Below are 53,177 nucleotides of genomic sequence, written 5' to 3'. Positions count from 1 at the left end.
CGCTTGTCGAGTTCGAGTGCGCGGTACTCGAACACGAGCCGCGTCGCACCGGGGCGCAGTTCCGCAGCGCGCGACGCGATGCGCGCGTGTTCGTCGGTGAGCCGGCGCAGGTCACCGAAGCCGTCGAGGGTGGGCAGGGGCCGGCCCGTGCGGCGTCGGACCGCGAGGATCTCGCGGGTTTGCTCGTCGAGGTACCCAGCAGCCAGACACAGGGCTGCGGCGTCGCTCAGCGGCGCGTGCCGGCCGTCGATGCGGCCGTGCTCGCACCACTCGCGTACCTGACGGTCGATGCGCTCGCGGCGCAGCGCGGGCGAGTCGAACATGTGCTCGTCGGACATCATTCAGGGCCTCCTCGCGGTGTCCGGACCCTTCCACTGTTCCAGAATCCGTGACGGTGCGACACGGACACCGCGCGCGAGGCACCGGGAACGGCCCGTCGACGTGCGCTCGTTTTGGAGACCGCCGGGTCGGATTACGTGAGATGGGTCACAGAAGTCAGGGATTTCGACCGATTTGCCGCGCTCTTTCTTGACAGATGGTTGAATTTGTCAAGTTGCCGACGGCATGTGGCGGCGATACCGGCGGGTAACCTCCCGATCGGCCTCGGCCGCGTGGTTACCCATCGGTGTTACCCCGGAGTACGTGCGTGACGCTCGCCACACCCCGCATGGTTGACCCTTCATCGAAAGCCCAATTCGCGCCCTGCGCAACGCTTTCCACCACACGAAGGGTGGATGCGCAAGACCCCTAGGGTGTCGATATCCAAAACGTGACAAACCCTCATGTTTGGTTCATGCTTGTTACCGGAAGGATTACCCGTGCGGGGACGGTCATCGACGACGATGGCCGAGTGTGGCGGGAAACCTGCCGCAGAGCCGTCCGCCGGGCCGGGGTCGACCCGGCACTTCGGACCCATGACCTGCCTTGCCCATCATGAGGAGTCGATCGATCACATGCACACGTCCGCGTTGTCAATTCGTGACATTGTCGGCGTTCTGATCGGTTAATTTGTCTTCCTCATCGGGGCGGAGTTTCGACGAGCGTCGCTACGAGCGCGCACAACCTTGGAGAACGGTGGCAACGAGTATGTTCAAGCGGATCGCAGTTGTTAACAGAGGTGAGGCGGCAGTCCGTCTCATCCGCGCAGTCCGGGAGCTCAACTCCGAGCACGACTACGACATCAAGACGATCGCGCTGCACACCGACGCCGAGCGGCGGGCCATGTTCGTCCGCCAGGCCGACGAAGGCGTCACCCTCCGGCCGTCCACCACGGCCGCGACGTCCTACCTCGACCACGCCGAGCTCGAGCGCGCCCTCATCGAAGCGAAGGCCGACGCCGTATGGGTCGGCTGGGGCTTCGTCGCCGAGGACCCCGCGTTCGCGGACCTGTGCGCCAAGCTGGGCATCACCTTCATCGGCCCGTCCGCCGAAGCCATGCGCCTGCTCGGCGACAAGGTCGAAGCCAAGATCCTCGCCGAGAAGGTCGGTGTGCCCGTCGCGCCGTGGTCCGGCGGTCCCGTCGAGAACCGCGCCGACGCCCGCCGGCACGCACAGGCCATCGGATACCCGCTGATCATCAAGGCCCGCTCCGGCGGTGGCGGTCGCGGCATCCGCAAGGTGTACGCGGAGGACGAGCTCGAACTCGCCCTCGAACGCACCCAGGGTGAGGCCGAGCGTTCGTTCGGCGACCCCGTCGTGTTCATCGAGCGTCTCGTCACCGACGCCCGCCACGTCGAGGTGCAGGTCATCGCCGACAACCACGGCAACGTGTGGGCACCCGGTGTGCGCGACTGCTCCATCCAGCGCAAGAACCAGAAGGTCATCGAGGAATCCGCGTCGCCGCTGCTCACCAAGGAGCAGTCCGATCACCTGCGCAAGGTGTCCGCGGACCTGGTGCGTGCCGCCGGATACAGCGGCGCCGGCACCGTCGAGTACCTGTACCAGCCCGACCTGAAGATCTTCACGTTCCTCGAGGTCAACACCCGCCTGCAGGTCGAGCACCCCATCACCGAGGCCACCACCGGCATCGACCTGGTGAAGCTGCAGATCCTCGTCGCCGCCGGCGAGGCCCTGCCCGGCGACTGCCCCACCGAGTTCGGGCACGCCGTCGAGGCCCGCCTCAACGCCGAGGACGCCGACAACGGCTTCGCTCCGGCGCCCGGCACCGTGCAGCTGCTGAAGTTCCCGCTCGGCTCCGGTCTGCGCGTCGACACCGGCATCGCCCAGGGCGACGTCATCCCGCCCGACTACGACTCGATGGTCGCCAAGATCATCGCGTGGGGCCGTGACCGCGACGAGGCCCTGGCCCGTCTGCGCACCGCGCTGCGCGAGACCACCGTCGTCCTCGACGGTGGCACCACCACCAAGTCGTTCCTGCTCGAACTGCTCGACCGCCCCGAGGTCATCGACGCCTCCGCCGACACCGGCTGGCTCGACCGCACCGGCGCCGGCACCGCCACCGGCCCCAGCCGGGTCGCGGACGTCGCGCTGATCTCCACCGCCATCGACGTGTACGACGCCGACGAGGCCCGCGAACGCTCCGCGTTCCTCACCTCCGCGCGCGGTGGCCGCCCCCGCGCCGGCCACACCGTCGGCCGCAAGATCGAGCTGAGCTACCAGGGTCAGGCCTACGAGCTGTTCGTCGGCCAGGTCGGCCCGCACCGCTACCGCGTCGAAACCGGCAGCGGCGAACTGGATGTCGACGTCGATCGTCTCGGCGAGTACGAATCGCGCGTGACGGTCGCCGGACGTCGCCACCACGTCGTCTCCATCGCCGGACCCGCACACTTCCTCGTCGAGGTCGACGGTGTCAGCCACCAGATCAGCCAGGACGAGGCCGGTGTCGTGCGCACGCCCGCACCCGCCGTCGTCGTCGCCGTGCCCGTCGCCGTCGGCGACGAGGTCGAGGCCGGCCAGACGCTCGTGGTGCTCGAGTCCATGAAGATGGAAACCGCCGTCCGCGCACCCTTCGCCGGCAAGGTCCGCGAAGTCCTCGCGGTCGTGAACTCGCAGGTCGACGCAGGCGCTCCGCTGCTGCGCGTCGACCAGGTCGCCGAGGAGACCGTCACCGCGGTCGTCGAGCGCGTCCAGTTCCCGACCCCCGCGCCCGCGATCACCGGTGACGCCGGTGCCGACGCCCTCGCGCGCATCGACGCCCTCGAGGCACTGATCACCGGCTACGACGTGTCCGCCAAGCGCACCGCGACCCTGCTGAGCGAGTACGACCGCCTGCGCACCGAAGCCGGCAAGCAGTGCGACCTGGTCCGCGCCGAACTGTCGCTGCTCACCACGTTCGCGGACGTGTGCGAGCTCTCGCGCAACCGGCCCACGCAGGACGAGGAGTCGGGCGACAACCGGGTGCACAGCCCCCGCGAGTACTTCCACGGCTACCTGCAGTCCCTCGATGTCGAGGTCGGCGGCCTGCCGGACAGCTTCCGCACCCGCCTGTCGCGCGCGCTGCGTCACTACGACGTCGATTCGCTCGACCGCACCGGCGAACTCGAGGAGGCCGTCTACCGGCTGTTCCTGGCGCAGCAGCGCATCGAGACCGCGGTGCCGGTGGTGTCGGCGCTGCTCGAGCGTTGGCTCGCGAACGTCGAGACCCCGCGCCTGTCGCACGAACTCAACGAGGTCCTGGACCGGTTGATCGTCGCCACCCAGGTGCGTTACCCGCTCATCGGCGACGCCGCCCGCAACCTGCGGTTCCGGTTCTTCGAGGAACCCGTCATCCGCAAGGCCCGCGAGCAGGTGTACGACGGCGTGCGCGGCAGCCTCGCGTACCTCGCCGACAACCCGCAGGCCGCCGACTACACGCAGCGCATCGAGGCCCTCGTCGCGACGCCCGAGCCGCTGATCGACCTGCTCGCGCAGCAGATCACCCGCCCGGAATCGGTGCCGGGACCGCTGCTCGAGGTGATCACCCGCCGCGCCTACAAGATCCGCACCCTCGAGGACGTGCAGTCCGACACGGTCGACGGCCGCCAGTTCGTCACCGGCAACTTCGACCTGCGCGGCACCCGCCTGTACCTCATCTCCGCCGAGGCACGGCATGCCGAGCTGTCGGCCGCGCTCGACTCCGTCGAGGCCGCCGCGAAGCCCCTGCCGAGCATCGAGAACCTCGTCGTCGACCTGTACGTGGCGTGGAACGACGCCCCGGCCGACGCCGACGCACAGGCCGAAGCGCTGCGCACCGAGCTGCTCGCCCGCCCGGTCACCGCCACGGCTCGCCGCGTCACGGTCACGGTGTGCCACACCGACACCGCCGAGGAGCACGTCTTCACGTTCCGCCCGTTCGCCAGCGGATACGCCGAAGAGCACAACATCCGCGACATCCACCCGCTGACCGGTCAGCGACTGGATCTGTGGCGGCTGAAGAACTTCGTCGGCACCCGCCTGCCCGCGAACCCTGACACGTACCTGTACCACCTCGTCGCCAACGAGAACCCGTCCGACGAGCGGTTCATCGCGCTCGCCGAGGTCCGCGACATCGCGCCGCAGCGTGACGAGACCGGTGCGATCGTGTCGCTGCCCGCGTTCGAGCGGGCGCTGGCCAGCTGCCTCGACGGCATGCGCCGGGCGCAGGCCGCCCGCGGCAACCGCCGCCTCGACTCGAACCGCGTGGTGCTGTTCGTGTGGCCGGTCGTCGAACTGACCCTCGACGAGCTCAAGCGCGTCGGGCAGGGTGCGGCGCCGATCACCGTCGGTGCCGGGCTCGAGGAGATCACCGTCATCGGCTGGCTGCGCGACAACCCGGAATCCCCGGCACGCGAGGTGGCGCTGCGGTTCTCGTACCGCTCCGGTGCCGGCGTCGTGGCCCGGGTGACCGAGCCGCCGAAGGAGCCGCTGCAGCCGCTCGACGAGTACACCCAGAAGGTCCAGCGCTCCCGGGCGCGCGGCACGGTGTACCCGTACGAGCTGGTTCCGCTGCTCACCAAGGGCAACGGCAGCTTCGTCGAATACGACTTCGACGCCTCCGGCGAGCTCGTACCGGTGGACCGCCCGTACGGCCGCAACACCGCGGGCCTGATCGTCGGCGTCGTCACCACCAAGACCGCGCGGTACCCCGAGGGCATGACCCGTGTCGCGCTGTTCGGCGACCCGACCAAGGCGCTCGGCACGGTCGCCGAGGCCGAGTGCTCCCGCATGGTCGCCGCGATTGACCTCGCCGAGAAGCTCGGCGCCCCGGTCGAATGGTTCGCCCTCTCCTCCGGCGCGACCATCTCGATGGACTCCGGCACCGAGAACATGGACTGGGTGTCGCGTGGCCTGCGCCGCATCATCACGTTCACGCAGAACGGCGGCGAGATCAACGTCGTCGTCACCGGCATCAACGTCGGCGCGCAGCCGTACTGGAACGCCGAAGCGACGATGCTCATGCACACCAAGGGCATCCTCGTGATGACCCCCGACAGCGCGATGGTGCTCACCGGTAAGCAGTCGCTCGACTACTCCGGTGGTGTCTCGGCCGAGGACAACTTCGGTATCGGTGGATACGACCGCGTCATGGGCCCGAACGGGCAGGCGCAGTACTGGGCACCGAACGTCTCGGCCGCCGTCGAGATCCTGTTCGGGCACTACGAGCACGCGTACCTCGCACCGGGAGAACGCTTCCCGCGCAAGGCCGAGTCGAACGACCCGATCGACCGCGACGTCCGGGTCTACCCGCACGTGCACCCGTCCAGCGACTTCACGACCGTCGGGGACATCTTCTCCTCGGAGACGAACCCGGATCGCAAGAAGCCGTTCGACATCCGCACGGTGATGCGCGCCGTCGTCGACCAGGACCACGCGGTGCTCGAGCGCTGGGCCGACATGGCCGACGCCGACACCTCCGTGGTGTTCGACGCCCACCTCGGTGGCCACGCGGTCACGGTCGTCGGCATCGAGTCCCGCGCGATCGCCCGCAAGGGCTGGTTCCCGACCGACGGACCGGACCAGTGGACGTCGGGCACGCTGTTCCCGAAGTCGTCGAAGAAGACGGCCCGCGCGATCAACGCGGCGAGCGGTAACCGGCCGCTGGTCGTGCTCGCGAACCTGTCGGGCTTCGACGGTTCCCCCGAGTCGCTGCGCAACCTGCAGCTCGAGAACGGCGCCGAAATCGGCCGAGCCATCGTCAACTTCGACGGCCCGATCGTGTTCGTCGTGGTCTCCCGCTACCACGGTGGCGCGTTCGTGGTGTTCTCCGGCGCACTGAACGAGAACATGGAAGTGCTCGCGGTCGAGGGCTCGTTCGCGTCGGTGCTCGGTGGCGCACCCGCCGCGGCGGTCGTGTTCACCCGCGACGTGAACAAGCGCACCGCGTCGGACCCCCGTGTCGTCGAACTCGAGGCTCAGCTCGCCGCCGCCGAGGACGGCGAGAAGGCCCGCCTCGGTGTCGAACTCGCGACGCTGCGCACCGCGGTGCGGTCGGAGAAGCTCGGTGAGGTGGCCGCCGAATTCGAGGCGATCCACAACATCCAGCGCGCCCAGGAGGTCGGTTCGGTGCACCGGATCGTGCCGGCAGCCGAACTGCGTCCGCAGATCATCGCCGCCATCGAACGAGGCATCGCCAAGACCCTCGCGTAACACGGCAGTAGCCGAAGGGCCCCGCACCTATGCAAGGTGCGGGGCCCTTCGGCGTCTCGTGCTGTGGGTCGTGGGTGTGGTTGTGGCCCGCGGTTTTTCCGAGCGAATGTACCGTTCGGCTCCCAGATCGACGGAATGTACCGTTCGCTCGGAAGGGGGCGGGGTTCGCTCGGGAGAACCGGGGTCAGTCGAGGGTGCGGATCCAGTCCGCGAGCACTCGTGCGACGTCGTGGGGAGCCTCGGGGATCAGCGCGTGCCCACAGCCCGGAATCAGGGCCGTGGTGACCTTCTCGGCGCCGAATTCGTCGACGAGTTCGCTGCGGGTCTCGGCGGGGCGGAAGACGTCCTCACCGGCCTGTACGTCCAGCAGCGGCGACGGAGCGACCGTCCACCACGATTCCTTGTCGGTTGCCGCCATCGCGGCACGCTGGGCCACGATCGCTTCGGGCCACCAGCCTCCCAGCCACTCGGACGGGTCGTGGCCGGGCGCGAAGAACACCGCGGCGAGTTCCTCCAGGCGTTCCTCGTCCGGCAGGGTCAGATCCGAGCATCGCGCGACGCGCGCGGTCAGCGAAGCGGGGAAACGCCGGGCGCCGGCGGCGAGGACGGCGACGCCGCGCACCAGATCGGGCCGGTCCGCCGCCAGAACGCGGGCGACGTAGTGGCCGAAGGCATGACCGGCCACCACAGCCGGTGCCGCGTCGAGGCGCTCGAGCACCTCGGCGACGTCCCGAGCGAGGTCGTGGAGGTCCAGGCCGTCCATCGGCCCCGTGCTCGCGCCGATGCCACGCGGCTGGGGACGCAGCACCCGAAAACCCGCTGAGGCGAGATCGCTTGCGACAGGATCGAAGTCGAGGGAATCGCGTCCGAGGGACGGCAGCAGGACGACGGTGGGACCGGCGCCGTCGACGAGCACCTCTATCCGGACGTCGCCGAATCGGACCGTGTGGTTGTCACCCATGTCCGTCACCCTAGTGGCCCCCGTGCGCTCCCCCGATCGTTCCTGCGGCACGGCGTGTCAAATCGGACGGATAGCGCGGGTGAGTGTGGCACCGTGCGCCAGATCAGGCCGCTGTGACCATGTTCACATCGAACGGGTCACTTCTTGAGGAGTCAACACGGACAAATGTTTCCGGGCCGTGACCTCGAACTATTGCTGCACCCAGTGCATTCCACACGCGGTTCACAGCTTCACCCACCACCGATGCACTCGAACGGCGTACTTCCGCTTGCACCAACGATTTTCAAACATACCGACCGAATGTTGCCCATTACCTTGATACTTCAACCTCGAAACTCGAGTACTCCAGTTCCCCTCGGCAGGTAAACAATTGGTGAAGTCCACTCGGACATGCCGTTGGCACGTACCCGCCGGTACATGCAGGACGCATGACCAGTTCGGTGCCGGAGATGGGCCCATCGATCATCGAAATTCATTCTCCACCATGCGTTTTCATGACTACCGTCGTGCTCGTAGGGCCCAAGGTCCTGACCGCGATACGGACATGACAAACCGCGAGGGATGTTGCAGGATCGCTGTTGTCAGCAACCACCCCCGCGAATGAGATTTCGATCCTTTCGGCCTACAGCGGCTTTCGCCGCAACCTCGGAAAGCAGCAGGGGCATCCGAGGTCAGGGGCCGGGGTGCCGGCCGAACCCGACGACGGTTCGCGCTCGCATCGACACACCTCGCGTCGAGGACGACCAGAGCAGGAGATCAAGAAATGACCAGCACCCTCGAACCGTCGACCACCACGGCCACCGCATCCGGTAACAAGCTCCGCGGACGCGTCGCATTCGTGACCGGCGGAACCCGCGGGATCGGTGCGGCTATCAGCCGCAGCCTCGCCGCCCAGGGTGCCACCGTGGCCGCGGGATACGGCCGCAACACCGAACAGGCAGCGCAGTTCCTCGACGTTCTCAACAGTGAGGCCGGGGAAGGCGCCAGCATGAGCGTGCACCAGGGCGACGTGTCCGACCCCGCCGAGTGCCGCCGCACCATCGACGAGGTGATCGAGCGCCACGGGCGTCTCGACATCCTGATCAACAACGCGGGCATCACGATCGACCGCACCGTCCCGAAGATGACCGACGACGACTGGAACACCGTCATCTCCGTGAACCTGTCCGGGGCCTTCTACCTCGCGCAGGCCGCGATGAAGCACATGCTCCCCCGCGGCACCGGGCGCATCGTCAACGTCTCGTCCGTCATCGGCGAGACCGGCAACATCGGCCAGGCGAACTACGCGGCGTCCAAGGCCGGGCTCTTCGGCCTCACCAAGACCCTCGCCCGCGAGGCGGCGTTCCACCTCGCCCGCGCCGGCAAGCTCAACGACGGTGGCATCGGCCTGACCATCAACACCGTCACCCCCGGCTTCGTCGCCACCGAAATGGTCGACGCCATCCCGGACAAGGTGCTCGACCAGATCAAGGAGAGCATCCCGGTCAAGCGCCTCGCCCACCCCGACGAGATCGCACGAGTCGTGCACTTCCTCGCCGCCGACGCCTCCTCTTACATCACCGGCCAGGTGTGGGGCGTCAACGGCGGCCTCGACATGTGATCTCCCCCAGTTCCAAACCTCTCCCGAACGGCAGATCGTCCACATGCAGCAATTCGAAGTGAATCGACACGGGCAAATCGTATTCCCGTGCAACTTCTTTCCCGACCTCGACTTCTCGACGATCACAAGTCTCGAGCAGCTCGATTCGATCATCCGGCGCGACTTCGACACGAAGGCGCCGACGGTCTCGGAGATCATCGCACGCAGCGAGCGGGGCGCCTACCGATCGAAGACCGACATCATGCGCGACATGGCGCTGAACGTGTACTGGGCGAATCGGTTCATCATCACGATGTTCGAGAAGCGTCCGATGCGATGGGGCGACGTCCCGCGCACCCGCGACGATCTCTACATGCCGGCGCTCACTCCGTGGCCCGGTAGCGAAGCTCGCGCCGCGGAGGTCGAGACCGCGTTCCGCGCCCTGCCCTCCGGGTCGGACGCCGCCGCCGAGGACCGCATCTTCGACGTCCTCTTCGACGTGTTCGCAGCGCGTAAGAACATCGCGACGGACCTTCCGACGGTCCAGCCGACCGTCGCGGAACTGCTGACGGATCCCGGCAACATGACGTTGCGGCTCGGCAGCTACGACCCGGACTTCCGTCGCTACAGCTACGACGAGATCCTCGACGTCAGCGAGGACGTCGCCGAGCTCGAGGCCCTGCACCGCTGGGCGATGGTGCTGCACAACCAGCAGCCGTGGGATCGCACCCAGGCCGAGCTCGTCGCGGTCGGCGACCTGAAGGACGACGACTACGTGGTGGTTCTCCATCCGCGTGATCGTCATGTCCAGCGCTTCATCGCCAAGGCACTGGCCGAGCCCGCGCCCGGGACGCTGCTCGCACCGGCGTCCCCGTACTCGGCGCAGGAGCCGGTTGCACCGGCGCGGCCGTTCCCGCCGATCGACGTGCGGCGCGACTTCGCAGTCCAGCCGCGGATCGAGGCGTTGTCGGCAGTGCACGGCGACACCGTCTGCACGAACGAGGACCTGATCCGCAATTCGGCCTACAGCTGGTCGCCGATGACGGCGGACGAGATCTCCGCGAAGACGGGGATCGAACAGCGCCGCTACACCTCGGGCAGTTTCGAGGAACTCGCGCTGAAGGCAGCGAAATCGGCACTCGCCCATGCGAATCGGGGTCCCGAGGAAATCGGCGGCGTCATCGTGTGCACGTGCACCAGCTCCCGGCCCATTCCGTCGCTGGCCACCTGGCTCTGCGGCGAACTGGGTATCGGCCAGACGCACGCGGCGTACGACCTGGTCGCGGCGTGCGCGGGCCTGCCGTACGGCCTCTCCGAGGCGACCCGCATCCTGCAGCAGGTCCAGCGACCGGTGCTCGTGGTGTGTGTCGAGAAGTTCTCGGACAAGGTTGGCAACGTCCGACCGTCGCGGATGATCTTCGGTGACGGCGCGGCTGCGATCGTCGTCGGCGTCGCGCCGGAAGGTACCGAAGCCGATATCGAGTACCTGCAGACGTTTGCCGGTGGCCCGGCCAGCGAGATCAACTCGATCATCTGGCCGAACCCGGACTTCGACAACGCCATCACGGTCTACGGACCGGAGGTCAAGTCGCTGGCCGGCAGGTACCTCGGGCAGATGCTCGACGAGCTGAAGGAACTCCCCGCGCCCGACGGACGGCAGGGCACGCTGCTCGACAACATCGACGTGGTTGTTCCGCATCAGGCCAACAAGACGATGGTGCTCGAACTGGCCGCCGCGTCCGGCCTGGCAGCCGACCGGCTGTACTTCAACATCGACAAGGTCGGCAACGCGTCGTCGGCGAGCATCCCGCTCGCGGTCGCCGACGCCGTCCGCGACGGTGTGATCACTGAGCCCGTCCGAGTGTTCGCGCCCGGCTTCGGTGCTGGAGCGGTCGCGGGATTCTCGGTCATGCGTATCGATCCGGCGGTCGTCGCGCCGGCCTGATACGCGACACGCGCGGAATTCGGGAGCCGCGCACGGCATCCGGGACTTCGTAACAACAGTTCCGGATGCCGCGATAGTCCGGTTCGGTCGGCCGATCGGCCGACCGAACCGTTTCCCGAAAGGAACAGCACGAATGAAGTTCCGCCGTATCGCGATTGCCGCGCTCGGCTGCGTTTCGCTCACCGTGGTCGCCCCCACGACCGCGAACGCGTTCAGTCTCACGGATCTGCTGCCGAAGGGTGTCGCCGACGCCTTCCCGAGCGGATCCGCGGGTCTGTTCGCCCCGCCCCCGCCGCCTGCTCCGGCTCCGGCACCGGCCGCTCCCCCGTCGCAGACCCAGCCTGCACCTCGATCCGCGCCGAGCACCGGCTACAAGAACTGCACCGAGGCGTGGAACGCCGGTGTCGCCCCGCTCTACCGTGGGGAGTCCGGCTACGCGCCGAAACTCGACGGCGACAGCGACGGCATCGCCTGCGAGAAGGACCCCCGCTAGGAACGATCGGGACCCCCCGGAAACGATGATGGGACCGTTCACCTGGTCTGAGCAGGTGAACGGTCCCATCACCGGTAGTAGGGCGGGCGTCAGAGCCAGCGGGGAGGAGTGACCTCTCCACCGGTGACACCGACCGCGCCACGGCCGGCGGCCCAGCGCACGACGCCGGCGAGAGTACCGCGCACGGTGTGTTCGACGGTTGCGTCCTCGCTCACCCGCAGCGGTTCGCGTCCGTCGACCTCGAGGGCGAGACCCGCGCCGAGGTCCTTCTTCCGCCACATACCGACGATGTCGTCGAGCAGCGAATCGAGAACCACCGCGGGGAAATCGCCGAAGCGGCCACCGTTGCCGAGGTCGACGGCGTGGATCCACACCTCACGGGTGCGCATCCAGGCGGTCTCCTCGGCCGGCACCGTCCGGCCCTGCGCGGTGCGGACCTGTGCCTGCCACGCCGATTCCGGAAGGTTGCGCCACTTCTCGTCCAACCGGGCGACGGTGTGCGCGAACAGGTTTCGCAATGCGGCCGGGTTGAGGGTCGCACCCTCGGCGATCTCCTGCGCCCGCTGCTCGGTCGACTCGTACATCGGCGTCTCGACACCCGTTGCGGCCCAATCCATCAGCCGGCAGAGCGCCGCGGCGTTGTAGCCCAGGTGCGCGACGAGGTGACGACGGGTCCACCCGTCGAGCAGGGTGGGGCCGTCGAGCTCTTCGTCGGTCAGTTCCGCGAGACGCTGCGACAGGTACGCGGTTCCGCGGCGTGCGATGAGCAGCCGCTCGGACAGTTCGAGATCGTTGAATCCCACGATGTCCTACTTGATCACGGTCTTGTTCTTGACGGTGCCGAGGCCCTCGATGGTCACCTCGCACACCTCCCCGTCCTGGATGTAGCGGGCGGGCTTGCGGGCATGGCCGACACCGCCGGTCGTGCCGGTGATGATCACGTCACCCGGCTGCAGGGTCACGATGTGGGAGATGTAGTCGACGAGCTTGGCCGGGGTGAACACCAGATCGTTGGTGTTCGACGACTGCATGACCTCACCCTCGAGACGGGTCTCGATGGCGGTGCCGAGCTGGTAGTCGGTGTCCAGGAACGGACCGAAACCGCTGGTCTTCTCGAAGGTCTTGCCCTGATCCCACTGCAGCGTGCGGTACTGGTAGTCGCGCATCGTGTAGTCGTTGATGACCGAGTAGCCGGCGATGTACTCGGCGGCGTCGGCCTCGTCGACCTGGTAGGCCTGCTTGCCGATGACGACGGCGAGCTCGGCTTCCCAGTCGAGCTGCGACGCGGCGTAGGCGGGGACGACCACGTCATCGTAGGGGCCGGTGAGGGCTTCCTTGAACTTCGAGAACAGGGTCGGGTACTCCGGCAGGTCGCGGCCCATCTCCTTGATGTGGGTCGCGTAGTTCAGTCCGACGCACACGATCTTGCCGGGTGCGGGAACGACCGGCGCGTAGTCGGCGGCGGCGAGGTCGACGGTCTTGCCCGACGCCTGCTCGGCCACGGACTTCCAGTCGGCGTCGGCGAGCAGGGCCGACAGATCGGCGTAGCCGTCGATCACGGTGGCGCTGGAATCGCTGTCGACGCGGACAGCGGCGGTGCCGCCGTCGAGACGGAGAGTGGCAAGTCGCATGGGGGTCAGGCTCCTTCGGAGATGATGGTGCGGTTGAAGTGCAGACGCTCCACGATCGGCGCGTCGGAGAAGGCGAACAGGTCGATGCCGTTGTCGGTTTCGAGCGACCACTCGGTCCAGGACGGCACCACGATCATGTCGCCCTTGGTGACGTCGTAGCTCTTGTCCGCGAGGTGGAAACGGCCCTGCCCCTCGAAGACCTGGAAGACCACCGAGCCGACGTCGCGGCGCGCGCGGGTCTGCGCCCCCGCCCGCAGGCGGTGGAACTCGGCGCGGATCGTCGGCATGACGTCGCCACCGGTGGTGGGATTGGTGTAGCGGATCGCGGCGTGGCCCGGCTCCGGGGTGGCGGCGTAACCCTCGTCCTCGAGGGCGAGCTGCTCGTTGAGCGCGCGATCGGTGTACACCCAGCGGTAGCACGCGATCGGCGAGCTGGTCTTGCGGTCGACGCCGACGAGCGGACGCAGACCCGGGTGGACCCACAGCCGCTCCGAGCGCGAGATGTCCGGGGTGCCCTCGTCGGTCACGCCGTCGGAGCCGAACTCGAAGAATCCGGTGTCGGTGTAGTTCACGAACGGGATGTCGAGGCCGTCGATCCACGCCATCGGCTGGTCGGTCTCGTTGTGGTGGCCGTGGAAGTTCCAGCCCGGCGTGAGCAGGAAGTCGCCGCGGCGCATGGCGACCGGGTCGCCGTTGACCACGGTCCACACGCCTTCGCCTTCGACGACGAAGCGGAAGGCGTTCTGCGAATGACGATGCTCCGGCGCGGTTTCCTTCGGGCCCAGGTACTGGATCGCCGCCCACAGCGTCGGGGTGACGTACGGGACGCCACCGAGACCGGGGTTGGCCAGCGCGATCGCACGACGCTCACCACCGCGCCCGACCGGCACGAGATCGCCGGCACGCTGCGCCAGCGGGTACAGCGTCGACCACTTCCAGACGAAGGGCACGGCCTTGGAGGTCGGGACCATCGGCATCAGATCGCCGAGCTGGGTCCACAACGGATTCAGGTGTTCCGTCTCGAAGTCGTCGTACAGCTTCAGAAGCTCGGGATCGACAGGCTCGGTGGCAGTCATGAATTCTCCTCTCGGCAACGGTGCATCTCGTTGTCCGGCGTTGTTCCCAACCTAGGTGGGTCGAATCACGACAAGCCAACTATTTCTGCTGTGCAGAATACTGGGCGTCCGTTCCCTCGATATCGGCGATGTCGACCTCGATTCCCCGGACCGCCGCCTGCATCTGAGCGACGAGCTTTCCGCGCAGATGCTGCCGGTACCGGGTGATCGGCACCGCGGCCGTGACGGCCCCGATGGCCGTGCCGCGCGCGTTGCGGATTGCCACTCCGAACGCCGCGACGCCGGCCTCCGTCTGCTCGACGTTGACCGCGAACCCGACGTGGCGCGCGGCCTCGAGTTCGTGCACGAACTCCTCGAACTCGCCGATGGCCATCCGGCGGTCGGTCTCGTACGCGGGCGTCGGCCCCTGGCTGATGCTGGGCTCGTCCGCGGGACGCAGATACAGCTGCTCGAGGACCGAACGCGGGAGTTCCGCCAGGAGGATGCGCCCGCCGGCGGTGAGCTCCGCAGGTAGCACCTGACCTCGGCGATCGCCCACACGCAGGATCGATTCGGTCTCGGCGGTCCACAAGAACCGGGCCTGGGATCCCACGCGGATCACGAGGTTGATCGTCTCGCCGGTGAGTGCCGCGAGTGCCTCCATGTGGGGCCGGCACATGTCGGTGAAGTCGCGCGTCCATCCCTGCCGGGCGGGACCGACACCCAGCGCCGGCCCCGGGTGGTACATCCGTTTCTCGTCCTGCACGGCGAACCCCCGGTACACGAGCATCGCGAGCAGACGGTGCGCGGTCGACGGGGCCGTGCCGAGTTCCTGGGCCGCGTCCTTCAACCGGAGCGCGCCGGCGTCGCGGAGCAACTGGAGCAGGCGCAACGCGTTGTCGACCGACTCGAGCATGTACGTCGGCTTCCGGATCTTGTCCCTGGGTCTTTTCTGCACAGCAGAACTTTATTGCACGGATCGGTGGTGCGCACCCACGGTTGAGGAATGCTTTCCCCCAACGAGGCTTCATCGACGCGGGCCACCGGCAGCATCACCCTGCCCCGCGCCCACGTGATCGCGGTGATCGTCTGCTGGCTCTTCGTCGTCTTCGACGGATACGACCTCATCGTCTACGGCAACGTGATCTCGAGCCTGCAGGCCGAGTGGGGTATCAGCGCGTCGACCGCGGGCACCCTCGGAAGCCTCGCGTTCGTCGGCATGATGATCGGTGCGGTCCTCGCCGGCCGGTTGTCGGATGCGATCGGACGGAAACAGGCCGTCATCGGCTGCGTGGTCGTCCTGTCGGTCTTCACGACACTGTGCGCGGTGGCACCGGGACCGATCGTCTTCGGCCTCCTGCGACTGGTCGCCGGTATCGGGCTGGGTGGTCTCGTGCCCACGTCGAACGCACTGGCCGCCGAACTCGTGCCGAACAAGTGGCGCGCCGCCGTCGCCACCATGATGATGTCGGGCGTCCCGATCGGCGGTTCGATCGCGGCCCTGGTCGGTATCCCGGTGATCCCCCACTGGGGCTGGCGCCCGATGTTCGCGTTCGCCCTGGTCCCTCTGGTGATCCTCGTTCCGCTCGCCATGAAGGTGCTGCCGAATCATTCGCTGCTGGAGGCCCATCCCGACAGTTCCGAGGGCGGGTTCAAGGCACTCCTCGGCGCGCGGTTCCGCACGATCAGCATCATGTTCGCGGCCGTCACCATCGTGACGCTGCTGGCGTGGTACGGCCTCGGCACCTGGCTGCCCAAGCTCATGCAGGGTGAAGGCACCGATCTCGGCAATGCACTCACGTTCTCCCTGGCCTTGAACCTCGGGGCGGTCGCGGGCTCGTTCATCACCGCCTGGGGCGGGGTGCGCTTCGGATCCGTGCCGACCAGCATCGTCGCGGCGCTCGTCGCCGGTGTCGCGCTGCTGGCGTTGCTGCTCGATCCGCCTGTCGCCGTGGTCTACCTGATCTTCGTGCTCGCCGGGGTCGGCACCCACGGCACGCAGGCGCTGATCATCGCGGCGGTCGCCTCCTACTACCCGGACCATCTCCGCGGCACCGCGCTCGGCTGGGCACTCGGCGTCGGACGCATCGGTGCCGTCGCGGCCCCGCAGCTCGGTGGCTGGCTGCTCGCCGCCGGACTCGGCGCCGACTCGAATTTCGTCCTCTTCGGCATCAGTGCACTGATCTCGTCGCTGCTGCTGACCGTGATCTGGAAGAAGTTCCCCGCCAGCGATCGGACGTTGCGCGGTCCGATCCTGACCCACTGATCACCGATCGCGCAGCGATCCCAAGTGACCGATCGCGCAGCGATCCCAAGTGACCGATCGCGCAGCGATCCCAGACCCCCATCCCCGCTTTCACGACCGAAGGAGCGTCATGTCCGATCTGAAGGACGCACGAGTTCTCATTGCCGGTGGCGGCATCGGCGGTGTCGCCAACGCCCTGGCCCTTGCACAGAAGGGTGCTCAGGTCACCCTGTTCGAGCGTGCTCCCGAGTTCGGCGAGGTGGGCGCCGGCCTTCAGATCGGCCCGCACGGTTCCCGCATCCTGCAGTCGCTCGGGGTGTACGACGAGGTCATCGCCAAGGGCGTGCTGCCCAAGAACCTGGTGTTCCGGGACGCCGTCACCGCGGAGATCCTCACCAAGGTCGACCTCGGCCGCGACTACCAGCAGCACTACGGCGGCGTGTACTTCGTCGTGCACCGCTCCGATCTGCATTCGGTGCTCGTCGAAGCGGCCCGCGAGGCCGGTGCCGACCTGCGCGTGAACTCGCCCGTGCAGGACGTCGTCACCGAGGGCGACACCGTGCGTGTCATCCTCGAGAACGGTGAGGAGCACGTCGGCGACGTCGCGCTCGGCATGGACGGTCTGCACTCGCGGCTGCGTCCGAAGCTCTCCGACGACAAGCCGGTCGGCTCCGGGTACGTCGCCTTCCGCGGCACCTTCCCGATGCACGAGGTGCCGCTCGACGAGGAGATCGAGGACGTCGTGGGCTACATCGGCCCGCGATGCCACTTCATCCAGTACCCGCTGCGCCAGGGCGAGATGCTCAACCAGGTCGCGGTCTTCCAGTCGCCCGCGTTCCTGCGCGGCGAAGAGATGTGGGGCAGCCCCGAGGAACTCGCCCACGCGTACGACCACTGCCACGAGAGCGTGCAGACCGCGCTGAAGTACCTGTGGACCGACCGCTGGTGGCCGATGTTCGACCGCAACCCCATCGACAACTGGGTCGACGGCCGCATGATCCTGCTCGGCGACGCCGCGCACCCGCCGCTGCAGTACCTGGCGTCCGGCGCCGTCATGGCGCTCGAGGACGCCAAGTGCCTCGCCGACTACGCGGCCGAGGACCTGCAGGGCGACACGAAGAACTGGCCGAAGATCCTCCAGGACGTCAACGCCGAACGTGCACCGCGCTGTAACCGCATCCTGACGACCGGCCGCATGTGGGGCGACCTGTGGCACCTCGACGGAGCCGGCCGCGAGGCCCGCAACGAGCTGTTCCGCACCCGCGACACGTCCAGCTACAAGTACACCGACTGGCTGTGGGGCTACAGCTCGGACCGCAACCGCTGATCCTGTCGTCGAGCGCCGCCTCGCGTCACTCCCCGCCCGTGAGTGACGCGAGGCGGCGCTCGGCGCTCGCCAGCGCTTCCCGAGCGGCGGCAAGGTCTTCGCGCAGAGCGGCGAGTTGCCTGTGCATCCCGAGCGTCATGTCTCCCGGTTCCGGGATCGCCAGGACATAGGACCCGCTTCCGCGGCGCGTCTCGATCAACCCTTCCATCCGCAGCACGTCCTGCGCGTCCGTCACGACGGACGGCGAGACCCCGTAGTGGGCGGCGAGTTCGTGCACGCCGGGAAGCTGGTCTCCGACGGCCCATTCCTTCCACGCCAGCCGGTGCTTCAGGTCGGTGGCGACGTACTCGTACTTGTACCCCATGGGCCGACCGTAACAGTTTTACGCACAACTGACATTCCCTTTGCGGGGCGGGCACCTACCATTGCGCGCATGAGTGCGCTACGGGCCGCGGTCGTCGGCGGCGGGATCATCGGTGCCGCAACGGCACGCCGGCTCACCGAGTGCGGTGCCACGGTGACCGTATTCGAGAAGGAACACGACCTCGCCGCGCACCAGACCGGGCACAACAGCGGCGTGGTCCACGCCGGGCTGTACTACACGCCCGGCAGCCTCAAGGCACGACTCTGCCGCCGCGGCGTGGAGTTGCTGCGCGACTACACGACCGAGCGGAATCTGCCCTACGAGGAGTGCGGCAAGCTCGTCGTCGCGCTCGACGACAGCGAACTCGGCCGCCTCGACGCGATCACCGCCCGGGCCACCGAGAACGGGGTTCCCGGCATCCGGAGGATCGGGCCGAACGAGATCGAGGCGATCGAACCGCGCGCCCGCGGCATCGCCGCGCTGCACTCCCCTCACACCGCGATCGTCGACTACGTCGCGATCACCACCGCTCTCGCGGGTGACGTCACCGCGGCGGGCGGCACCATCCGCACGAGCACCGAGGTCACCGAGCTGAGCACCCGCGGCGACGAGGTCCTCGTCGGAACCGGGTCCGGCACCGAGGCCTTCGATCTCGTGATCACCTGCGCTGGACTGCAATCGGACCGCCTCGCCCGCGCCGCCGGTGATGCGGCGACCCCGCGGATCGTGCCCTTCTTCGGCGACTACTACCTGCTGCGACCCGAACTCTCGACGACGGTGCGCGGGCTGATCTACCCCGTGCCCGACCCGCGCTATCCGTTCCTCGGCGTGCACCTGACCAAACGCATCGACGGTTCGATCATGCTGGGCCCCAACGCATTCCTCTCCCCCGGACGAGAGGCCTACGACCGGCGATCCGGCTCCGCACGGGACCTGTGGGAGGCACTCGCCTTCCCCGGCTTCGCCCGGTTCGCGGTGCGCAACGTGCCCGCCGCCCTGCGTGAGCTGCGGACCGCGGTGAGCACGCGCGAATTCGTCGTCGAGGCGGCGAAGTACGTTCCCGGCCTCACCGTCGCCGACGTGGTGCGCGGACCGCGCGGGATCCGAGCCCAGGCCATGAACGCCGACGGCAGCCTCGAGGACGACTTCGTCGTCACCGGCCACGACCGTCTCGTGCACCTGCGCAACGCGCCCTCCCCCGGCGCGACGTCGTCGATGGCGATCGCCGAGTATCTCGTCGACGCCGCGCTGGAGCGGGTCGGTCGCTGATCGGGACGATCGACGCTCAGGCGATCGACTCGAGCCACCGGGTCATGACCGCGTGCGCCTGCGCGGACGTCTGCGCATACACGGACCCGAGTTCGGCGAGCACCGATTCGGCGGCGCCGACGCCGAGGGTGTCCTCGAGGGCGCGGCGGTATTCGTCGATCGCGAGCCACTCCGCGGCGACATCGGGACCCGCCTCGAGGTGGAACTGCACACCGTAACTGCGGCCGTGCCGGAACAACTGGTTCGGATACGCCGGTGACGACGCGAGCAGCGTTGCCCCACGCGGTAGATCGAATGTGTCGCCGTGCCACTGCAGGGTCGGGAAACTCGCCGGCAGCTCACCCCACACCGGGTCCGAGACGGACTCCGCGGTCAGTTCCACATCGCAGACCCCGACCTCGGGTGCCGCACCGGAGTACACCTTCGCGTCCAGCGCAGCGGCCAGTAGCTGCGCCCCCAGACACACACCCCACACCGGAACGTCGGATGCGAGAGCCGAACGCAGATAAGCGATCTCGTCGTCGATCCATGGAACGACCGCCCCGTCGTTCGCGCCCATCGGGCCACCCATGACCACGATGCCCCGGTAGCCGACCGTCTCGGGCAGCGGCTCTCGCCACAACCTGACCGTGTGCACCGGACCGACCTTCTCCAGTGCCGGCAGGTAGTCCGCCGGGCCCTCGCATTCGACGTGTCGCAGTTCCAGGAAGCCAGTTGTCATCGGCACATCATCGCAGCCGAATGTAACGTGCGGTAGTCCGGTTTCAGAGCCGGGGAGCGGCGGGCCGGCGACGAGACATCGCGGCGACCGCCTTGCGTCGCAACACATAGCGGCGCAACGCCCGCCGGTCGGCCGCGGTGACCTCGATCCCCCACATCTCCTGCGCGATCGGATGCATCAACGTGCGCACCGCACGGGTGGGCACCCGGCGCTGCACCCAGTCCCGCGGGCGCATCACCTGATCCCGATAGAAGTCGCCGCGCGGGGTCCGTTGCAGCACCGTGCGGCACGTGTCGTCGAACCAGCCGGTGAACTCGGCCCACGTGTCGGGCAGTCCCCGGTCGCTGATCCCGTACCGCCGGAACCACGCGCCGCAGTCGCGGTACAGATCCTCCCGCTCGCCGGCTGTCAGCGGTCGCACGAACGTCTCGATCATCGTGACGAGCGTGTCCACGTAGGTGGCGTGCTGGAACTGGAACAGGTCCGGGTTCAGGCTGTGGTAGCGGCGGCCGAGATCGTCCACGCCCTTGATGTGTTCGTGCCCGCGCCGGATGATCGACGACAGGTCCCTGTCGTCGTATGCCATCCGGATCAGCAGCGGAACGGTGTGCCGTTTGTGCAGCCACAACCGGCGCGGGGTACGGGAATGTTCCATTCCCGCAGCGATCGCCGGATGCAGCATCTGCAGGCCCACCGCGCGCGGCAACGCGAGCAGGAACCGTCGGTCGCCGAGAAACCGGAGCAGCAGCCCGTCCGGGTCGATGTCGGTCGAGTGTGCAACCACCGTGAGCTCGGACTCCCGACGTCAGATGATGTTCTTGCCGGACTGGATGCGACGGCGGAGGTCCACCATCAGCGCCAGGCTGCCACCGTGCCGGATGAACTTCGGGATGAACCGGTTGACGAACGAGACGAAGACGAACAGGTGCTCGAAACGGCGGCGGTCGTCCTCGCTCCAGCTGTACCCGAGCTGTTCGCGGAAGTACGGCGGCAGGGTCCCGATCGTGAGGAACTTCAGCAGATTCCCGAACATGATCCGCATCGGCCAGTTGATCATCTTCAGCCCGACGAGATCCTGCAGGAACTGCTTGGTGGTCTCGTCGAACACGACCCGTTCGCAGCCGCGGTTCCAGTACCGTTCGAAGTCGGCACGCGTGGCGGGCCACATGTCCTCGGTGACCTGCAGGGTCGTACCCAGTTTCGATGCGGTCGAATAGAAGTCCTCGATCTGCTCCTCGTCGAGGGTGCCGTGCAGCAGCTGGTAGCTGTCCTCGATGCCGACGTATAGGCACGCGGCGACCCACATCTGCAGTTCACGGTTGAACGCGTTGTACTTCACCGGGCTGGTCTCGTCGGAACGCACCTGCCGGTGCGCACCGTTGACCGCTTCACGGAACGCGAGGCGTTCCTCGTCGGTGCCCAGGATCGCGACCGCGAGGTACTGCGTCGTGGTGCGGGCCCGCTTCCACGGATGGTGGACGAGCGAGCCGGACGTCACCTTGCTCTCCATCACGCCGTACGCGACCTCGGGCCAGCCGAGCTGCATGATGACGTTCGCGGCGGCGCCGGCGAACGACCAGAAGTCGATGGCGTCGGACAGTGCGTGCTTCTTGCGACTCCACCGGTTGGGGCCACTGGTGATCTTGATACGCGTGCGCGCGGAGGTCAGCACGGGTTCGGTATCCACGGCGTCGTCGAGGTAATGCGCGGGCATTGGGTCCTCCTCAGATTCTGTTCGGACGGGTGCGCCGGACAGGCGCGGGATGTGCGTTTAGCACTGTCAGTTCCCTCCACTGCCGATGCCCTGGAGGAGCATCCGCCAGAAGGCCGCGAGCTCTTCGCCCGCCGGGATGAGAATCGGATCGGCGACGGCCGGGGGTCCGATCAGCGTGCCGGGCGTCGTCCGGTTCGCAATACCGAGATCGTTCGGCCTCGGAGCGTTCTGTGCGCCGCGCTGGCCGTGGTCCTCGCCGGGCGGGCAGTAGTGCGTGAGATCGACCGTGATCGGCGACTCGTCGCCGAGCTGCCGGCGCGGCGTGTCGTACACGCACACCGGCCCCTGGGTGGCGATGAGCGCGAAGTCCGCACGGTCCCCGTGCACGATGGATTCGAGCGCGGCCAGGCCGCGAGGAAGGGCGACCAGGCCGGTCTGCAGCGCGGCCGAACGATCCGAGATGATCGGGGCGACGTCGACGAGGTTGGCGAGCACCGCCGCGAACGACTCCTCGTTGGCGGCGAGCACCCCGTCGGCGCGGCGCATGGCGTCCGGGGTCGTCGTCATCATCTCGTTGATCCGGTCCTCGTTGGCGTACAACGTGTCCGCGATCGTGCGCGCCGCGGCCATGCCGTCGACGAACTCCTCCGAGTTGTCCGCCATGGTGGACGTCAAACCTGCTGTGCGGCTGAGGAGTTCGGTCAGATCGGTCGCGTGGATTTCGAGGCGGCCGGACAGGTCGTCGGCGTCGGTGATGAGCCGCGCCAGATCGGGACCGAGCCCCTGGAACGCGGCGCCGAGTTCGGCACCGACGGTGGCGACGGTGCCGGGTTCGACCGTCTCGAGCAGTGCGGCGGTGCTCGCGAGCGTTTCGGCGATCTGGACCGGCTGCTCCTCGGCCGGCATCTCGATCGAATCGCCGTCCACGAGGTACGGACCGTGGTCGACGCGCGGGAAGATGTCGACGTTGAGCATGCCGGCGAGCGTGCCCTGGGTGATCTTCGCGATCGAGTCGGTCGGGATCTCGGTGCCGCCTTCGAGCTCGAATTCGATCCGGGCGCCACCGCGTTGCGGGTCGACCGCCACCGCGGACACGGCGCCGACCTGGACACCGCGATAGGTGACGACGGTGCCCTCCGAGACCCCGAGCGCGTCGTCGACGTGGGCGGACAACCGCATCTCGTCGCCGAGTCCACGCGGGCCGACGATGTAGTAGATGCCGTAGGGCACCACGATCAGGGCGGTCAGCACGAACAGGACGAGCTGGACGAGGACGATCTTCTTCATCGGGTGCCTCCTCCGAGCATCTCCTGCAGCGACGTGGGTGTCGGTTCCGGTGGTGTCCCGGTGAAGTAGCCACCGGTCAGGATCGTGTCGATGCTCTCCGGAATCTCGAGCGCACCGTCGAACACCAGGTAGTCACCGCGCACGGACTTCCCGAACGCATCCATGAACGCGTTCATGGCGGCGAGGGTCCCGCCCATGCGGTCGTTGAACGCCTGCAGGGTGGACGCGACCGTCCCGGCGTCGGCCAGGAACCCGGCCGGGCCCTGCGGCACGGCACCGGTCAGTGTCTGCACGTTCAGGGCGAGACGGGTCGTGGAGTCGAGAAGCGTGGAGATGGAATCCCGTTGCGCGACGAGCACTTCGACCGCCTCGGCGGTGTTCGCGAGATACGTGTCCATCGTCTGCTCTTCGTCCGCCATGCGGCGGGTGACGTCGGCGGCCAGTGTCATCGCCTCGTCGAACGCGGTCTGCTGGTCGATCGCCCGCGTCATCAGGTCGGTTGCGGTGTCTGCGAGTGCCTGGACCCGATCCGACCGTCCGGTGAACGCGACGTTCAGTTCGTCGACGACAGTCGCGAGCTGATCCATGCCGCTGCCGCTGACGACGTTGCCCAGGGACGCGAGCATCGTTTCGACACGCGGCCCGAGATCGGTGTTGTCCACGTCGATGACGTCTCCGTCGGACAACCGATCCGGCGCCGCGTCGACGGGGTTTATCAGCCGCAGGTAGGGACTACCGAGCGCGGACGGAATCTCCACCGAGACGAGCACATTGCTCGGAACCTCGAGTTCCCGCTGCAGCGAGACCTGCAGGCCGGCGCCGGTGGTCGTGGTGTTCAGGGACGCGACGCGGCCGACGATCTGCTGCCCGTAGCGGACGTCGGCGCCGAGGACGATGCCGTCGGCGCTCGCCAGATGCACGTCGACGTCGAACGCCCCGGCACCCGCGGACCGGCCGACCGGCAGGTCCTGGATGCCGTAACCGCAGCCGGACACGACGACCGTGCCGGCGACGACGACCGCCAGCGCGGCGAGACGGACCGCTCGCCGGGGCGGAACGGTGGATGTCGGGGTCACGGGTTCCCTCCGGTGATGGCGGTGACGATTCCCAGCGGGTCGGACGCGCTGATCGGGAACGTGATGGGGTTGGTGAAACCGGCGCCGGTGCACAGGGGCAGCGGATGCTCGGCACACAGTGGGCCGGCGACCGCGAACTGGGTCAGGTTCGTCGACACGTTCAGCCGGATTCGGCTGCGTCCGTCGGGTCCGACCGTGTTCTCGAGGTTCTGCATCATGAGCGGCACGAGATCCATGAACTCCGCGAGCCCGGCCTGGTTTTCGGTCAGGGCATAACCGAGTCCCTCCAGGTTCGCCGAGATCGCACCGAAGCTCTCCTGGTGCTGGGTGACGAAGCTGTCCAGTTCGGCGAAGACCGTCTGCAGTTCCTCGAGCGGCACGGTGATGTCGAGGTCGGCGTCCTGCCACACCGTCGACAACGTGGACATGTCGTCGACCATGCTGTCCAGGGACACCTGGCGCGCATCCATCGCCTCGATGAGCGTCGCCAGGTTCTCGACGAGCACCGAGAAGTCTTCGGAGGTTCCCCCGATGACACCGGTGGCGGCGCTGAGGTCACGGATGGCGTTGTTGAACGCCTCGCCCTGGCCACCCCACGTCTGCGCGCTGCTCGCGAGCACCGAGCCGACGTCGCCGCCCTCCGGTCCCATGAAATCGACGAGGGTCGAGAGGCTGCCGAGCATGCCGTCGATGTCGATCGGGGAATGCGTGCGTTCGACCGGGATCGTCGACTGATCGGGCAGTTGCGGGCCGTCGGTGTAGGCCGGGCCCAGTTCGATGTAGCGCTCGCTGATGATCGCGGGGCTCATCACGTAGGCGGACACATCGGCCGGAAGCTTCACCGATTCGGGGACGGTCATCGTCACCCGCACCGAGGTTCCCTTCGGTTCGATGTCGGTGACGGTGCCGACGCCGACGCCGAGGACGGCGACCTTGCTGCCGGTGTAGATGCCGTTGACGTACTCGAAGTCGGCGTGCACCGTCGTGACCCGGTCGGTGCGCCCGAAGATGTACCAGACGGGCGCGACGATCAGCAGGAGCGCGACCACGAGGAGCGAGACGATCTTCTTGCGGTTCGACGGCCGGGCCGGAGTGAGCTGTTCACTCGCCGGCATGTCCTGGATCAGCGACATTCCTGCATCACTCCCATCGCGCACAGAAGGTTGTCGGGCAGAACCGCGGCGGGTGTGGTGACGTCGGCCCAGGTGCCGTTGCCGGTGGCGTCGGTGACGGTGCGCAGCGCCGGCGGCAGCTGCGTCATGAGCGCGGCGATGTTGTCCGAGTTGCTCTGCAACGTGCCGGTCACGGCGGTCAGGTTGGCCACGAGCCGGTCGGCTTCCTCACGGTTTTCGACGAACGTCTGTGACAGGGTCGCGATGACGGCGCGGAGGTTGTTCGCGAGCCGGGTCAGCGCTTCCTTGCGTACCGACATGGTCTGCACGAGAGTGCGTGCGTCCACGGCGGTTCCGACGAGGGAGTCCTGCTGGTCGACCGCGATCACCGACAGCCGGCGCGACATCTCGAGCAGCTGGTCGAACTGTTCGCTGTGGCGCCCGAACGCCGCCGACGCCGCGCTGATCCCGGTGAGGGTGCGTTCGACCTGGCCGCTGTCGGACGGCATCACCTGCGACAGCGTGGTCATCATCTGTTCCATCGCGTCGAGATCGAGTTCCTGGGACACCCGCTCCGCACCGGCACCGACCTCGTCGAGCGAGTACGGAACGGTCGTGCGCTCGAGCGGGATGGTGTCGCCGCCGTCGTCGACACCGCCGGGGCGGACGTCGAGATAGCGCTTGCCGAGGACGGTTTCGAGGCGGACCGACGCGGTGGAGGTGTTGCCGACCGTGCGGTTGTCGTCGAGACGGAACTCGACGTCGACGTGGTCGCCGGCGAGCTCGATCTTCTCGACGCGGCCGGCCGGGACACCCGCGACGTACACGGGGTCGCCGGTCGCGAGACCGGCGGCGTTCGCGAATTCCGCTGTGTACGGTTCGGTTCGGGCGTGGTACCAGAACCGCGGGATACCGATCGCGGCACCGAGGCCGACGATGAGGACGACGATGCCGATCGTGCCGAGCACCAGCGGCATGTGCGTGGTGTTCTGCCGGCGGCCGAACCCGAACAGGAACTCGAGTGCGCCGACGAACACGTCGATGAGTTTGACCAGGAACATCATGGCAGCGTTCCCTCCCCCGTTGCGGGCGCCGCGGAGTTCTCCAGCACGTCCACGAGATCGTCGATGTAGGTGATCCCGATCGCGACGAGCGTGATACCCGCGCCGAGGACGACGAGGACGAACATCCAGGCGAAGCTCTGCAGAATCCGCCCGTTGTGTCCGCCGAGCGATCGCACCCCGCGGACGATGAGGTCGATGAGTCGTGTCAGTAGGATCATCGGCACACCGGCGAATGGGTCGGACCGAAGATGTTCACTTCTGCTTCGCCTGCTTTCAGGGTGAAGTTGCACAGGTAGAGGCTCACGAAGCTGCCGTACTGACCGGTGCGGTTGATCTGGTGTGCGAAGTCGGGGAGATTCGCGACCATGCGTTCGAACTCGGGGGTGTTCGCGATCCAGGTGTCGGTGACGGACGCCAGGCTCGCGAGCGAACGCGCGAATGCTCCGTCGGACTGCGCCATGATGTCGGCGAGCTCGTCGATCGTCGCGGTTCCGGAGTCGAGGAACCCGGCGATGCGCGTGCCGTCGCCGACGACGGAATCACCCAGTACGGCAAGGCCGTTCACGAGCGAGGTGAGCTCGTCACTGCGGTTGTCGAGCGTGCCGAGCAGCCTCGTCATGTTGTCGACGACCTCCCCGAGGATGCCTTCGCGGTCGCCGAGGCTGCCGGTCAGGGTGGCGACCCGGTCCAGGAACTGCACGACGGCGTCGCTGCGCCCGTTGAACGTGTCGGTGATGTTGCGGGCGAGGACGTTCACCTCCTCGGGCGGCAGCGACTCGAACAGCGGCCGGAACCCGTTCATCAGCGCCGTCAGGTCGACCGGCGGGGTCGTCTGCGAGATCGGGACCACCGATCCGGGGGCGAGCACCTCGGACGAGCCGGGTGCGTCGACCTGCGGTTCGGGCATCGTGATGGCCACGTACCGGGCACCGAGCATGTCGCCGTACCGCACTGCGGCCTGAACGTCGCGGGTGAGCACCTGGTCGCCCTCGATCTCGACGGTCACCCGCGCGAGCGCGGCGCCACCGTCCGTGTCGGCGACGTCGACCGCGTCGACCCGACCGACCCGCACCCCGGACAGGGTGACCGGGTTGCCCACGTTGAGGCCTTCGACGTCGGTGAACTCGAGGACGTAATGGTCGGTGGAGCCGCGGACCGGAACCGCGAGGGTGTTGAACACCAGGGATCCGCAGATCGCACCGACGGCGCAGTAACCGACGAGCGACACCACCTGGGAACGCTCGAGTTTCACGGGATCTGCACCTCGCTTCCACGAACGAGCGGGCCGAGGATGAACGTGAGCGCCGGATTCAGCGCGGCGCCGGCCTCTTCGAGCGAGGCGGGAACGGTCGCCTCGGCCACACCGAGTGCGTCCTCGAGCAGACTCAGCGGTTCGGCTTCCTCGGGGCCGCCGACGATCCGCTTCGGCGCATCGTAGGTGCCGTTGCCCGGACTGTTGCATTCGAGGCCGGTGAGCGGCCCGTAGACCGGGCAATCCGCCGACGTGTACGGCATCGGATCGGCGAAGGACGGCACCGCGGTGATGTTGAACCGTCCGGACGCGAAGACCCTGGCGCCGGCGTTGCCGAACAGCCCGGCGTTCTCGAGCGTCTCGTACAGACCGCTCGGGTTGGCGGCGGTGGTCGCGAGGATCGTCCCGATCGAATCGGTGACGGTGATCATCGCGTCCCGGCGTTCACCGGTGAATCCGTCGACCGAGGCGGCGAGCAGCGTCGCCGCACCGAAGGCGTCGGCCAGCCGGTCGCGGTTCTCGACGATCGCGCCGGAGACCTCGGCCGCGGATGCGACCATGCCCACGATGTCCGGGGTGGCGGCCGACAGAGACCGCATCACCTCGACGAACTGCGGTGTGGCGTCGAGGAATTCGGCTGCGGCGGGGGCCATCTGATCGCTGACCGCGGCGAAGCGGTCGATGGTGCGGCCGATGGTCTCACCGTTGCCGTCGAGTGCGCTACTCAGGGCGCTCAGGGCGACGGAGAGCTGGTCGGGGCGCATGTCGTCGAGCACGCCGGCCATCTTCGTGAACACGTCGTACATCGCGACGGCTTCGGGGCCGGAGTCGACCGCGATCGTCTCGACCTGCCCGAGCGTGCCGATGCCGGACGCCGCGGTGGTCTCGATGCCGTCCGGGCCGGCGGCCGGATCGTCGGCCGCGTCGACGAGTTCGACGTAGATGTCACCGAAGAAGGTACGGGGCACGACACGGGCGAGCACCGACGACGGCACGAGTTCCGCCGCGTCGGAGTCGATCGCCAGCCGCACCTGGGATTCGGCCGAACCGGGCTCGACGGATGCGATCCGCCCGATCTCGACGCCGTGGTACCGCACGGGCGCACCCCCGTTGACGAGACCGACGGCCGCGGGCACCTCGACGAAGACGTCGTTGGTGTCCTCGAACGTTCCTGTACCGCGGAGCACCATGCCCACCGCGACGGCCAGCGCCGCGCAGACGCTCACCGCTCCGACGAGGACGAACCCGGTCTTCTCACGTGATGTGGGTCGATCCACGTCACACCCCCATTCCGGGAACTTCGGGAACCAGACCCCACAGCGCGAACGTCATCAACACGTCGAGGACACCGATCGACAGGATCGCGGTGCGCAGGGCACGGCCGGCCGCGGCACCCACACCGGCCGGACCACCCGACGCGTAGTAGCCGTAGGCGCAGTGCACGAGGCTGACGACCATCGCGAAGACCATGGCCTTGATTCCGGAGTACAGCAGGTCCTGGGGTGTCAGGACCAGATGGAAGAAGTAGTCGTACGTACCGGCCGACGCGCCGTTGAACACGACGACGACGAGACGCGTCGACAGGTAGCTGGCGAGCAGGCCGATCATGTAGATCGGGATGACGCAGACCATCGCGGCGAGCGTGCGTGTGGCCGCGAGGAACGGTATCGACTTGATGGCCATCGAGTCGAGCGCGTCGATCTCGTCGGAGATCCGCATCGCACCGATCTGCGCGGTGAAGCCGACACCGACCTTCGCCGACAATGCGATCGCCACGACCACGGGCGCGAGCTCGCGGGTGTTCGCGACCGCCGACAGCATGCCCGACATCGTCGTCATGCCGACGAGTTCGAGGCCGCGCTGTGTTTCGACACCGAGCATCATGGCCGCGGCCAGCGACATCGCGAACACGATGCCGATCGTGCCGCCACCGGACAGCAACGACTGGGTGCCGAAGCTGACCTCGCTGATCTGTGCGATCACATGCTTGCGGAACTTGCTGAGCGCGTACGGAATGGACGCGATCGTGCGGACGTAGAACGACACGTGCATGCCGAGCGTGGCGAGATTGTCGCCGACGCGGTGCGCCGCGCGGGTCGCGGTGTGGGCAGGTTCTCGGGCGGTCAGGGTCAACGGAATTCACCCACCGCCGGAACGATGACCGTGTACAGCGCCGAGAGCGCGGTGTTGACGATGAACACGAGCGCGAACGCGATGACGACCGCTTCGTTGACCGCGTCGGCGACACCGCGCGGGCCGCCCTTGGTGTGCAGCCCCTTGAACGTCGCGACGAGCGCGGAGAGCAGACCGAACACGGCGGACTTGACCAGTGCCATAACGAAATCCGCGGGGCGGCCGTACTCGGCGAAGGTCGCCATGAACGTACCGGCGGGAAGATGCTGGACGTAGATGTGGTACAGCCAGCATGCGCCGACACCGCCGAGTGTGACGATCGAGCACAGCGCGAGCGAGACGACGACGGCGCCGACGAGGCGGGGTGCGACGAGGCGCTCGAGGACGTCGAGACCCATGACCTCCATCGCGTCGATCTCCTCGCGGATCTTGCGCGAGCCGAGATCGGTGCAGATCGCCGAACCTGCCACGCCGGCGAGCATGAGCGCGCACACGAGGGCGGAGGCCTGGCCGACGATGATGAAGGCGACGACGGCGCCGGAGTAGCCACCGGCACCGATCCGGCCGGCGAGTTCGCCGACCGACACTGCGATGAACACGCCGACCGGGATCATCAGCAGCAGCGACGGTCCCGTGCACACACGCCCGATGAAGAGCGTCTGGGTCACCGTCTCGTACAGCGACAGCCGGCGTCGCAGCACGGCGACGGCGAGAACGACCAGCGACTGCACGGCGAATCCGATGAGGAAACCCCCCTCGGTCGCGACGTCGCGAACCGGCCCACGAGGAGCCGGCAATTCATAGGTCATCTACTGCATCCCTTCGGTTTTCACACAGGGGTGGCTCCGTCGATCGGGTACGGAAGCAGACGTCGATTCAGGGTGAAGTGTGACACACCCACCGACGCTGGGCAAGAGCTAAGTGAACAACGATTCTCACCGGACAGGGCGCGTGTGTCCACGGAGGGCGGGGCGGAACGGACCGTCCACAACCTGGGAATATCCGGTTTCCGTCAGTGCTTTTCGCCGAACAGCCGGTGTGGTCTACGATGCACCGATCGGACGGTTAGGAGAACGCCGATACTGCCCGCTACGCCGTGCCCTAGGTCATGCAGACGTTCGAGAACGTGAGCACCGGCCAGCAGACGATGGAACCGAGGAACGAGATCACCAGGTCGACACCCTCCATATCGGAGAGATGCGAGGTGTGGGTGAGCGTCCAGATCACACCGATCAGGCCGTAGGGAATGGCGACCAGGATGACGAGACCGATGAACTCGGCGACGGACATCTCGTAGGACAGGACTTTGCGTGCGACATCGAGCACCGATCGGACTCCTGAACGATGGGCGGACAGTAGGTCGGGACGCCGGGTGTCCCCTGCAGCGCATCCATGCCCTACCCCCTCGGATGTGCATCCGTGCCAGATCCGGATGCGACGGACGCGGAGGAGGCTATCACCGGACATTCGCAGAACTCCCGATTTTGTGAACAATCATTCCGTAGGGTTCGTTCGTTGGTCGGGCATCCCTCATCGCGAGTAATTCCTGTTCACAGCGGTGAAGGCCGAAAGACCCTGTAACGAGAACGGGGCGATGCCGGATATATGTGGACAGCGATTCGCAATTGTCGAATTGGCATATGCTCTCACGGAGCGACACACTCCCAGTGAGCGTCATCCGGGCAACACCGACAGGGCAAACCGAGCGAACAGAGGCAGGTGCGCGTGGTCAGCAAGACTTCCTCCCCCCGGGTAGAGCGCCGGTCGCGACCGAAGGACCGTCGCGACCGGATTGCGACCGCAGCCGCGATCGCGTTCGCCGAGCGCGGCTACCACGGGGTGAGCGTCGAGGACATCGCCGCCGAAGTGGGAATCACCAAATCCGCTCTCTACCGCCACTTTCCGGGAAAGTACGCGCTTTTCCTCAACTCGGCCCTGATCCTCCTCGACGCACTCGAAGCCGCACTCGAGCAATCGTCGGATCCACTCCCGGGCAGCGCCTACGATCAGCTCCGCGCACATCTGTCCGCGATCATCGGCACCACCATCACGCATCGCCACACCGCGGGCATATACCGCTGGAAACGCCGGTACCTGCAGAAGGAGGACCGGCTGCCCATCCGCACGCGATCGTGGGAGGTGAACCGCGTCATCCGCGAATGCGTCATGCGGATCCGGCCCGAGTTGTCCGACAGCGATGCCTTCGTCACCGTCGCCGCGATGCTCAGTGTGATCGGCAGTATCACCGCGCACAGCCTCGTGCTCTCCCCGCGACGCACCGAGCAACTCCTGCTCGACGCGTGCACCGCGATCGCCGAATGCGATGCCGGCTCGTCCGGCACGGGCGTAACCGTTCCCGAGGCTGTGCCCGAGCCGGCTGCAGTCAGCAACATGCGTGAAGATCTCCTGCGGGCCTCGGTCCATCTCTTCCACGACCGGGGGTACGCGGAGATCGGGGTCGAGGAGATCGCCGCCGCGGTCGGCCTGCCGGCGTCCGGGGTGTACCGCTACTACCCGTCGAAAGCCGACATCCTCGCGGCCGCGTTCTACCGGGCCCTCGACGGACTCGAAGCGGCGGTCGCCGAGAAGCTTCGCACCGCCTCCGATCCGCTCGACGCGGTGCGGGCGCTGACCGCGGTGTACGTGGAACTGTCGTTCTCGCAACGTGAGCTGATGTCCGTGTACTTCGCGGAGCTGGTCCACGTCGCGCCCGGCCCGCGCGCGGACCTGCGGCTGCGGCAACGCTCGAACATCGAGCAGTGGGCGGCCCTCCTCCGCGAGGTCCGCCCGGGGCTGTCCGTCGTCGAATCACGGTTCCTCATGTACGGGGCGCTCAACCTGGTGTCCGATCTCGGGGTGTTCCTCGGGCCGGCCGCCGCACAGCAGGAAGCACCGCGCATCCACAATCTGATGATGATCACCCTGCTCGGTTCGAACCTCCCGGAGGGATAGTCATGGCACGCATCGCAATCGTCGGCGGACACGGGAAGGTGGCCCTGCACCTCGAGCGGCTACTGGCCGAAGCCGGGCACGAGACCACTGCTCTCATCCGCAATCCCGACCACGCCGACGATGTACGCGCAGCCGGCGGCAACCCGGTGGTCGCCGACGTGGAGCACCTCGACGTCGCGGCGCTCGCCGATCTGCTGCGCGGTCACGATGCGGTGGTGTGGTCTGCGGGCGCGGGCGGCGGCAACCCGGCGCGCACCTACGCGGTGGACCGCGATGCCGCGATCGCCTCGATGACCGCGGCGCAGCAGGCGGGTGCGCGGCGCTACGTGATGGTGTCCTATTTCGGGGCCGGACCGGACCACGGCGTCGCCGAGGACAACAGCTTCTTCCCGTACGCGGAGGCGAAGGCGGCCGCCGACGCCCATCTGCGTGGCACCGACCTGGACTGGACCATCCTGGGTCCGGGCTCGCTGACGTCCGATCCGCCGACCGGGCTGATCGACACGGGTTCGGCCGCGGCCGGGGGCACGGTGAGCCGGGCCGACGTCGCAGCGGTCGCCGCCGCGGTGCTCGACCGTCCCGTGACGGTGCACCGCACCATCGAGTTCAACAACGGCCTGACACCGATCACCGCGTTTCTCGATGCTCTCGGCACGAATTCGTGAACCTGCGATCGCGGGAGCGCCCCCGGCGCTAGATTCCCGGGTAGTTCGCGACCGCACACACGGCGACGGGGGCACGGCCGATGGAGGCATCCGATGAGACCTGGGATTCGGGCATGGCCTGCATGCGGCTCGGGTCGGGTGCGCCGTTGGTGCTACTACCAGGCCTGAGCTCTGATCATCGGGCGCCGAAGGGATTCGACCGCAAGGCGCAGCTCGGTGCGATGGCTCCGTACGCCGCACGCCGTGAGGTGTGGTGGGTCAACCGGCCGGCGGGCCTGGCCGCGGGCACCACGATCGCGGACCTGGCTCGTGCCTACGCCACCGCGCTACGCGCCAGGTTCGACGTGCCCGTCGACGTGATGGGTACCTCCACCGGCGGGAGCATCGCGCTCCAGCTCGCTGCGGACTACCCGGACGTGGTGCGCCGGCTCGTCCTGATCTCCTCGGCACATCGGCTCGGCCCAGGGCGCCGGGTCCAGCGGGACGCGGCCGCGGAGGTACGGGCGGGTCGTCCCCGCCGCGCGATGGCCGGGCTCGCCGCCGCGACCGCCGCGCACGGTTGGTCGCGACGTCTGCTGTGGGTCGCCGGCTGGCTGCTCGAACCCGCTATGCGCGGGGACGGATACGACGACATGCTGATCGTCATCGATGCCGAGGACCGCTTCGACCTGTCGGACCGGCTCGCGGACATCCGCTGTCCGGTGCTGGTCGTCGGCGGCGACCGCGACGGCTTCTACAGCCCCGATCTCTTCGCGAAAACCGCGGACGGCGTCGCGAACGGACGGCTGGCGCTGTATCCCGGTGTCGGGCACGTGGGTGTCATGCGGATCGAGCAGTTGCCCGGCGACGTGCTGGACTTTCTCGACCACTGAAACGGTCCCGAAAGCGCTGGAAAGCACTGGAACACCGAATGCCGCACCGGCGGGGCCGGTGCGGCATTCGGGTGTGGTCGGTCAGACCTGCGGGGTGAGCTCCGCGACCCGGACCGGGGAGGTGTCCGCCGCAGCGGCCACGGCCTCCTCGAACTCGCGGCGTCCGACCTGCGAACCGAGCACCAGGGCGAGCCGGGCGAGGAAGGCCTCGCGGTCGGACTCGTCGGCCTGGTCGATCGCGGCGGACAGACCCAGCCACACGTTCTCCCGGCGCGCCTCGTCCTCGGTGACGGCCTCCGCGGGACGGGCCGGAACGGACGGACCGTCGGGGGCGGTGCCGGAACGCAGAGCGGCTGCGACACCGGACAGCTCGGCCACCGGGACGCGGCAGAGCAGCAGTCCGTCGGGGCGGATCACGAACGCCTCACCGGCGGTCGCGCCGAGAGCCTCGATCAGATCCGGTGCGTCGAGCACCGTGGCCCCGGCCGGGGCGGCCTCGACCGCACCGCCGACGAGGACGGCCCGCACGCTCTCCGGGGACAGCGCCGCACCGAGCTCGGCCGCGGCGGCCACGAGAGCCGAGCTGCCGTCCGCGTCGAGACCGACACCGAGCACCGCGAAACCGGTACCGCGCACCACGTTCAGCGACGAGTCCTCGGTGCCGGCCGCGGTGACGACGCGCACCTTCCGGTCGTCCACCGGGTCGCCCGGCAGCACACCGGTGACGCCCGCGGCGACGGGCCAGGTCAGCGGGGACAGCCGCGCGTGCGTCGCGCTGGACTGCCGCGGGTTGATGAGGTGACCGAACTCGGGGCGGTGCACCGCGAGGGCCAGCACGGCGTCGCGGGTCGTGCGGTAGCCGTGGCTGCCGGGCGACATGATGAGCGTGGACTTGCCGGCGTTCGCGACGTTCTGTTCCCAGGCATGGTGCCGCTCGGCCGAGTAGGCCTGGAGCAGCGCGGGTTCGGCGTTGCCGTGGATCACGGCGGCGAGCTGCCAGGCGAGGGTTTCGGCGTCCTCCATGCCGGAGTTGAGCCCGCGCACGCCGAAGATCGGCACGAGGTGCGCGGCGTCGCCGGCGAACAGGAGGCGGTCGTGGGTGAAGTCGCGCAGGGCCAGCGCGCGGGCGTTGTAGAACCCGTGCCACTCGAGCGTCCACGGCAGGTCGTTCTGCAGCCAGTCCAGGTGCTTGGTGATCCGTGCGCGGATCGCGTCTTCCTGGGTCTCGATCTCGGCGTCCTCGGACGAATCGAGCTGGTAGTCGATGCGCCAGATGTTCTTGGGCTGCTTGTGCATGATGATCGTCGAGCCGGGGTTGCTCGGCGGGTCGAACCAGACCATGCGCTCGGCGGGCAGCTCGGACTCCCAGTGGATGTCCGCGATGACGTAGCGGCCCTCGTAGTTGGTGCCCTCGAGGCGCAGCCCGGCGAGTTCACGCATGCGGCTGCGTCCACCGTCCGCGGCGACGACCCAGCGGGCACGCAGGTGGCGCTTGCCGTCGGCGGTGTCGACCTCGAGGGTGACCTCGTCCTCACCGCGCAGGATGCCGGCGATGCTCGCCGACCAGTACAGGGTGATCAGCGGGTTCTGCTCGATGGTGTCGACGACGATCTGCTCGTACTCCGACTGGGAGACGTTGATCATCGGCGGGCGCACGTCGAAGTCGCGCAGCGGCATCTTGAACTGCAGGACCTGCTGGTCGCGGTAGAAGCTGCGGCCGCCGACCCACGGCAGCACGATCTTCTCGAGCTCCTCGCCGAAGCCGAGTCGGGCAGCGGCCTCGAGGCTGTGGCGGGAGATGCAGATCGCGCGGCTGCCGAAGGAAACCTGATCGGCGGCCTCGATGATGGTGACCGGGATGCCGCGCTGGGCGAGGCCGAGTGCCGTGGCCATGCCGACGGGGCCGGCGCCCACGACGACGACGGGCAGTGCGTCGTCGGTGGGTTCCATCGACGCGAACGAGGATGCGGGGTACTTGGGCGGCTGGTAGTAGGTCGACACGAGGTCAGATCCCTTCCTTCTCGAGACGGGCGGGACGTGCGGGCGTGGAGGGCACGCGGAGGACGAGGATGCTCACGAGGCTGATCAGCGCGATCAGCACGAAGTAGCCGGTGATCGACCACGAGGTGCCGGTCTTCGCGAACAGCGTGGTGGCGATCATCGGGGCCAGACCGCCGCCCAGGATCGCGCCGATCTGGTAGCCCAGGGACGCGCCGCTGTAGCGCACGGCCGGCGGGAACAGCTCGGAGAACAGTGCCGACTGGGGCCCGGCGCAGCAGCCGAGGGTGAAGCCGAGTCCGGCCATCGCCAGGAACATGACCGGCAGGATCGCGGTGTCCATGAGCGGGAAGAACAGGGCGGCGGCGATCACGAGCGCGGCGGAGCTGCGGATGTAGACGGTGCGGCGGCCGATGAGGTCGGAACGCCAGGCGCTGAACGCCATGCCGGCCATCCAGACCGGGCAGGAGGCGATGAGCAGGCTCAGCATCGTCGTCTGCGAAAAGCCGAGTTCCTTCTCGCCGTACTTGAGCACGTAGACCATGTAGGCGTAGGCGATGCCGTTGGTGGCGATGAACGTGCCGCCGGCCAGGAGCACGGTCTTCCAGTGCTTGGTGAGGACCTCGACGATCGGCAGCTTCGCGTGGGTCTCGACGGTCTCGTCCTTCGCCGTCTGGAACTCCGCGCTCTCCTCGAGGCCGAGGCGGATCCACATCGCGACACCGACCAGGACGGCCGAGAGCAGGAACGGAACGCGCCAGCCCCACGAGTCGAAGGTGGCGTCGTCCATGAACACCGACAGCGGCAGGAAGACCAGGTTGGCGAGCAGCACACCGGCGGGCACGCCGATCTGGGGTGCGGCGCCGTAGAGGCCGCGCTTGCCCGCGGGGGCGTTCTCGGTGGCGACGAGCACCGCACCACCCCACTCGCCACCGACGCCGAGTCCCTGCACGAAGCGGAGCACGACGAGCAGGATCGGGGCGGCGACACCGATGGCCGCGTAGTTCGGCAGCAGGCCGATCGCGACGGTCGCGAAGCCCATCAGCAGCAGCGAGATCACCAGCATCGACTTGCGGCCGACCCGGTCGCCGAAGTGGCCCATGACGACGCCGCCGATGGGGCGGGCGACGAATCCGACGGCAAGGGTCGCGAACGCGGCGAGCGTGCCGGCCAGGTCGGACGACCCGGGGAAGAACTGGGGACCGAGGACGAGTGCCGCGGCGGTGCCGTAGATGAAGAAGTCGTACCACTCGATCGCGGTGCCGACGAAACTTCCGACAGCGGCCTTACGCGCGGTCGCGGCAGTGCCGGACGCCTCGCGCTTGTCGATAACCGTCATGGATGGGGACCTTTCGGGGGGAGGGCGGAAAACGTGACCGCCGACACCACGATGACGCCCCCACAACCCCGTGAAAAGCGCGAAATTTCCCGGTTATTCCACGACTCTCTCGAAGTAGGGCTGTTTCTGCACTTCGGACGGGACGATCGGCCCTGACGCGAAGGTGAGAAATTCCCGGGCCGCCCGGCTCAACAAGGCCCCGTCCTTCCAGGCCACCACCACGTCGACCGGTTCGGGGACGGGGTCGGTGACGTTGCGGACCGCGATCTCGAGGCCCTCGTAGGTGATGTCCCGTCGCGGGCGCGACAACAGCAACGTCCAGCCCAGCCCCCGCCCGACGAACGCCCGGGACGTCTCGAAGTTGCGGGTCCGGTACACGATGTTCGGGGTGAAACCGGCCGCACGGCACACCCCGAGTCCGTGGCTCGAACTCGGCGGTGAATCGAGCAGCACCATCGGTGAGTCCCCGAGGTCCTGCAGCCGGATCGGCCCACCGTCCGCCGCCAGGGGATGCGCCGCGGGCAGCAGCACCCGGGGGTTGCGGTGCCCGATCACGACGGTGCCCAGCCCGGGCTGCAGGTCCAGGGCGTACATCACGGCGACGTCCACCTCCCCGGACTCGAGCTGGGCGGTGAGCTGGGTCTGGTCGTCCTCGTGGAAATCGAGCTGCACGCGCGGGTGGGTGCGGATGAATCCCTCGAGCAGCGGGGGCAGCACGGTCGGTCCCAGCGACGGATAGCACCCGACCTTGACGCGCCCGACGACCTCGCCCGCCTCGGCGCGCGCGTCGGCCTGCAGCTCCCCCGCCTGATGCAGCAGGATCCGGGCCCGTTCGAGAACGCCTTCACCGGTGGGGGTGAGCTGGACGCCGCGGGCACGCCGGCGGATGCACAGGCGGGCACCGAGAGATCGTTCGAGCTCGGTGATCGACGAGGACACCGCCGACTGCGACATGCTGAGCACGTCCGCGGCACCGGCGATCGACCCCCACTCGGCGACCGCGACGAACGCCGCGAGCTGACGGAGCGTGTAGTGGGGAACCGGATCGACTGGGCTCATGGTGTCACCGTAGGCGCACCGACGTCCCCGCACCGACGGTGCGGTGCGGGGACGGGACCGGGCCCGGGCGCGTCAGCCGGCGGTCAGGTCGACGTCCTTGCTCTCCCTGACGAAGACGGCGAGAATCACGGCGCTCATCGCGCACAGTGCGACCAGGTAGGCGACGACCGTGGTGATCGTCCCCGAACTCGCGAACAACGAGGCGACGATGACGGGGGTGAACCCGGCGCCGAGGAGACTGCCGATCTGGTAGCCGAGGGACGCCCCGGTGTATCGGGACCGGGTACCGAACTGCTCGGCCAGGAACGCCGGCATCGGGCCGAAGGTGAGCGACTGCAGCACCGAGCAGCCGATCACGAAGGCCAGCACGACCAGCAGGAAACTGCCGGAGGACGCGAGCTGGAACAGCGGCCACGCCAGCACCACCATGCCGACGAACCCGCACAGCATGACAGGCTTGCGCCCGTAGCGGTCCGACAGTCGGGCCGCGCCGAGGATGCCGAAGATCGCGAAGAACTGGCAGATCGCGAACGCATTCAGACCCTCCGACCGGGACACACCGTTCTCGGCCGCGTAACCGATGACGAACGTCGAGAACAACGCCTGGATCACGAACGGAGCGGTGCACACCAGCCCGGCGAGGACGAGGGTGCGCGGGGCACGCAGGATCGCCAGCAGAGGCATCGGCTCCGCCGCCCGGTCCTTCTTCTCGGCCGCCGCCTTCACTGCCTCCCGGAACAGCGGGCTCTCCGCGACCCGGGCGCGGACGAACAGACCGACGGCGAGCAGCACCGCCGAGAACAGGAACGGGATACGCCAGCCCCAGGACAGGAAGTCGTTCTCGGGAAGCGTCGCCGCCAGTGCGAGCGCAAGCGTGCCCAGCACTGCACCGGTCGGGCCTCCGGCATTGGTGAAGGCGGCAGCGAATCCGCGATTGCGGTCGCCGGCGTGCTCGAGCGACATCAGCGCCGCCCCTCCCCACTCCCCACCGATGGCGACGCCCTGGACGGCGCGCAGCACGATCAGCATGACCGCGCCCCAGGTCGGGATCGCGGGCACGAGACCGATGAGGAACGAGGCCGCGCCCATGATCGACATGGACAGCAGCAGCATCTTCTTGCGGCCGATCCGGTCACCGAAGTGCCCGAATACGATGCCGCCGAGGGGACGCGCGATGTAGCCGATCGCGAAGGTCGCGTAGGACGCGATCAACGCCGCTGCGGGACTCAGGTTCGAGAAGAACACCGGTCCGAAGACGAGTGACGAGGCGGTCGCGTAGAGGATGAAATCGTAGAACTCGATGGTGCTGCCGAGGTAGCTGGAGAACACCACGCGACGAAGATCGCTTCGCCGTTTCATCGTATCGACGGGGGCGGACGACTCCGATTCTGCGAGCGTCATGGATGGTCCTTTGTCCGAAGGGGAACTGTCGGGCGGCCGGGCAGGGCGCGCCGACCGGGGGATTCCGTGCGGGATCTCAGAAGGGATAGGACGGGACCTCACGGACCGCGGTTATCCAGCGTGTCTCGGTGAAGGCCTCGAAGCTGTTCGCAGCGCCACCGAAGCGAGCCCCGTTGCCGGAAGCTCCGAAGCCGCCGAACGGGATGTTGGCCTCGTCCGCCACGGTCTGGTCGTTGATGTGGGCGATACCGGTAGGGATCCGATCCGCCAATTCGAGCCCCCTTCCGATGTCGCGGGTGAAGATGCCGAGGGACAGTCCGTACTCGGAGTCGTTGGCGAGCGCGACAGCCTCGTCCGGCGTGGTGAACTCCACGACCGACGCGACCGGGCCGAAGACCTCCTGCGCGTAGGCCGGGGCGTCCAGGGGCACGTCCGCGAGGACGGTGGGCCGATAGTACAGACCTTCGTAGGTGCCTCCGGCGGCGAGTCTGGCTCCGGCATCGACCGAGGCGGTGACCAGCGCGTGGATCTTGTCGAGCTGCCCCCGGTCGATGATGGGGCCCAGAGCGACCTGCTCGGTCATCGGATCACCCACCGGAAGCCCGGCCGCCTTCTCGGCGAGCTTGGCGACGAACTCCTCGTACACGGACGTGTGGACGAGGTGGCGGCCGGTGGCCATGCAGATCTGTCCCTGGTGGAGGAAGGAGCCGGCAGCGGCTGCGGAGACCGTCGCGTCGAGATCGGCGTCGTCGAGGACGATGATCGCCGAGTTGCCCCCGAGCTCCAGGTGCACCTTCTTGAGGTGGCGGGACGCGGCGGCTCCGACGTGGCGGCCCGCGGAGGTGGAGCCGGTGAAGGAGATGGCGCGGACTCGCGGATCCTCGACGAGAGCTGCTCCCACATCGGCGCCACCGGGAAGAACCTGCAGGACGCCGGCGGGGAGCCCCGCCTCCTCGAAGATCCGGGCCAGCACGACGCCGCCGGAGACGGCGGTGCGCGGGTCCGGCTTGAGGATGACTGCGTTGCCGGTCGCGAGTGCGGGGGCGACCGATCGGATCGACAGGATCAGCGGGAAGTTGAAGGGTGCGATGACGCCGACCACTCCGACCGGGACCCGCTTGGACGTGCTCAGCAGCCGCGGAGTGACGCTCGGCAGGATCTCGCCGTGCGGGTGGGATGGCAGTGCTGCACCCTCGAAGCACTCCTGGGCGGCGACGTCGGTCTCGAGCGCGGCCTTGGGCCGCAGCGAGCCGGACTCACGCATGATCCAACGCTGGATCTCGTCCGCGTGGGTCTGCCACAACTCGCCGGCACGACGCATCACCGCGGCCCGCTCCGGATGGGGAAGGGACGCCCACTCCCGTTGTGCGGCAACGGCTCGCGCGGCGGCTGCGTCGAGATCATCGGTGTTCGCGAGCCCGACGGTTCCGAGAGTCGTACCCGTCGCGGGTTCGACGACCTTGATCTCCCCCGCGCCGCCGGCCGTCCAACTCCCGGTGAAGATCCGGCCCTGCCATGCGGATTCGTCCAGAAATGCCATCAGGAACTCCTTGATTTGCGGGTGCCGGACCTGCCGGCGGAACAGAGAACGGCGACGAGCAGAACGCCGGCGTCCGGGGCACTCGAAGGTGCCGCACCAGTATGGGTCACATCACATGATGTGCATAGCAGAATCAACTAGGGATATTGCACAGGAAAACTCAAGAATGCCTTCACGAAAACGTCCAGCGCGGCCGGATCGGCCGCGCTGGACGGTGAGGGTTCGCCGGTCAGCGACTTGGCAGCGACATCGCCGCCCAGTCGCTCAGTATCTGTGCCGGATCATCTTCGGGCGCAACGGGAGGCGCGGCGGGAAAACCCGAAGGCGTCCGCGAGAATCGCGGTGCCGGTGCAGGTTCCGGGCGCCCTTCACGTTCCAGGAAGGTTCCGCGAGCGACGAGGTGCTTGTTCGCGGGGGCCTCGCTCATGGAGAGGACCGGTGCGACGCACGCGTCGGAACCGGCGAACACCTCCGACCATTCGTCTCTGGTCCGGGTCGCGAATGCCGCGGCGAATCGATCGCGAAGTTCGGGCCAGCGGCGCCGATCCCACTGCCCGGGCAGCGTTTCGTCCCCGTCGAGATGGAGACCGGCAAGCAGCTGGGCGTAGAACGGCGGCTCGAGGGCCGCGACTGCCACGTACCGGCCGTCGGAGGTGCGGTACACGTCGACGAACGGCGCTCCCGAGTCGATGAGGTTCGTGCCCCGTTCGTCGTTCCAGGCACCACCGGCGAGCATCGAGAACGGGTTCGCCATCAGATGAGCCACACCGTCGACGATCGCGGCGTCGACGACCTGACCCTTCCCGGACCGCTCACGCTCCCACAACGCGGCCAGGATTCCGGACACCAGATACATTGCCCCGCCGCCGAAGTCACCGACCAGGCTCAGCGGGAGCTGCGGCGGACCCCCGGCGCGGCCGATCGCGTGCAGCGACCCGACCAGCGCCTGATAGGTCGGGTCGTGCCCGGCACGTTGCGCGAGCGGACCGTCCTGCCCCCATCCCGTCATCCGACCGTAGACGAGCCGGGGATTGCGAGCGTGGCACGCCTCGGGCCCGAGTCCGAGACGTTCGGTGACGCCGGGCCGGTATCCCTCGATGAGAACGTCGGCGTGCTCGACGAGTTCGAGCGCGGCAGCGAGTCCGTCGGCACTCTTCAGATCGAGGGACAGCATCCGCTTCCCACGCTGGAGAGTGTCGAAGCGCGGATCGATGGGCATGGCGAATCCCGCACCCGCCCGCTCGACACGGACGACATCGGCGCCCTGGTCGGCGAGGAACATCGCCGCGAACGGGGCAGGCCCGAGTCCCGCGAGTTCGACGACCTTGAGGCCTGCCAGCGGGCCCGCTCGGTGCTCTGTCATGGACTTGCTCTCCTCGAGTTGGGTACGCCGGCGGCGGGATGCCCCGACCGCCGGCGCCGATACCGATGGGTGTCAGGCGCTGACGAGCTGCCCGACGGTGACGATCTCCATTCCCGGGGTGATGTGGTCCGCGATGAACCGCTCGTTGAGCTCGATTCCGTAACCCGGGCCCTCGTTCGGGAAAAGCTTGCCGTCCTTGAAGATCGGCACGTTCGCGGCGATGTCGTTCTCGATGACCTGCTTCTCGTTCTCCCACTGGTTGTTGATGATCAGCGGACCGAGATTTTCGTGGGTGAACTGCGAAGCCCAGTTGTTCGCGATCATCAGATGGGCGGACGGGCTGGCCTCGAGACCCGATCCGATCATGCAGCCGCTGTAGACCGCCATGTCGGCGAGGCGCGCCATCGTGAGCCAGCGCTGCGCCTTGACGAGACCGCCGGCCTTCTGCATCTTGATGAACAGTCCGTCCGCCGCGCGGCGCTCGATGATCTCGCGGATGTTGTACAGCTCCTGAGCGGATTCATCGGCGAACACCGGTGTCTCGATCCGGCCGCGCAGCCGGGCCATACCTTCGATGTCCCAGTGCGGAACAGGCTGCTCGATGCACTCCATCCGGAACTCGTCGAGACGGCGCATCGTCTTGAGTGCTTGATCGTAGTTCCAGAAACCGTTGGCATCGACGACGATACGTGCACCGGGACCGAGTGCGGCGCGTACTTCGCGGACATTGTCGACATCGTGGTCGGAGTTGCCGTCGGACTTGAGCTTGATCAGCGAGTAACCCTGCTCGTGAGCCGCAACCGCCTCGGCCACGATCTGGTCCGTCGGCCCCGCGGACGCTACCCAGCCCTGCACCGATGCCTCGATGTTCTTGCCGCCCAGCAACTGGTAGACCGGAACGCCGAACGCCTTGCCCTTGAGATCGTGCAACGCGAAATCGACGAGCGCCTTGGCCTGGTTGTTGTCGCGGACGAAGGTGTCCATCTGCCCGACGATCTTCTCGATGTTGAGCGGGTCCTGGCCGATGAGGAACTGCGGCGCGATGTGCTTGGCGATCATCGCGATCATCGAATCCTGTGTCTCACCGCGGTACCACGTCGAGGTGTCCCCGGAATCGCCGTAGCCGACGATGCCCTCGTCGGTGTACACCTTGAGCACCACCGAATGAATGTGTGTGATCCGGGTTCCCGGCATGATGAACGGCTTGACCAGCGGGGTGGAGACCGGGGTCAGTTCGACCTTGGTGATGATCATGAGGTCTGCTCCTGCAGTGTGGGAAGGACGGTGGCGCCGGCAGCGGCCAGTGCACCGAGATCGTTGCTGTCGAGACCGAGTTCTCTCAGAACCTCGGTGGTGTGTTCACCGGTCAGCGGGGCCGGACGTGTGATCGCCCCGGGGGTGCGGGACAACTTGGCGGGGATCCCCGGCACCGTGACTTCCCGGCCGCTGACCGGGTGCTCCACGGTCGGGAGCATGTCGCGGGCCGCGAAGTGCGGGTCGGCGAAGATGTCCTCGGCGTCGAAGATCGGACCCAGCGGCACCTTGCCGCCCAGCAGGTCGATCAGTTCCGCAACCGTGTGCCGGCGAGTCCAGTCGTTGACCACCTCGTACACGGCGTCGCGGTTCTCCCAGCGAGCGTGATCGGTAGCGAATCGCGGATCGTCCACGAGCTCCGGCCGGCCCATGATCGCGACGAGTTTCGCCCACTGCGGGTTGTGCGGGGCACCGAGTGCGACGACACCGTCCGACGCCTCCACCGTGTCGAAGGGGGCGAAACCCTGCAGCTGGTTGCCGATCGGTGTGGGCACCTGCCCGGTGTGCCCGTACGTGTTGACGACGACCTCCGAGATCGCAAGCACGCTGTCGGCCATCGCGACGTCGACGTACTGGCCACGACCACTGCGTTCCGCTTCACGCAGGGCGGCAAGGATGCCGAATGCCGCGAACAGCCCGGGAACGGTGTCACCGACACCGGAACCCACACGGACGGGGTGCTCGGCATCGCGGCCGGTGATGGACATCAGCCCACCCATGGCCTGTGCGACGATGTCGAATGCGGGCCAGTGCGCGTACGGGCTTTCGCCGCCGGGCTTGTCCCCGAAACCGCGGATGGAGGCGTAGACCAGTCTCGGATTCCGCGCCGCGAGGGTCTCGTAGCCGAGTCCGAGGCGTTCCATGACGCCCGCACTGAAGTTCTCGACGAGCACGTCGGCATCGTTCACCAGGCGCAGCAGAACGTTGCGGGCCTCGGGCTTCTTGAGGTCGAGCACGACGCTGCGCTTGTTGCGATTGGCGGACTGGAACACCCCGCCGTAGTCGCGGGGCTCGTCGTCGGAGCCGAACGGCCCGGTGTACCGGAGGAAATCGCCACGCGGAGGCTCGATCTTGATGACATCGGCGCCCTGATCGGCAAGAAGCGAAGTACAGAACGGTCCGGCGAGCGCTTGGGTCAGGTCGATCACCCGCACCCCGTCGAGAGCACGCCGTCCGGCGGCCCGGCGGCTCACAGCGTGGCCTCACGTCCGAGCAGGGCACGTCCGATGACGACCTTCTGGATCTGCGGAGTACCCTCGCCGATCTCGAGGCCGGACACGTCGCGCAACATGGCCTGCAGCGGAAGCTCCTCCGCGAACCCGGAGTGCCCGTGGGCGACGACGCAATCGCGGATGGTCTGCAGCGACACGTCGGTGGCATAGAGCTTGGTCATCGCGGCCTCCTTCGTGAAGGGCCTGCCGGCGTCGGCGAGCGACAGGGCACGGTAGGTCAGCCACCGCGCGGCCTCGAGCTTGGTCGCGTTCTCGGCAATGGGGAAGGAGACCCCCTGGAACGACGAGACGGGTTTCCCGAAGGCCTTGCGGCTCTTGACATATTCGATCGTGATGTCGAGCGCCTTGCGCGCGACACCGGTGGACATGAGACCGATGACCGAGCGCGTGTAGTCGAATTCGCTCATCACGAGCCGGAATCCGTTCCCGACACCGCCGATCACGTACTCGTCGGGAACGAACACGTCGTCGAGGAACACCCCGGCGCGGCCGAGCGGCTTCCATCCGGCGTCGGGGAACTTCTGCATGCTCACGCCCTTTGCGTCGAGCGGCACGAGGAATGCGGTGACGCCGGAGTCCTCCGGCCCCTCGCCCCGCGCCTTGACGAACGTGATCATCGCCTTGGCGTGCGGCGCGAACGTGATGGAGGTCTTCTCACCGTTGAGCTTCCAGCCGCCCTCCACGCGTTCGGCCTTGGCGCGCATGGCCATCGCGTCGGAGCCCGATCCCGGTTCCGTCAACCCGAGTGCGACGACGTGGCGGCCCTCGACGATGCCGCGCACCCAGTCGCGCGCCACGTCGGGCGCAAGGAAGCGCTCGAGCAGTGGTCCGGTGAGGTTGTTGGTGTAGGCGAGTTGCGATGCGTAGAAGTTCGCGTACGCGAGTTCCTCGTGCGCGATTCCGAGGTGTGTCTTGGTCATGCTCTCGCCGATCCTCCCCACCCCGCCGTTCTCCTCGGACACCCCGAGTCCCAGAAGGCCCTGGGCCGCCATCTTCTCGGCCAGATCCCACGGGAATTCCTCGCTGTGAGCCCGCTCGAGGTAGCTGTCCGCATGCGGCGCAGCGAATTCCCGTACCCATTGGGCGAACTCGTCGTACTCGGGAGCGAAGAGGACCGGGGGGTGCAGAGCGGACGTGTCTGACGACATGGAAATCTCCTCGAATCTTGCTGGATGGCAACGGACGGTCGGATCCGCTGCGACTGCGCGTGCGTCCCATCCGCGGTGCGGTGCGATGGACTCAGTATGTCCGCCGTCACTAACACTGAAAAGAACAAGAACCGAGTGATATTTATGAGTAAAACTGTGTATTGCGTCAGAGTGTGGCCGCGCGCTCGGTCGCGAACGCGAGGAATGCACGCGCGACCCTGCTCAGCAGGACATCGGGCCGCCACGCGATCACGAGGCGGACCGGTTCCAGGACCGGCCGCTCGATGGGACGCAGAGCGATCTGCATGCCCCCGTACGTGCGATCCAGCTTCGGCCGACTCAGCATCACGGTCCAACCCAAGCCGCGGCCGACGAACGCGCGCACCGTCTCGTAGTTCGCCGAGCGATAGCCGATCCGGGGAGTGAAGCCCGCGAGGGCGCAGACCTGCAGCGCGTGGTTCGAACTCGGCGCGGCGTCGAGCAGCACCATCGGCTCGTCGGCCACGGATACGAGATCGACCGGCTCGGGATCGTCCGCGAGACGGTGTTCCGCCGACACCACCAGCGCAGGATTGCGCGTCCACAGGGTCGCCGTTCGCCACTGGCGGGGAATATCGAGGTCGTACACGATGACCGCATCGAGTTCTCCGCGCTCCAGCGCAGCTTCGAGTTCATCGGCCATCGCTTCCCGGAACTGCAGGGTGACGCCCGGATGGCTACGCCGGAACTCGTACAGCAGAGGCGGCAGAATCGTAGGCGCCACGGTGGCGTAGCACCCGATGACCAGCCGGCCCTTCAGTTCACCACCGGCGCCCGCGGTCTCGGCCTCGATATCGGCAGCCTGCTGCAGCAGTGCCCGCGCCCGAATCAGGACCGATTCGCCGGTCGGAGTGAGCTGCACGCCGTGGGCGCGCCGCCGCACACAGAGCTGGGCGGACATCGCCTTCTCCAGCTCCGTGACGGCCAGCGAGACAGCCGACTGGGACACCAGCAGGCGGTCCGCGGCGGCGCTGATCGTGCCGGTTTCCGCGACCGCGACGAAAGCGACCAGCTGTCGCATGGTGAACGCCGGGGCACGGTCGAGACTCATGTCCCGATGATAGGAGCCTGCCCATGCCCCCTCGGCGCCCGCGACAGATGCCGCTCGAGGATCGGGCCGATCACCGCGAGACCCGCGGGACCGGTGAGCTGCTCGTGGGACAGCGGCACCGGGCACTCGACCACGCCTTGCGTCACGTGTTCCTTCCACGCGGAAGCGCCGGTGTCCCGATCGAGGTCACGGCCGCTGTCCGCGGCGGCGCTGAAGTACAGGAGGTCGACGCCGTCGAGCACCCCGGGGCGGTGTGCGAGCGCGAGGTCGACGAGTTCCCCGTACACGCGGTAGAGGGTTTCGAGGTCGGCCGGGGTCAGCGCGGCGAAGACGCCGCCCTTCGCGTGCAGCAGTTCCGCGACGGTCTGGAAGGTCGGCTCGGCACCGGCGGCCGGGAGGTCGTCGACGTCGCCGAACTCTTCGAGCAACCGGCCGATCGTGGGCCGCTCGGCGATCGTCCCGGTCAGCACGCGGGTGTCCAGCATGGCGAGGGTCGCCACGTCGTCGCCGGTGCTGCGCAGGCGCATCGCGATCTCGTGTGCGATCTGCCCGCCGACCGAGTAACCGACCAGGTGGTACGGGCCCGTCGGCTGCACGGACCTGATCTCCCGGACGTAGCGGTCGGCGAGGTCTTCGAGGGACGCGAACCTGGTGTCGGGTTCGGTGAGCGCCGGCGCCTGCAGTCCGTAGACGGGGCGGTCGTCGCCGAGGTACTGGGCAAGGCCCGCGAAGCACCAGGCCAGTCCGATCGCCGGGTGGATGCAGAACAGGGGTTCCGCGGTACCGGGGCGCAGCGGCAACAGGACCGAGACCGCCGCTCGTGCCGCATCCGGGTCGGTCGATGCGCCGCCGCTGTCGATTCGGCGGGCGAGGGTAGCGGGGGTCGAATGCGTGAAGATCCACTGCACCGGGATCTCCGCGCCCGTCGATTCCCGCAGGCGGGCAACGACACCGGTGGCGGACAGCGAGTTCCCGCCGAGGGAGAAGAAGTTGTCGTCCGCGCCGACGCGAGGCACCGCGAGTTCGACCGAGAACGCTTCGGCCACCGCAGTTTCCGTTCCTTCGCGCGGTACCCGGAATTCGGTTGCACCGCAACGGAAGTCCGGCTCCGGCAACGCCGCCCGATCCACCTTCCCGTTCGCCGTCACCGGCACCGCGTCGATGATCGACACGACCGCCGGCACCATGTGCGGCGCCAACCGCGTCCCCACCTGCGCCAGCACCGCGACCGGATCCAGCTCCGCGGCTGGTTCCGGCACCACGTACCCGACGAGCCGATCGCCGGCACCCCGGTGCACCGTCGCCACGGCTTGCTCGACACCGTCGCACGCCCGCAGCGCGGATTCGATCTCGCCGAGTTCGATGCGGAACCCGCGGACCTTCACCTGCTGATCGGAGCGGCCCACGTAGTCGAGTTCGAGCGTCCCGTCGTCGCGGCGACGCCACCGCACCAGATCCCCGGTGCGGTACATACGCTGCCCCTTCGGTCCCGCGACGAAACGCGACGCGGTCAGTCCGGCACGGTTGCGGTAGCCGCGGGCCAAGCCGGGACCGGACAGGTACAGCTCCCCCACCACCCCGACGGGGACCGGCCGCAGCCGGTTGTCGAGCACGAGTTCGGCGAATCCGCGGATGGGGCGGCCGATCGTGACGGGTTCCCCGCTCTGCAGTGCGCGCCCCGCATTCGACTGGATCGTCGTCTCCGCCGGACCGTAGGTGTTGACCATGGTCCGGCCCGGAGCCCACCGGGCGACGAGCTCCGGCGGGCAGGTCTCGCCACCGACGATCACCGTGCCGAGCCGGTCGAGTCCGGCCGGATCCACCGTGCCCAGCGCCGCGGGGGTCAAGGCCGCGTGCGTGACCTGTTCCCGGGCGAGCAGGTCGGCCAGTTCCCGACCACCGAATACCCCGGGCGGGGAGATCACCGAACATCCACCGGATCCGAAGGCCCACAGCATCTCCAGCACCGCCGCGTCGAAACTCGGCGACGCCGCGTGCAGCACACGTGCGTGCGGGCCGAGCCCGAACCGAGCGCACTGTTCTGCCACCAGGTTCGCGAGTCCCGCATGGGTGACAGTCACACCCTTGGGGATCCCGGTCGACCCGGACGTGTAGATCACGTACGCGGGATGGTCCGCCCGCAGCGGATGGATCCGCTCAGCGTCGACGATCGGGTTTTCCCGCATTCCAGTATTTTCCGACGTTTCCGCGAGCAGCAGCCAGGGCACCGCATCGGGGAGGCGATCGACCGCGTCGGGTGTGGTGAGGCCGAGCGAGGCGCCGGAGTCGGTGAGCATGTGCTCGATCCGCCCGGCCGGGTATCCGGGGTCGACGGGGACGAACGCGGCTCCGGTCTTCGCGACCGCCCACACCGCCAGCACCGACTCCACCGACCGTGCCATGCCGATGGCAACGCAGGTCTCGGGTCCGGCTCCCAGTGCAATCAGATTGCGCGCGAGACGGTTCGACCGGTCGTCGAGCTCACCGTAGGTCACGCGACGATCTCCGCACACGATCGCGGTCGCCGAGCGATCACCTGTTCCCGCGGAAAGAAGGTCGGGCAGCGTCGCCGGCGAGACGCCGGGTTCGCCGAACACTGGGACGAGCTGAGCATGCTCGACGGGGCCGAGCAGGTGCAGCCGGTCCAGGCACACGTCCGGTTCGGTCGCGACGGTGTGGACGATGCGCAGCACGCGGTCGAGGATTTCCTCCATCTGCCGGTGATCGAACAACTCGGGCAGGTACTTGATCGACAGGTGCAGCCGATCGTCCACGTGCGCAACCAAACCCATCGGATAGTGCGCCGCGTCCGCACCCGAGACATCCACCACCCGCATCCCCGCGATGTCCGTCTCCGCCGTCAACCCCCCACGATCGACCGGATACGACTCGAACACCGTCATCGTGTCGAACACCGCACCCGGCCCCGCCACCCGCTGCACATCCGACAACCCGACATAGTGATGATCGAGCAACCCCGCCTGCTCGGCCTGCACGCGATCGACCAACTCCCCCAACGACACCCCGGCGCCCCACCGCACCCGGACCGGCACCGTGTTCACGAACAGCCCCACCATCGACTCCACCCCGTCGATCTGCGGCGGCCGCCCCGACACCGTCGCACCGAACGCCACGTCCTCCCGCGACGTCAACGACCCCAGCACCAACCCCCACGCCACCTGCACCACCGTGTTCAACGTCGTCCCGTGATCACGCACCCACGCCGACAACGCCGCCGTCTCCTCCACACCGAAATCGGCACTCACGTCCCGTGACTCGCGGTACCGGCGGGTGGAGTCGAGGTCGGAGACGAGGGTGGGTTCGGTCGCGCCGTCGAATGCACGGGCCCATGCGTCGAGCGATGCCTCGAGGTCCTGCTCCCCGATCCAGGCCAGGAAGTCGCGGTAGGAACGGGAGCGCGGCAGCATCGTGTCGTCGCCGTCGGTGGCGTAGAGCACGAGCAGTTCCTTCAGCAGCAACGGTGTCGACCAGCCGTCGAGCAGCAGGTGGTGGTTGGTCATCACCAGTCGATGGCTGTCCGGTCCGGTGGTGACCAGCAGCCACCGGATCAGCGGTGCCTGCGCCGGGTCGAACCGGGTGGCGCGATCCGCGGCCATGACCGCGGCGAACTCGCGGTCGAGGGTGGTCTCGTCGGATCCGGACAGGTCCAGCGTGTCGAACGGGACGTCGAGGTGGTCGTGGATCACCTGGACGCTCGGTACGCCCGGCGACCGTACGAACGCGGTTCGCAGGTTGGCGTGGCGTTCGAGCAGCACCTTTCCGGCGCGCCGCAACCGCTGCGGGTCGACCGTTCCACGCAGTTCGAGCACCAGTTGCACCAGGTACGCGTCGACGGAGTCCTCCGACACCAGCGCGTGGAACAGCAGGCCCTCCTGCAGCGGCGACAGCGGCCACACGTCGGTCAGATCCGGATACCGCCCCTCGAGCTCCTCGATCTGTGCCTGCTCCAGCGTGACCAGACCCAGATCCGACGGCGTGAGGCCGCCTGTGCCGGGTTCGGTGGCGAGGGCGACTGTTCGTTCGAGGACGTCGACCCACAGCCGTGCGAGTGCATCGACCTCGGTGGTGGTCAGCACGCCGGTGGGGAACGACCAGATCGCCCGCAACCGTGAGCGGCCTCCGTCGTCGAGGGTGAGCGCGTTGATGTCGAGGACCGCCGGCACCGGGAGATCCGGATTCTGTGCGACGGAGAGATCTCCGGCGTCGTCGACCGGCATCCACGGCATGCCCTGAGTTGTCTCGGTCGATCCTGTGGTCACGCGTCCCAGGTAGTTGAATGCGACCTGCGGTGGCGTGCACTCGGAGAGGACGCGTCCGGCCTCCCCGCCGAGATGACGCAGCAATCCGAAGCCGATGCCGTGGTCGGGGACCGCGAGAAGCTGTTCCTTGACCGACTTGATAACAGCGCCGAGGTTCGGTCCGCCCTCGCACGCGTCGGCGAGATCGAAGCCCGAAAGGTCCAGGCGCATCGGATAGCTCGTCGAGAACCAGCCGACGGTGCGACTCAGATCGGCGCCGGGAACGACGCTTTCCTCACGGCCGTGACCCTCGAGTCCGATCACCGCGTCCGTCAGTGCGGGATATCCGTGGTCGCGCCGCCACGTGGTGAGGGCGACAGCGAGAGCGGCGACGAGCCCGTCGGATACGCTGCCGTGGAACGCGTCCGGGACGGTGGTCAGCAGCGCCTCGGTGACTTCCGCCGACAGTTCGACCTCGACGCTGCCGGTCGTGGCGGCGGTGTCCGTCGCCGGATCCAGCGGCCTGGACCCGATCGTCGGGTCGTCCGCGGCCGCGGTCGCGCGCCAGAAGTCGAGTTCGGCGAGCCGTTCGGGCTGCTGCGCGGCCTCGACCAGCCCGTGCGCCCAGCGGCGCATCGACGTGCCGACCGCCTCGAGCTGCGGGTCCTGTCCCGCCGCGAGCTGCGACCACGCGGTCGCGAGATCGGGGACGAGGATCCGCCACGACACGCCGTCGACGGCCGAATGATGAATCATGACCAGCAGCCTGCCCGGGATTTCGGTGTCGTCGGGGTCGAACCACACCGCCTGCAGCACGATTCCCGATGCGGGGTCGAGCCGGTCCGCGGCGGCGTCGGCCTCGGCAGCTGCGGTCGCGCGGAATGCGGCGCTGCCCGGCGCCGAGTCGACTGCGACCCGGTGCAGCACGTCGCGTGCGCGAATCGTGCCGACCGGCAATACTTCCCAATTCCAGCGGTCCGGGACTGCGGGGTCGCGCTGCAGTCGACTGCGCAGCATGTCGTGCCGATCGAGCACGGCCTGGAGCGTGCCCGCGAGGGTCTCCTCGTCGATCGTGGTGGGGAGCGCCAGGACGACGACCTGGGAGAACCGGTGGAATCCCGCGTCGCCTCGTCCGCTCTGCCAGTGCATGATC

General features: G+C 68.0%; 40 protein-coding genes and 1 pseudogene. 10 read left to right on the top strand and 31 right to left on the bottom strand.

Annotation, left to right across the window (positions count from 1 at the left end):
* Positions 1-341 (bottom strand): annotated as a pseudogene (locus ACN675_RS10450) (hypothetical protein); the annotation flags it as partial.
* 745 nt (positions 342-1,086) lie between these two features.
* On the opposite strand from ACN675_RS10450, the gene ACN675_RS10445 reads away from it, so the two are divergent.
* The gene (locus ACN675_RS10445; protein ID WP_420750798.1) at positions 1,087-6,564 is read left to right on the top strand and encodes a carboxyl transferase domain-containing protein; all 5,478 of its coding nucleotides are present in this window, start codon (positions 1,087-1,089) and stop codon (positions 6,562-6,564) included.
* Positions 6,565-6,748: 184 nt separating this feature from the next.
* On the opposite strand, the gene ACN675_RS10440 is transcribed toward ACN675_RS10445, so the two are convergent.
* The gene (locus ACN675_RS10440) at positions 6,749-7,525 is read right to left on the bottom strand and encodes an alpha/beta fold hydrolase (RefSeq protein ID WP_420750794.1); all 777 of its coding nucleotides are present in this window, start codon (positions 7,523-7,525) and stop codon (positions 6,749-6,751) included.
* Between the two features lie 763 nt (positions 7,526-8,288).
* Here ACN675_RS10440 and fabG point away from each other — a divergent pair.
* The 3 genes from fabG to ACN675_RS10425 all read left to right on the top strand — a co-directional run bounded on the left by fabG (position 8,289) and on the right by ACN675_RS10425 (position 11,542).
* Positions 8,289-9,125 carry a 3-oxoacyl-ACP reductase FabG gene (gene fabG / locus ACN675_RS10435; RefSeq protein WP_420750793.1) on the top strand — a complete coding sequence of 279 codons (837 nt, stop codon included), beginning with the start codon at positions 8,289-8,291 and terminating at the stop codon, positions 9,123-9,125.
* Between the two features lie 43 nt (positions 9,126-9,168).
* Complete coding sequence (locus tag ACN675_RS10430; protein WP_420750792.1) at positions 9,169-11,049, top strand: 3-oxoacyl-ACP synthase III family protein; 1,881 nt, start codon at positions 9,169-9,171, stop codon at positions 11,047-11,049.
* Positions 11,050-11,182: 133 nt separating this feature from the next.
* A complete protein-coding gene (locus tag ACN675_RS10425; RefSeq protein WP_420750791.1) occupies positions 11,183-11,542 on the top strand; it encodes an excalibur calcium-binding domain-containing protein in 360 nt (119 codons plus the stop codon).
* Between the two features lie 89 nt (positions 11,543-11,631).
* On the opposite strand, the gene ACN675_RS10420 is transcribed toward ACN675_RS10425, so the two are convergent.
* From ACN675_RS10420 to ACN675_RS10405, 4 genes are all read right to left on the bottom strand, one after another.
* Entirely contained in the window at positions 11,632-12,345 is a 714-nt protein-coding gene (locus ACN675_RS10420; RefSeq protein ID WP_420750790.1) for a maleylpyruvate isomerase family mycothiol-dependent enzyme, read from the bottom strand.
* Between the two features lie 6 nt (positions 12,346-12,351).
* Complete coding sequence (locus ACN675_RS10415; RefSeq protein WP_420750789.1) at positions 12,352-13,173, bottom strand: fumarylacetoacetate hydrolase family protein; 822 nt, start codon at positions 13,171-13,173, stop codon at positions 12,352-12,354.
* Positions 13,174-13,178: 5 nt separating this feature from the next.
* A complete protein-coding gene (locus ACN675_RS10410; RefSeq protein WP_420750788.1) occupies positions 13,179-14,249 on the bottom strand; it encodes a cupin domain-containing protein in 1,071 nt (356 codons plus the stop codon).
* A 79-nt stretch (positions 14,250-14,328) separates the two neighbouring features.
* A complete protein-coding gene (locus ACN675_RS10405) occupies positions 14,329-15,144 on the bottom strand; it encodes an IclR family transcriptional regulator (RefSeq protein WP_420750797.1) in 816 nt (271 codons plus the stop codon).
* A gap of 90 nt (positions 15,145-15,234) precedes the next feature.
* Here ACN675_RS10405 and ACN675_RS10400 point away from each other — a divergent pair, with 90 nt between their 5' ends.
* Both ACN675_RS10400 and ACN675_RS10395 read left to right on the top strand, forming a co-directional pair.
* Positions 15,235-16,494 carry an MFS transporter gene (locus ACN675_RS10400; RefSeq protein ID WP_420750787.1) on the top strand — a complete coding sequence of 420 codons (1,260 nt, stop codon included), beginning with the start codon at positions 15,235-15,237 and terminating at the stop codon, positions 16,492-16,494.
* Between the two features lie 109 nt (positions 16,495-16,603).
* Positions 16,604-17,800, top strand: coding sequence for an FAD-dependent monooxygenase (locus ACN675_RS10395; RefSeq protein WP_420750786.1), 1,197 nt, complete (start codon positions 16,604-16,606; stop codon positions 17,798-17,800).
* A 25-nt stretch (positions 17,801-17,825) separates the two neighbouring features.
* Here the strand turns inward: ACN675_RS10395 and ACN675_RS10390 are convergent, their stop codons facing one another.
* Positions 17,826-18,164, bottom strand: coding sequence for a winged helix-turn-helix domain-containing protein (locus ACN675_RS10390; protein WP_420750785.1), 339 nt, complete (start codon positions 18,162-18,164; stop codon positions 17,826-17,828).
* 69 nt (positions 18,165-18,233) lie between these two features.
* Between ACN675_RS10390 and lhgO the strand changes: the two genes are divergently transcribed.
* A complete protein-coding gene (gene lhgO, locus ACN675_RS10385) occupies positions 18,234-19,433 on the top strand; it encodes an L-2-hydroxyglutarate oxidase (protein ID WP_420750784.1) in 1,200 nt (399 codons plus the stop codon).
* Positions 19,434-19,449: 16 nt separating this feature from the next.
* On the opposite strand, the gene ACN675_RS10380 is transcribed toward lhgO, so the two are convergent.
* The 13 genes from ACN675_RS10380 to ACN675_RS10320 form a co-directional block, all read right to left on the bottom strand.
* Entirely contained in the window at positions 19,450-20,154 is a 705-nt protein-coding gene (locus ACN675_RS10380; RefSeq protein WP_420750783.1) for a type 1 glutamine amidotransferase, read from the bottom strand.
* Positions 20,155-20,197: 43 nt separating this feature from the next.
* Positions 20,198-20,938: an oxygenase MpaB family protein gene (locus ACN675_RS10375; protein ID WP_420750782.1), complete on the bottom strand. Its 741-nt coding sequence runs from the start codon at positions 20,936-20,938 to the stop codon at positions 20,198-20,200.
* A 21-nt stretch (positions 20,939-20,959) separates the two neighbouring features.
* Entirely contained in the window at positions 20,960-21,868 is a 909-nt protein-coding gene (locus ACN675_RS10370) for an oxygenase MpaB family protein (RefSeq protein WP_420750781.1), read from the bottom strand.
* Between the two features lie 66 nt (positions 21,869-21,934).
* Positions 21,935-23,155: an MlaD family protein gene (locus ACN675_RS10365; RefSeq protein ID WP_420750780.1), complete on the bottom strand. Its 1,221-nt coding sequence runs from the start codon at positions 23,153-23,155 to the stop codon at positions 21,935-21,937.
* Positions 23,152-24,231, bottom strand: a complete 1,080-nt coding sequence (locus ACN675_RS10360) for an MCE family protein (RefSeq protein WP_420750779.1) — start codon at positions 24,229-24,231, stop codon at positions 23,152-23,154. Before ACN675_RS10360 ends, ACN675_RS10365 begins: the two co-directional genes overlap by 4 nt.
* On the bottom strand, positions 24,228-25,364 hold the full coding sequence (locus ACN675_RS10355; protein WP_420750778.1) for an MCE family protein: 1,137 nt from the start codon (positions 25,362-25,364) through the stop codon (positions 24,228-24,230). Before ACN675_RS10355 ends, ACN675_RS10360 begins: the two co-directional genes overlap by 4 nt.
* Positions 25,355-26,404, bottom strand: a complete 1,050-nt coding sequence (locus ACN675_RS10350; RefSeq protein ID WP_420750796.1) for an MCE family protein — start codon at positions 26,402-26,404, stop codon at positions 25,355-25,357. Before ACN675_RS10350 ends, ACN675_RS10355 begins: the two co-directional genes overlap by 10 nt.
* Positions 26,404-26,625, bottom strand: a complete 222-nt coding sequence (locus ACN675_RS10345) for a hypothetical protein (RefSeq protein ID WP_420750777.1) — start codon at positions 26,623-26,625, stop codon at positions 26,404-26,406. The genes ACN675_RS10350 and ACN675_RS10345 overlap by 1 nt, the downstream gene beginning before the upstream one ends.
* A complete protein-coding gene (locus ACN675_RS10340; protein ID WP_420750776.1) occupies positions 26,622-27,659 on the bottom strand; it encodes an MCE family protein in 1,038 nt (345 codons plus the stop codon). Before ACN675_RS10340 ends, ACN675_RS10345 begins: the two co-directional genes overlap by 4 nt.
* Positions 27,656-28,936 carry an MCE family protein gene (locus ACN675_RS10335; protein WP_420750775.1) on the bottom strand — a complete coding sequence of 427 codons (1,281 nt, stop codon included), beginning with the start codon at positions 28,934-28,936 and terminating at the stop codon, positions 27,656-27,658. Before ACN675_RS10335 ends, ACN675_RS10340 begins: the two co-directional genes overlap by 4 nt.
* 1 nt (position 28,937) lies before the next feature.
* Positions 28,938-29,792, bottom strand: coding sequence for an MlaE family ABC transporter permease (locus ACN675_RS10330; protein ID WP_420750774.1), 855 nt, complete (start codon positions 29,790-29,792; stop codon positions 28,938-28,940).
* Positions 29,789-30,601, bottom strand: coding sequence for an MlaE family ABC transporter permease (locus ACN675_RS10325; protein WP_248675354.1), 813 nt, complete (start codon positions 30,599-30,601; stop codon positions 29,789-29,791). The genes ACN675_RS10330 and ACN675_RS10325 overlap by 4 nt, the downstream gene beginning before the upstream one ends.
* Positions 30,602-30,893: 292 nt before the next feature.
* Positions 30,894-31,082: a hypothetical protein gene (locus ACN675_RS10320; RefSeq protein ID WP_420750795.1), complete on the bottom strand. Its 189-nt coding sequence runs from the start codon at positions 31,080-31,082 to the stop codon at positions 30,894-30,896.
* Between the two features lie 435 nt (positions 31,083-31,517).
* On the opposite strand from ACN675_RS10320, the gene ACN675_RS10315 reads away from it, so the two are divergent.
* The 3 genes from ACN675_RS10315 to ACN675_RS10305 all read left to right on the top strand — a co-directional run bounded on the left by ACN675_RS10315 (position 31,518) and on the right by ACN675_RS10305 (position 34,281).
* Complete coding sequence (locus tag ACN675_RS10315; RefSeq protein ID WP_420750773.1) at positions 31,518-32,744, top strand: TetR/AcrR family transcriptional regulator; 1,227 nt, start codon at positions 31,518-31,520, stop codon at positions 32,742-32,744.
* Between the two features lie 2 nt (positions 32,745-32,746).
* Positions 32,747-33,409, top strand: coding sequence for an SDR family oxidoreductase (locus ACN675_RS10310; RefSeq protein ID WP_420750772.1), 663 nt, complete (start codon positions 32,747-32,749; stop codon positions 33,407-33,409).
* An 80-nt stretch (positions 33,410-33,489) separates the two neighbouring features.
* Positions 33,490-34,281 carry an alpha/beta fold hydrolase gene (locus ACN675_RS10305; protein ID WP_420750771.1) on the top strand — a complete coding sequence of 264 codons (792 nt, stop codon included), beginning with the start codon at positions 33,490-33,492 and terminating at the stop codon, positions 34,279-34,281.
* A gap of 81 nt (positions 34,282-34,362) precedes the next feature.
* On the opposite strand, the gene ACN675_RS10300 is transcribed toward ACN675_RS10305, so the two are convergent.
* From ACN675_RS10300 to ACN675_RS10250, 11 genes are all read right to left on the bottom strand, one after another.
* Positions 34,363-36,282, bottom strand: coding sequence for an FAD-dependent oxidoreductase (locus ACN675_RS10300; RefSeq protein ID WP_420750770.1), 1,920 nt, complete (start codon positions 36,280-36,282; stop codon positions 34,363-34,365).
* A 4-nt stretch (positions 36,283-36,286) separates the two neighbouring features.
* Entirely contained in the window at positions 36,287-37,618 is a 1,332-nt protein-coding gene (locus tag ACN675_RS10295) for an MFS transporter (protein WP_420750769.1), read from the bottom strand.
* A gap of 93 nt (positions 37,619-37,711) precedes the next feature.
* Positions 37,712-38,677 (bottom strand): LysR substrate-binding domain-containing protein, encoded by a 966-nt coding sequence (locus ACN675_RS10290; RefSeq protein WP_420750768.1) that lies wholly within the window; start codon positions 38,675-38,677, stop codon positions 37,712-37,714.
* Positions 38,678-38,749: 72 nt separating this feature from the next.
* On the bottom strand, positions 38,750-40,078 hold the full coding sequence (locus tag ACN675_RS10285) for an MFS transporter (RefSeq protein ID WP_420750767.1): 1,329 nt from the start codon (positions 40,076-40,078) through the stop codon (positions 38,750-38,752).
* A 76-nt stretch (positions 40,079-40,154) separates the two neighbouring features.
* Positions 40,155-41,618, bottom strand: coding sequence for a benzaldehyde dehydrogenase (locus ACN675_RS10280; protein ID WP_420750766.1), 1,464 nt, complete (start codon positions 41,616-41,618; stop codon positions 40,155-40,157).
* A gap of 229 nt (positions 41,619-41,847) precedes the next feature.
* The gene (locus ACN675_RS10275; protein WP_420750765.1) at positions 41,848-42,981 is read right to left on the bottom strand and encodes a CaiB/BaiF CoA transferase family protein; all 1,134 of its coding nucleotides are present in this window, start codon (positions 42,979-42,981) and stop codon (positions 41,848-41,850) included.
* A gap of 72 nt (positions 42,982-43,053) precedes the next feature.
* Complete coding sequence (locus tag ACN675_RS10270; protein ID WP_420750764.1) at positions 43,054-44,235, bottom strand: mandelate racemase/muconate lactonizing enzyme family protein; 1,182 nt, start codon at positions 44,233-44,235, stop codon at positions 43,054-43,056.
* On the bottom strand, positions 44,232-45,488 hold the full coding sequence (locus ACN675_RS10265; protein WP_420750763.1) for a CaiB/BaiF CoA transferase family protein: 1,257 nt from the start codon (positions 45,486-45,488) through the stop codon (positions 44,232-44,234). Before ACN675_RS10265 ends, ACN675_RS10270 begins: the two co-directional genes overlap by 4 nt.
* The gene (locus ACN675_RS10260) at positions 45,485-46,675 is read right to left on the bottom strand and encodes an acyl-CoA dehydrogenase family protein (protein WP_197253107.1); all 1,191 of its coding nucleotides are present in this window, start codon (positions 46,673-46,675) and stop codon (positions 45,485-45,487) included. The genes ACN675_RS10265 and ACN675_RS10260 overlap by 4 nt, the downstream gene beginning before the upstream one ends.
* Before the next feature lie 166 nt (positions 46,676-46,841).
* Complete coding sequence (locus ACN675_RS10255; RefSeq protein ID WP_420750762.1) at positions 46,842-47,765, bottom strand: LysR substrate-binding domain-containing protein; 924 nt, start codon at positions 47,763-47,765, stop codon at positions 46,842-46,844.
* Positions 47,762-53,177, bottom strand: a 5,416-nt coding sequence (locus tag ACN675_RS10250; RefSeq protein WP_420750761.1) for an amino acid adenylation domain-containing protein, incomplete at its 5' end; no start/stop codon positions are given. The genes ACN675_RS10250 and ACN675_RS10255, both read right to left, overlap by 4 nt.

It is taken from the genome of Rhodococcus sp. O3 (assembly GCF_048897285.1).
In the GTDB taxonomy this organism is placed as follows: Bacteria; Actinomycetota; Actinomycetes; order Mycobacteriales; family Mycobacteriaceae; genus Rhodococcus.
This window is presented reverse-complemented; position numbering and strand designations above follow the sequence as displayed.

Coding starts and splice junctions, on each gene's coding strand:
- ACN675_RS10405 (WP_420750797.1), bottom strand. CDS start 15,144: ATGCTCGAGTCGGTCGACAACGCGTTGCGCCTGCTCCAGTTGCTCCGC.
- ACN675_RS10355 (WP_420750778.1), bottom strand. CDS start 25,364: ATGTCGCTGATCCAGGACATGCCGGCGAGTGAACAGCTCACTCCGGCC.
- ACN675_RS10295 (WP_420750769.1), bottom strand. CDS start 37,618: ATGACGGTTATCGACAAGCGCGAGGCGTCCGGCACTGCCGCGACCGCG.
- ACN675_RS10395 (WP_420750786.1), top strand. CDS start 16,604: ATGTCCGATCTGAAGGACGCACGAGTTCTCATTGCCGGTGGCGGCATC.
- ACN675_RS10280 (WP_420750766.1), bottom strand. CDS start 41,618: ATGGCATTTCTGGACGAATCCGCATGGCAGGGCCGGATCTTCACCGGG.
- ACN675_RS10260 (WP_197253107.1), bottom strand. CDS start 46,675: ATGTCGTCAGACACGTCCGCTCTGCACCCCCCGGTCCTCTTCGCTCCC.
- ACN675_RS10275 (WP_420750765.1), bottom strand. CDS start 42,981: ATGACAGAGCACCGAGCGGGCCCGCTGGCAGGCCTCAAGGTCGTCGAA.
- lhgO (WP_420750784.1), top strand. CDS start 18,234: ATGAGTGCGCTACGGGCCGCGGTCGTCGGCGGCGGGATCATCGGTGCC.
- ACN675_RS10255 (WP_420750762.1), bottom strand. CDS start 47,765: ATGAGTCTCGACCGTGCCCCGGCGTTCACCATGCGACAGCTGGTCGCT.
- ACN675_RS10390 (WP_420750785.1), bottom strand. CDS start 18,164: ATGGGGTACAAGTACGAGTACGTCGCCACCGACCTGAAGCACCGGCTG.
- ACN675_RS10440 (WP_420750794.1), bottom strand. CDS start 7,525: ATGGGTGACAACCACACGGTCCGATTCGGCGACGTCCGGATAGAGGTG.
- ACN675_RS10410 (WP_420750788.1), bottom strand. CDS start 14,249: ATGACTGCCACCGAGCCTGTCGATCCCGAGCTTCTGAAGCTGTACGAC.
- fabG (WP_420750793.1), top strand. CDS start 8,289: ATGACCAGCACCCTCGAACCGTCGACCACCACGGCCACCGCATCCGGT.
- ACN675_RS10365 (WP_420750780.1), bottom strand. CDS start 23,155: ATGAAGAAGATCGTCCTCGTCCAGCTCGTCCTGTTCGTGCTGACCGCC.
- ACN675_RS10430 (WP_420750792.1), top strand. CDS start 9,169: ATGCAGCAATTCGAAGTGAATCGACACGGGCAAATCGTATTCCCGTGC.
- ACN675_RS10415 (WP_420750789.1), bottom strand. CDS start 13,173: ATGCGACTTGCCACTCTCCGTCTCGACGGCGGCACCGCCGCTGTCCGC.
- ACN675_RS10270 (WP_420750764.1), bottom strand. CDS start 44,235: ATGATCATCACCAAGGTCGAACTGACCCCGGTCTCCACCCCGCTGGTC.
- ACN675_RS10325 (WP_248675354.1), bottom strand. CDS start 30,601: ATGACCTATGAATTGCCGGCTCCTCGTGGGCCGGTTCGCGACGTCGCG.
- ACN675_RS10445 (WP_420750798.1), top strand. CDS start 1,087: ATGTTCAAGCGGATCGCAGTTGTTAACAGAGGTGAGGCGGCAGTCCGT.
- ACN675_RS10310 (WP_420750772.1), top strand. CDS start 32,747: ATGGCACGCATCGCAATCGTCGGCGGACACGGGAAGGTGGCCCTGCAC.
- ACN675_RS10400 (WP_420750787.1), top strand. CDS start 15,235: ATGCTTTCCCCCAACGAGGCTTCATCGACGCGGGCCACCGGCAGCATC.
- ACN675_RS10320 (WP_420750795.1), bottom strand. CDS start 31,082: ATGTCCGTCGCCGAGTTCATCGGTCTCGTCATCCTGGTCGCCATTCCC.
- ACN675_RS10350 (WP_420750796.1), bottom strand. CDS start 26,404: ATGTTCCTGGTCAAACTCATCGACGTGTTCGTCGGCGCACTCGAGTTC.
- ACN675_RS10345 (WP_420750777.1), bottom strand. CDS start 26,625: ATGATCCTACTGACACGACTCATCGACCTCATCGTCCGCGGGGTGCGA.
- ACN675_RS10370 (WP_420750781.1), bottom strand. CDS start 21,868: ATGCCCGCGCATTACCTCGACGACGCCGTGGATACCGAACCCGTGCTG.
- ACN675_RS10425 (WP_420750791.1), top strand. CDS start 11,183: ATGAAGTTCCGCCGTATCGCGATTGCCGCGCTCGGCTGCGTTTCGCTC.
- ACN675_RS10380 (WP_420750783.1), bottom strand. CDS start 20,154: ATGACAACTGGCTTCCTGGAACTGCGACACGTCGAATGCGAGGGCCCG.
- ACN675_RS10290 (WP_420750768.1), bottom strand. CDS start 38,677: ATGAGCCCAGTCGATCCGGTTCCCCACTACACGCTCCGTCAGCTCGCG.
- ACN675_RS10285 (WP_420750767.1), bottom strand. CDS start 40,078: ATGACGCTCGCAGAATCGGAGTCGTCCGCCCCCGTCGATACGATGAAA.
- ACN675_RS10305 (WP_420750771.1), top strand. CDS start 33,490: ATGGAGGCATCCGATGAGACCTGGGATTCGGGCATGGCCTGCATGCGG.